This is a genomic window from Microbacterium sp. Soil_N32 (assembly GCF_057655505.1).
Genome location: NZ_JBDGME010000017.1, coordinates 54,812 through 112,246, shown reverse-complemented (window position 1 = coordinate 112,246; position 57,435 = coordinate 54,812). Strand labels below are relative to the sequence as shown.

Below are 57,435 nucleotides of genomic sequence, written 5' to 3'. Positions count from 1 at the left end.
GCTCGGCGGCGCGCTGTGCCTGCTGGGCGTGCTCGTCACCCGCCTGCGGTGGGGTTCGGGCCGACTGTCGACCCGCGAGCGCCCGGCCACCGCGACCAGACCCTGACGCAGCCCCTCGCCCTCCTCGCTGCCGGGCCGGGCCTCCGCACCCGCGCCCACACCCCTGGCCGCGCCCGCACCCCCCTGGCCGCACCCCTAACCGCACCCGCACCCCTGGCCGCGCCCGCACCCCTGGCCGCGCCCGCACCTCTGGCCGCGCCCGCACCCCTGGCCGCCCCCCTGCCCACACCCGCACCCGCACCGCGGCCGCATCGGCACCCGCGGCCGCACCCGCACCCGCGGCCGCACCCGCACCCGCACCCCTGCCCGCACCGGCACCGGCACCGGCACCGGCACCGGCACCCCCGATATACCGATCGCCGCGCGTGATTCGCGCCAATCACCAGCGCTTCTTCGCAATATCCCACCGAGCCGGAATGAAGGCGCGAGAACCGCCGAGGATCGCCCGCGCAGGCGCCGAGAGGCGCTACGTTGTCCGGCGGCTCGACCACTCCCGCGTCGACCGTAGAGCGACGGAGGAACGATGAAGCGAGTGTGGCCCTACCTGCGGATCGCCGCCGCACTCCTCGCGCTCGCCGCCCTCGCGCGGCAGCTCGCGCGTGAGATCGAGACGGCCGGAGAGGCCACGACCACCTGGGGTTCCGACGTCCCTACCGCGGTGTCGAACTACTTCAGCTACTTCACGGTGCTCTCGGGCCTTCTCTCCGCCATCGCCCTGCTCGCCGGAGCCGGGTGGATGCTGCGCACCCGGTCCGAGAACGACGTCGAACCGCGTTGGCTCGCCGTGCTGCTCGCCGACGCCAGCACCTACATGATCACGACGGGCATCGTCTACAACCTCCTCCTCCGCGGCATCCCCTCGCACACCGCCACCGAGGTCTGGACGGGCGAGACGCTGCACGTGGTCATGCCGCTGGTGATGCTCGTCGACGTGCTGTTCGCGCCCCGGCGTCGCGCCCTGGGCTGGGGGACCGCGCTCCTCGCCGTGGTGTTCCCCCTCCTCTGGGGCGGGTACACGCTCGTCCGTGCACCGTTCATCACCGATCCGGCCACGGGCGCGTCGTACTGGTACCCGTATCCGTTCCTCGATCCGCACGGCGAGGGTGGCTGGCCGTCCGTCCTCACCTACATCGCGGTGATCGCTGCGGCGATCCTGCTCATCGCGGTGCTGGTCGTCGCCGTCGGGCGCCGGCGCGGAGCGGCGCACGGACACGGCCCGCGCGCCGGATCGCCGCCGACGAAGTCCGGCGCCGCAGCCGACGCCGATCCGCACCCCGACCCGCACTCGCAGTCCGACCCGCACCGGCACGCGCACCCGCACCCGCACCGGCACGCGCACCCGCACCCGCACCCGCACGAACTCAGGACACCGCCGACCCAGGCGCCACAGGAGCCTCGCGATTCCGGGCCGGTGTCGCCGGCGAGACCGAGGAACACCCCGCCGTCCTGAGTTGTGGCGGTCTGCGCCGCTCTCCGAATCGCGAGATCGGGAGCCTGCCGCCGGTGCGCCCGCCGATACATTGGCATCATGACGACCTGGTGGCCCTATCTCCGCATCGTGGCAGCCCTGCTCGGCACGGCGGCGCTGGTGCGCCAGTTCGCGCAGACCGTCGGCAACGCCCTCTCGGCGACGACCGAATGGGGCTCGCACGTGCCCACTGTGGTCGCGAACTTCTTCAGCTATTTCACGATCCTGTCGAACCTCAGCGCGGTGGTCGCTCTCTCGGCTGGCGCGGTGTGGATGCTCCGCACCCGCCGCGAGAACACCCCCGAGCCCCGCTGGCTCGCGACGCTCCTCGCGTTCTCGAGCACGTACATGATCGTCACCGGCGTCGTGTACAACGTGCTGCTGCGCAACATCGCTCTCGTCGGGCTCTCGGAGCCGTGGACGAACGAGACGCTGCACGTGATCATGCCGCTGGTGATGCTCGTCGACGTGCTGGTGGCGCCGCGGCGCCGCGCCCTGCCGTGGAGCGCCGCCGTGGGCGCGGCGATCTTCCCGCTCGTGTGGGCTGTCTACACGATGGTGCGCGCGAACTTCATCACGGCTCCCGCCACCGGCAACGCCTGGTGGTACCCGTACCCGTTCCTCGACCCGAACGGCCCGGGTGGCTGGCCGTCGGTGGTCGAATACATCATCGGCATCGCCGTGGTCATCGTGGGTTTCGCGGCCGCCGTGGTGTGGGTCGGTCGGCGCCGCGGCATCCACGTTCCGGCATTCGAAAGACGGTGACCCCCTCCGCCGGGTAGGTGCCGTCTGCAGGCACTGCGGCGACGCGCAGGCGAGGAAAGCGGTTGATCCGCCTGCATTCCGCACCGCTGCCTGCAACCGACGGCGCCGCATGCAGCGCAGACCCACGAGACGGATGCCGTGGGCAGAAGTACCCCGCCCGCCCGGGGTGGAACGTCGGATGGGGCCGCTACCCTGGTGCGGGGGAAGGCCGGAGGTGTCTCCCCGAGCGATCGAGGAGACTTCCCATGAACGAGCCCTACGCGCCCGAGCCGTCCGCGAGCTCCACGCCGCCGCCGCCCGCTCCCTCCCTGCGCAGCGAGCAGCGCGCTGCGGCACCGTCGGCACCTCCCGCGACCGCCCCGCAGACCCCCGCCCCCGCGCCGGCTCCGTCGGCAGCTCCCCCGGTCGCCCCGCACGCCGCCCCGGCCTCGCAGCCCCCGCAGCCCGCGGCACGGCAGGCGACGGATGCGTCCCCCAAGAGCGCCCCGACCGACGCCGAGCTCGCCCGTGCCGGGGCGGTGCTGAAGGTCGTCTCCGACGCGTACTCGGCGAAGATGGTCGGTCAGGAACGGCTGCGCATGAGCCTGCTCATCGCTCTCATCGCCGGCGGCCACATCCTGCTCGAGAGCGTGCCGGGGCTGGCGAAGACGACCGCCGCGAGCACCCTCGCCGACACGGTGAAGGCGCAGTTCAAGCGCATCCAGTGCACCCCCGACCTGCTGCCGAGCGACATCACGGGCAACCAGATCTACGACGCCGCGACCGGCTCGTTCCGCACGGTGCTCGGCCCGGTCCACGCCAACTTCGTGCTGCTCGACGAGATCAACCGCTCGAGCGCGAAGACGCAGAGCGCCATGCTCGAGGCGATGCAGGAGCATCAGACCACCATCGGCGGCGAGGTGCACCACCTGCCCAAGCCGTTCCTCGTCATCGCCACGCAGAACCCCATCGAGCAGGAGGGCACGTACGAGCTGCCCGAGGCGCAGATGGACCGCTTCCTGCTCAAAGAGATCGTCGAGTACCCGAGTCCCGCCGAGGAGTTCGAGATCCTCGGGCGCATCGACTCCGGTGTGCTCGACCCCGACCGGCACGTGTCGAGCGCCATCACCCTCGACGACGTGCACATGCTGCAGGACGTGGCGAGCCGCATCTACGTCGACCCCGCGATCCGCAACTACATCGTGTCGATCGCCTACGTCACGCGGAACCCCGCGCCGTACATCGGCGACGACCGCGCGCGCTTCATCAAGTACGGTGCGAGCCCGCGCGCGAGCATCGCCTTCCTCCAGGCCACGCGTGCGCTCGCCCTGCTCAAGGGGCGCTCGCACGTGCTGCCCGAAGACGTGCGCGAGCTGCGCCACCTGGTGCTGCGCCACCGCGTGCTCCTGACGTTCGAGGCAGATGCCGAGGGCATCCGCAGCGAGGAGATCATCGACCAGATCTTCGCCGCGGTCCCCACCCCCTGATCGCCCGGGTCCCGGCCCGCCCGCTCGGCCGACGTGCAGCCGAACCCGACCCAGAGAACCGAACCCCGCCCGCCACCGCAGGAACCCGATGCCCAGTCTGATCACGCAGGTGAAGAGCAAGCTCTTCATCCACTCGACGCGCAAGTCGATGCACGCCCTCGACGGCGCGCACGCGTCGCTGCTGCGCGGGCGGAGCCTCGACTTCGAAGACCTGCGCAAGTACGAGTACGGCGATCAGGTGCGCGACATCGACTGGCGCGCGACCGCGCGGCTGGGCACTCCGCTCGTCAAGCGGTCCCGCGCGACGAAGATGCAGACAGTGCTGTTCGTCGTCGACACGGGGCGCTCGATGACCGCCCTGGCCGCCGACGAGCGGCCGAAGCGCGACCTCGCGATCATGGCGACGGGCGCGCTGGGCATCCTGACCCTCCGGCACGGCGACGACTTCACCGCGATCTACGGCGACGCCGACGGCACCCGCCGGCTCGCGCCCGGCCGCAGCGAGGGTGCGCTCGAGCACGCCCTCCGCACGATCAGCGCCGCCACCGACCGCAGTACCGCCCCGAACGACCGGGACGCGCTGCTCGCCGCCGTGACCCGCACCGTGTCGCGGCGCATGATCGTCGTGATCGTCACCGACGCGGCGCCCGTCACCGCGCAGACCGAGCGGATGCTCCGCCGCCTGCGCGTGCAGCACGACGTGCTGTGGCTCACCGTGCGCGACGCCGACCCGGTGCTCGATCACGCGACGGGGCTCATCCGCAGCGACGTCGACAGCCTGTGGGACGTGCCCGACTTCGTGCAGGGCGACCCCGCCATCGTCCGCGAGCTGGCCGCGCAATCGCAGGCCGAAGCCGCTCAGCTCGCCGACACCCTGCAGCGGCTGGAGATCGCCCACGGCGTGCTCGAGAGCCAGGAGCAGGCCGTGCCGCAGCTGCTGCGTCTGCTGCACGGCGTGCTCAGTCGCGGGAACGGGAGGTCTCATGCCCGTCTCTGACGAGCTCTACCCCCCGGCCCAGTACGGCTGGGGCTGGGTGCTGCTCGCCTTCGGCATCCTTGCGCTGATGGTGGCCGCGGTGTGGATCGTGATCGCCCTGACGCGTCCGCGCCGCGAGACGGCCGTGCGCGGCGAGCAGCAGCCCCTGCCGACGGGCGACGTGCTCAGCCAGCTGCGCGTCGAGTATCTGGAGCGCGTGCAGCAGATCGAGACCGACTACCGCGAACGCCGCCTCTCGCCACGCAACGCGAACCTCGAGCTCAGTCGCGTCGTGCGCACCTTCGTCAACGAGTACAGCGGCCTCGAGGCCCCCGTCCTGGCGCTCGACGACCTCATCGCGCGCGGCGTGCATCCCGCCCTCGTCGATGCGCTGCGCCGCCACTACTACCCGAGCATCTTCCGCCAGGGGCCGCCGATCGATCCGATCGCCGGGGCCGAGGCCGCGCGAACGGTGGTGCGGACATGGCACTAGCGAACTGGTGGGTGATCCTCGTCGCCGTGGGCGTGGTCGCCGTCGCCGCGGCCGTCGGCCTCTTCCTCGGCCTGCGCCGCCGAGCGCAGACGGCATCCGTCGACCGTGCCCGCGTGGCGCGCGCCGAGCGTCTGCGCGCCCTGCCGTCCTTCCGCGAGGCGCTGTCGCGGCGCATGCTCGCCCTGTCGGGGGTGCTGCTGCTCGGTGCGTTGACGGCGGTGACCGCCGGGGTCGTCGCCGCGCGGCCGATGTCGTCGGAGACCATCCAGCCGGTGAACACCAGCCGCGACATCATGCTGTGCCTCGATGTGTCCGGCTCGATGTCGGAGGTCGATGTCGAGGTGCTCACCGTGTTCGAGGAGCTGCTGGAGGGGTTCGAGGGCGAGCGCATCGGTCTGACGATCTTCAACAGCTCCCCCGTGCAGATCTTCCCCCTCACCGACGACTACGAGTTCATCCGCGGGCACCTGGAGAGCATGCGTGAGAGCTTCGACTACGTCGATCAGGTGCCCGAGCACTGGGTCGGCACGCTCAACGGCAACGGCGCGTCGCTCATCGGAGACGGTCTCGCGGCGTGCGCGATGGGCTTCGATCACCCCGACGACGAGCGCTCCCGCTCGATCATCTTCGCCACCGACAACGAGATCAACGGCGCTTCGATCGTGACGCTCGAAGAGGCCGCGAACTACGCCGCCTCGAACGGGGTGCGGGTGTTCGCCCTGAATCCGGTCGAGGGCAAGGACACGGACGTGAGCGCCGAGCTGACCGCTGCGGCGGAGGCCACCGGCGGCCAGGCGTACGGGCTGCGCGAGACCACGACCGTGGGCGACATCGTCGACCAGGTGCGCGAACAGGATGCGACGGAGCTGCGCGGCGAGGCGCAGGTCGTCTGGACCGACTCGCCCGACCTGTGGATCGTCGTGGCGGCGGTCGCCCTGTTGTCGTTCATCGTGCTGCTGTGGAGGGTGCGACTGTGATCCTCCAGCCCGTCGTCAACGGCTTCCTGCTGCTCCTGCTCTTCGCGCCGATCGTGGCGCTGGTCGTATGGATACTCGTGCGCGCGCCGAAGCCCTCCCCCGCTACCGCGGCGGTCGACCCCCGTCTCGCGGCGCGCCCCGCTCGCACGCACCGGCTGCTGTGGGGACTGCGGCTGGCGATGGTCCTCGCCTGCTTCGTGATGCTGCTGCGCCCCGGCATCCCCGGCGGCGCCACGCAGACGCTCGCCACCGACACCGATGTGGTGCTCGTGGTCGACACGACCGCCAGCATCGTCGCCGAGGACTGGGCGGAGGGCCAGCCGCGACTCGACGGAGTACGCGCAGACGTCCGCACGATCGTCGCCGAGTACCCCGGCGCCCGGTTCGCGCTCATCACCTCCGACGCGTCGGCGCAGCTGCGGATGCCGCTGACCACCGACACCACGGCGTTGATCGGCTCGGTCGACGTGCTGCGGCCCGAGGTGACGTCGCAGTCGCGCGGCAGCTCGATCGGCATCGCCGCGAACCTGCTGGCCGAGACGCTGGCATCGGCGGCGGATGCCTCGCCCGACCGCTCGCGCATGGTCTTCTACCTCGGCGACGGCGAGCAGACGGTGTCGTCAGCCCCCGAGTCGTTCGAAGCGAGCGCGGAGTACACCGACGGAGGGGCAGTGCTCGGATACGGCACCCCCGAGGGCGGCCCCATGCGGATCACCAGCGGCGGCGTCGACGGCGAGGACGCCGGGTACATCGAGTACCAGGGGTCTGAGGCGTTGTCGGTCATCGACGAGAAGAACCTCGAGGCGATCGCGGGCGAGCTGGGCGTGGAGTACGAGCACCGCACTCCCGACAGCGAGCCGGTGCTGCCGGAGGCCCCCACCACCACGACGAACTTCGCCGAGTCGGGCGAGGTGGGCAACGTCACCGAGCTGTACTGGGTCGCCGCTCTGCTCCTCGTCGCACTGCTCGGCGTGGAGCTCGCTCGGGCGACCATGCTGGTCGCCCGGCTGCGGGGTCTTCGAGCCGCGCCCGCGAAAGAGGGAGGTGCGTCATGAGCGATGCGCAGACGGCCGCCGCGGCGCTTCTCGCCTCGAACCGCCGCCGCCGGAGCATCCGGAAATGGATGGCGATCGCCGGCCTGCCGTTCGTGCTCGTCGGACTGCTGTTCGTCGGCAAACTGCTGAGTATGTACGCCTTCGCCCACCAGTCGATCAGCGCCTACGTGGTCGACGACTACGCCGGCAGCGAGTCGGCCGCGCACGGGCAGGAGTTCCTCAACTGGTTCGAGCCGTACAAGGCCCCCTTCAACGTCGGCACGGCGCTCGCGGGAGCGGAGGAGCTGCCCGAGGCGCGCGCGAAACTCGAGGAGGCCCTCGACCTGGCGACGGGCCTCGAGGTGTGCGACGTGCGCATCAACCTCTCGCTCGTGATCGAGCGCATGGGTGACGCCGCCCGGCAGGACGGCGACGGGGCCGGAGCCGCGGAGCTGTACGCCGAGGCGCTGACGATCACCGTCGAGACGCCCGAGGAGTGCCGCAGCGAGGATGCGCAGAATCAGTCGTCCGACCCGAACCGCGACCCGGGCGAGAGCCTCGACGAGTCGGAGGAGCGGCTGAAGGAGAAGCAGCAGCAGCAGGAGCAGCAGGAGCAGCCCCAGGACGGCGAGGAGCAGCCGCAGGAGGAGCAGGAGCAGCCGGCTCAGCCCGACGAGCAGAAGCTCGACGACCTGAAGGACAAGCTCGAACAGGGCACCCAGGAGCGCGATCAGCAGCAGGACGACGAGGGCGGAACCTCCGGGGGAACGGACAAGCCATGGTGAGTGATCACGAGCGCCAGCGCGCACGCTACGTCGCCGGGTCCGAGGGCGCCCCTCCGGTACCTCCACCCGGAGGGTACCGGGGCGCACGGCGTGGCAGCGAGCCGGCGCCGCCCCCGCAGTTCCCCACCTTCGTCTCGGTCGACAGCGACGACGAGGGGCGGTCGGCGAACGCCCTCGGCTGGATCGCCCTCTGCCTCAGCATCCTCTTCGCGCTCGTGCTGCTGGGCACCCTTCTCGCCGGCGGCACCGACGTGCTCTACGGCGTGACGCTGCTCGCGGTGCAGCTCGTGGTTGTCGCCGTCGTGATCGGAGCGATCTTCACGAAGCGCGGGCGCACGCTCGGAGCCATCGCGCTCGTCGTCACCGTGCTGTTCAACATCGCGACCGTCGGCGGCCTGAGCGCCCTGCAGACCTCGGCGAGCGGCAGCTACGACGGCACGAAGAGCGACGAGCAGCGGCACGCCGAGGCGTACCCGGGCATCAAGGGCACGAACCCGCAGGACGTGCTGAACCAGGACTCTCTCGAAGAGATCCGGGCCGAGTCCGAGAGCCTGTTCACCGACATCCGCCAGCGGCTCACCGAGCGGTTCGGCTACACGTGGGTGCAGGTGTCCGACGAGGATCTGCGTCCGGAACGCAACGGCTACGGCGGCGAGTCGATGCTCTACGAGTACACGTCGGCGGGGTGGGCGACGGTCGAACCCATCCAGGAGTACGACCGCAAGCAGGAGGTGTTGGAGGTCGCCAACGACGTGGTGCGCGAGCACGGCCTGTGGGACCTCTACGCCTTCAACGACCCCGTGCAGTCGGGCATCGACGCGAACGTGCTCACCAAGATGTACGGGTCGGACGACCCGCGCACGCAGCACACGTGGGAGTCGTACACCGAGAACTACCCCGAGCCGCTGCGGTTCTACGCCAACATCTTCGACCTCTCGAACGATCCGACCGGCGATTTCCGGGTCGAGCGCGAGGCCCAGAGCGCACGGACCGGCGAGCCGCTCGAGGGCATGCAGCTCTTCGTGCTCGCGAGCGCCGTGCTCAGCGACGACGATCGGGCCACCTTCGAGGAGAAGCTGAAGGAGTACCCCGGGTTCTGACGCTCGACGCCCGGGTGCGGGGACCTCGTTGCGCGCGGGGGCGCGTGGGCGCGAGGGCGCGCGTGCGCGTGGGCGCGCGTGCGCGAGGACGCGTGCGAGGATGACGGGATGCGGCAGGGAGCGGTCGGCGAGGTGCGACTCGTCGACCGCGAAGGGCGGCGGCTCGTCGAGAAGCGCCTGCGCGACCCCGCTCGACACGACACCGAACTGCGGGCGCTCCGCGCGCTGGAGGGATCGGGTCTACCCGTTCCGCAGGTGATCGACGCGCACCCCGGGATGATCGTCATGACCGAGCTCCCGGGCACGCGACTCGACGACGTCGACCCCGAGAGCCGGCTCGCGGGGCTGCGCGACTCGGCCTCTCTCCTTCGCCGACTGCATGCGCTCGAGACTCCGACCGACCTTCCTCCCGCACCCGACGATGCCGAGATCGTGGCACGCTACCGGGCCGCCGACGGACCGCACCTGCCCCTGAGCATCCCTCCCTCGACGGGCCGAGCGTTCTGCCACGGCGACTGGGGCGACGGCAACCTGCTCGGCATCGACGGATGCGTCACCGGCGTCGTCGACTGGGAGGCGGCGCACGTCGGCGATCCGATCCGCGAGGTGGCTCGGGCGGCATACGGCGCCGCGCGCAAGGATCCGCGTTCGGCGCAGGCGCTCATCGAGGGCTGCGGGGCGGATGCCTCGGCCGTCGCCGCCTGGTACCCGATCCATGCCGCGGAGCTGTGGCTGTGGTTCCGTCAGGCAGGTCCTCCCGAGTACCTCGCCCAGCTCACCGCCGAACTGCGCGCCTGGTAGGGGGCCGCCGCGAAGCGCGCCCGCTCGGACAGCGAGAACGGAGAGCATCCGTCCGCTGCTCGGTGTGTCGGCCCGCGACGCGCCGCATTCCGCTCGGGTGGTCTCTGTTTTCGCGCGCGGGTAGGCCGGGGGGCCAGGGGGTGAGAGCCAGGGGGTGGGGTCAGGATGACAGGGCGAGGCCCGCGGCGAGCGCGAAGCCGAGCACCGTGGCCAGGCCCGTGGCCTCCTTCGCCTTCGACTGGGCCTCGGGCACCATCGAGTCGACGAGCATGACGAGGAGCGCTCCAGCGGCGAATCCGCTGGCGCCCGCTCGGAACGCGTCACCCGTGAGGCTGGCGAGAGCGAACCCGCCGACGGTCGCCAGCGCGCACACCACCGCGACACCACCCCAGAGCAGCAGCACGCGCTTCTTGGCCATGCCGCCGTCGAGCAGGTCGGCCGCCGAGCCGATCGATTCGGGAAGGTTCGAGACGAGGATGGCGACGACGAGCGCGATGCTCACCGGTTCGCCGGAGGCGAGGCCGATGCCGAGCACGAGCTGCTCGGGGATGCCGTCGAGCAGTGCTCCGACTGCGAGCTGCCCTCCGCCCGCCGAGCCCTTCGTCTTCGCCGCGCGTGCGTCGAGGATGCGCGCGGCGATGAAGTAGGCGAGCGCGCCGAGCGCCACACCCGCGACGAGGGGTACCGGGCCCGCGACGTCGAGGCCCTCCTCCCACAGCTCGAACGCGATCGACGCCATGAGCGCGCCCGCGCCGAACCCCAGCACGATGCCGAGCCACCGCGGCGGCCACGCACGCAGCAGCGCGAGCACCGCGCCGACGAACAGCGGAGCCGCCGCGACCGCACCCCACAGCACTGCCTGACCCATATGCCCACTCTGGCACGTCGGCGCCTCGCCGCGAGGCATCCGCTCGTCACCGGCCACCCGTTCGGAAGGAGATCTCGCGATCGGAAGGAGTGGCAGTGACGAACCCTCCTGGCGCCGTCGGGTGGCGCCCCGGGGCCGCGTCACGCATTCCAGAGCGACACGCCGCCCGCCGTAGACTGGAGGGCATGTCCAAGGTCCTCCAGTCCCTGCCCGTCGGCGAGCGCGTCGGCATCGCCTTCTCCGGAGGACTCGACACCTCCGTCGCCGTCGCGTGGATGCGCGACAAGGGCGCGGTTCCCTACACCTACACCGGCGACCTGGGGCAGTACGACGAAGACGACATCGAGTCGATCCCCGGTCGTGCGCTCGAGTACGGCGCCGAGGCGTCGCGCCTGGTCGACGCCAAGACCGCCCTGGTCGAAGAGGGCTTCGTCGCCCTGTCGTGCGGCGCGTTCCACATCCGCTCGGGCGGCAAGACCTACTTCAACACCACCCCCCTCGGCCGCGCGGTGACCGGCACGATGCTGGTGCGGGCCATGAAGGAGGACGGCGTCGACATCTGGGGCGACGGGTCCACCTACAAGGGCAACGACATCGAGCGGTTCTACCGCTACGGACTGCTCGCCAACCCGCGTCTGCGTGTCTACAAGCCGTGGCTCGACGCTGACTTCGTGACCGAGCTCGGCGGCCGCAAGGAGATGAGCGACTGGCTGGTCGCCCACGACTTCCCGTACCGCGACTCGGCCGAGAAGGCCTATTCGACCGATGCCAACATCTGGGGCGCGACGCACGAGGCCAAGACCCTCGAGCACCTGAACGTCTCGCTCGAGACCGTCGACCCGATCATGGGCGTCAAGTTCTGGGACCCGTCGGTCGCGATCGACAGCGAAGACGTCACCGTCACGTTCGAGGCCGGCCGCCCGGCCGCCATCAACGGGGTCGAGTTCTCCGACCCGGTCGCTCTCGTACGCGAGGCGAACACCATCGGCGGACGCCACGGCCTGGGCATGAGCGACCAGATCGAGAACCGCATCATCGAGGCGAAGTCGCGCGGGATCTACGAGGCCCCCGGAATGGCGCTGCTGTTCATCGCGTACGAGCGCCTGGTCAACGGCATCCTCAACGAAGACACCCTCGCGACCTACCACGAGCAGGGTCGCCGCCTCGGTCGCCTCATGTACGAGGGACGCTGGCTCGAGCCGCAGTCGCTCATGCTGCGCGAGTCGATCCAGCGCTGGGTCGGCCTGACGATCTCCGGCTCGGTCACCATCCGCCTGCGTCGCGGCGACGACTGGACCATCCTCGACACCGTGTCGCCGAACCTGTCGTACGGCCCCGAGAAGCTCTCGATGGAGCGCGTGGGCGACGCGGCGTTCGGCCCGGTCGATCGCATCGGGCAGCTCACGATGCGCAACCTCGACATCGCCGACTCGCGCGCCCGTCTCGAGCAGTACGCCGGCCTCGGCCTGGTGGGCGGGGCCACCGGCGAGCTGGTCGGCCGCGTTACCGCGGGCGAGTCGAGCGAGATCACCGGTTCGGTCGAAGAGGTCGATGAGACGCTCGCCGACCGCGTCGATGTGGCGTCGGAGGGCGCGGCGTTCGACTCGGGCACCGACTGACACCGATTCGAAAGGGGGGCGGATGCTGCGGCATCCGCCCCCCTTTTTCGTCCCCTCCACCCGCCCCGCTGTGAAGGTGCTGAGTTATCTTGCACACACCTGTGCACATTAACTAGACTCGACGCATGCCCACACGCGCACCCCGCCGCGACGCGCTCGAGAACCGCGCCGGCATCCTCGCCGCCGCCCGCACCGCACTCTCCGCCGACCCCTACGCCTCGGTCGATGTGATCGCGCGCAGCGCCGGACTCTCGCGCCGCACTCTCTACGGCCACTTCGATGACCGCGAAGCACTCATCCGCGAACTCATCTCGTCGGGTGCCCAGCGGTTCAACGCGATCGCCGCCGAGGTCGCCGATCCCGACGCGCGCGTCGCCCTCGCCCGCCTCGCCGCCCGCCTCTGGCACGAGGCCGCCCACGTGCAGGTCGCCGCCGCGCTGGCCCTCGACGAGGCGCACGTGCAGCACACGGCGGATGCTCTCGCCCCGCTCCGACGAACCGTCGCCGCGCTCGCCCGCCGCGGACAGGACGAGGAGGTGTTCCGCACCGATCTCGCCGCCCCCACCCTCGCTCGCCTGATCGAGGAGGTCGCCCGCACCGTCATCTCGCGCACCGATGCGTCGAGCGCGGGCGCGGCCGACCTCGCCGTGCGCACGGTGCTGAGCATCGCCGGACTCTCGTGGCGCGAGGCCGACGAGCTGCTCGTCGCGCACCCCGACATCGTCGCGGCCGCCGCACAGGGCGCGACGACCGACCGGGAGGCCACCGAATGAGGATCGCACTGCACGAGGTGAGCAAGGGCCGCGGCGGTCAGGCGCTGCCGACCATCTCGCTCGAGTTCCACACCGGCGAGGTGCGCTTCGCTCTCGCCGAGACCGAGCAGCGCCCGACGGTGCTCGGCCTCATCGCCAGCGGACGCATGCGCCCCGACTCCGGCTACGTGACACTCGACGGCAACCGCAACGCCAAGGAGCTGCGCCGCCGCGTCGCACTGGTCGACGGCCCGGACGTCAGCGACCCGCACCCCGATATCTCGCTCGCCGGGGTGGTCGGCGAAGAGCTCATGTTCGCCGGACTCGGCGCGACGCCCCTGCACGCCCGGCGCTGGCTCTCGATGCTCGGGTACGCCGACCTCGCTTCGGTACCCATCGGCAGCATCGATCCGGCGGCGCGTGTGCGCATCCTCTGCGAGCTGGCCGTGCTGCGCGACGGAACGGATGCCGTCGTGCTCGTGTCACCCGACCGCCACGGCGGCTCGCCCGACGGCTGGTGGCGCATCGCCCGCGAATTCGCCGAGCGGGGCTACGCCATGCTCGTCATCGTCGGCGGTGCCGCCGCCGTGGCGCTGGAGCGCATGGAGGAGCTCGGCGCCGTGAACGCCTCGGGTCCGGTCGAGCCCCTCGTGCTCGACGACGACGGCGACACCGATGCCGATGCCGCTGCCGACACCGACACCGACACCGACGCGGATGCGGGGGCGGACACCGCTACCGACACCGATGCGGAGGCAGACACCGAGACCGACGCGGATGCGGATGCGGATGCAGCCGCCGACACGGCACCCGCCGCCCCGGCATCCGGGTCCGCGCCTGCCGACCCATCTGCCCCGGCCGCCGATCCCCACGCCCCCGCACCCCCGCCCGCCGACGGTCTTGCCGACATCACCCCCACCCCCGACGACCCCCGGAACGGAGCAGCATCGTGAAGGTCCCCGCGATGATCGCCGCCGAACTGCGACGGCTGACCGCGAGCCGGATGAGCGTGATCGCCCTGATCGCGCTGGTGTGCGTGCCGATCCTCTACGGCGGCCTCTACCTGTGGGCCAATCAGGACCCGTACGGCAAGTTCTCCGAGGTTCCCGTCGCCCTCGTGGTCGACGACGAGGGCGCGCCGTCGACTGCATCCGATGCCGGCCCCGGCGACACGGTCAACTACGGCGAGGACGTCGCCGACAACCTCATCGAGGGAAACGCCTTCGACTGGCAGCGCATGACGTCGGACGAGGCGGCGGATGCTCTGCGCACCGGTTCGGTCGACTTCACCGTGACCATCCCCGCCGATTTCTCGGCCGCCCTCACGTCGGCCTCCGGGGATGACCCGCACCAGGCGCGCATCGACCTCGAGACCAACGACGCAAACAACTACCTCGCGTCGTCGATGGGGTCGCAGGCGGTCGAGAAGATCCGCAGCTCGGTCGCCGAGATGGTGGGCAGCGAGGCCGCGGAGCGGCTGCTCACGGGTCTCAGCGACATCCGCGAGAGCCTGGTGTCTGCGACCGACGGCGCCACGCAGCTCACCGACGGCGCGAACACCGCGGCCTCCGGCAGCACCACGCTCGCCGACGGCACCACGCAGCTCGCCGACGGCACTTCTCAACTGGCGACCGGCGCGCAGACCCTCGCCACAGGGGCGCAGCAGGTGGCCGACGGCAACCGGCAGCTCGCCGATGTCGCCGATCGTGCGGGGTCCGTCGTGCAGCAGGCATCGGATGCCCTGCCCCAGGTGCGCACCGACATCACCACGCTGCTCACCGACCAGGGCCTCACGCAGGAGGAGATCGACCGGGTGCTCGCGACGCTCGACCCGGTCGCGACGCGCCTGCAGGAGGGCAACACGAAGGTGCAGGCCGACATCGCGAAGATCGACCAGCTCGCCGACGGCGCGGCACAGGTCGCCTCGGGCGCGTCCACTCTCGCCTCGGGAGCCAGCACGGCCGCCGAGGGGGCGTCGACCGTCAACGACGGCGCGGTGCAGCTGCGCGACGGACTCGGCACGCTGGCGAGCGGTGCGGCCGAGCTGCGCGACGGCCTCGCGTCCGGCGTGGAGCAGATCCCGGCATCCACCCCCGACCTGCGCGCGCAGCAGGCCGACACGATCGCCGACCCCGTCGACGTGTCGAGCGACAAGGTCGCCTCCGCCGAGGACTACGGCGCAGGACTCGCGCCGTTCTTCGCCGCGCTGTCGGCCTGGATCGGCATCTACGCGCTGTTCCTCATCGTCAAGCCGATCTCGCGACGGGCGATCACGGCACTGCATTCTCCGGTGCGGGTGACGCTCGCGGGCTGGCTCACGCCCGCGATGCTCGGCGCCGTGCAGATGGTGGGGCTGATGGGCATCCTCGCCCTGACGCTCGGCTTCACCTTCAACCATCCCGTCGGCACGCTCGGCGTACTGGTGGTCGCGTCGGCGACGTTCGCGGCGATCATCCTCGCGCTGAACGTCTGGCTCGGATCGGTGGGACAGTTCCTCGGTCTGGTGCTCATGGTGCTGCAGCTCGTGACGGCGGGCGGCACGTTCCCGTGGCAGACCCTTCCGACGCCGCTGGCCGCGCTGCACCACGTCCTGCCGATGGGGTACGTCGTCGACGCGATGCGCCAGCTGATGTACGGCGGCGATCTCAGTCGTGCCGGGAGCGACCTGCTCGTGCTCGGCGCCTGGCTCGCGGGGGCCCTGGCCCTGGCGATGATCGGGGTCACTCGAATGACGCACCGACGCACGCTGCGCGACCTGCAGCCGAGCCTGATCGGCTGACGCCGTCGCAGGAGAGGGCCTCGTTCGCGGGGTCCTCTCATGCGACGGCCGGTAACGTGGAGCGGTGCCCACCAGCTATCTCGCCCCGAAGGGCACTCCGGTCACCCTTCTGGAATTCGAGCACGCGGGTGCGACGCTCATCGCCGAGACGTTCGGTGACGGGGGCCCGACGTTCCTGCTGCTGCACGGCATCGGCATGGGGCGCAGCGTGTACCTCGACCTCGCGCAGCGGCTCGACGGCCGGCTCATCGCCCTCGACCTCCCCGGCTTCGGCGAGGCGCCCGAGCCCGAGCGCACCCTCACGATGGAGCGGCACGCCGACCTCGTCGCCGCCTACCTCCGGCACACCGGCGAGGGGCCCGTCGTGGTGATCGGCCATTCGATGGGCAGCCAGATCGGCGCGGAGTTGGCGGCGCGCCATCCGCTCCTCGTCTCGGGCGTCGTCCTCGCCGGGCCGACCGTCGACAAGCGGGCGCGCAACATCCGCGCCCAGGCCACCTACCTGCTGCGCGACCTCCTGGGCGAGCGGCCGCTCGTGATCTGGCGCGGCGCCCGCGAGTACCTGCGCGGCGGCCCGCACCTGCTGCGCAAGATCGAGGCGACGGTGCGGCATCAGCCCGAGCGGGCCTACGCGCGCATCGACCAGCCCGTGCTGGTGTTGCGCGGGGAGGACGACCCGCTCGCGCCGATGAGCTGGTGCCGTCAGATCATCGACCAGATCCCGGGGGCGCGTCTCGAGATCATTCCCGACCACGGGCACGGCACGCTCATCAGCGACTCCGAGCCGGCTGCCCGTCTCATCGAGGACTTCGCGGCACACCTCTGACCGCGTCGCCCGCGGGCAGAGGCATCGGTTTCAGAGGGTGCCCTGGTTGTTCATACCGGGCTGTCTCGTGTCGAGGGCGACACCGAGCGACGGATCGGGGCGAGGTCCGTCGTCGCCCGTAGGACGCGATCGGCGTCCGGCGACGGCCAGCATGACGACCGCCCCCAGGGCGGCCAGTCCGTAGAGGGCGAAGGCGGCATCCATATCGGAATGCTAGACGCCTCCTCGCCCGACGACCAGCCCTATCCGGCGGCCGGCGGGGTCTGCTTCGACTCGGCGAGTTCGTCGACGACGAGGTGACGCTGATCGGCCGATCCGTTGCGGTAGGCCTGCCGCCCGACGATGTGCGCCGAGAGCGGCGCGGTCGCGAACTGCATGAGCACGATCGGCGCGACCAGGGCGAGACCGAGCAGGAACCCGCCCACACTGCGCTGCGCCAGCGCGATCGCGACGCAGATGAAGACCAGCCCGAGCACCTGCGGCTTGGTGGCGGCGTGCAAGCGCGACGGGACGTCACGGAAGTGCAGCAGGCCCACCGCGGCCGACAGGCAGAGCAGCGCGCCGAGGAGGATGAGCACGAGCACCGCCGTGTCGATCACGGCGTCGGGGATGACGAGACCGAAAACGTTCATGGTGTCGTGTTGTCCCTTCTGGCGACGAATCGGGCGACCGAGATCGACCCGAACACGCCGACCGCGGCGATGATGAGCAGCACGGGGATGCTGCGCGTGTGACCGTTGATCGCCATCTCGGCACCGAGCACGCACATCACCTCGGTCAGCAGCACATCCGACGCGACGGCGCGGTCGAGGATGGTCGGCCCGCGGAAGATGCGCACGACCGTGAGGATCGCCGCGATGCCGAACACGATCATGATGACCAGCAGGAGGATGCTCACCGCACCCCTCCCTTCGTCGAGGCCGGGCCGCCCGCGCGCTCCGCCCGCTCGTCGGCCTTGAGGGCACGGTACTGCGCAGGGTCGCCGAGCGCACGCACGACCCGCTTCTCCCAGCGCAGCACGATCTGGCGCTGCTTCTCGACGCCGGCGCGGTCGTCGACACCGATGACGTGCATGTAGAGCACCCGGCGGTCGCGGTCGGCCTCGACGACGAGCGATCCGGGCACGAGCGACGACACCACCGCGACGTGCGTCATCACGAGATCGTCGGCGTAGCGCAGCGGCACCGCGATGATGGCCGTGCCCGGTTGGTGGCGGAAGTCGAAGACCTGGATGGTGACCGACAGCGCACCCTTGAGCAGCGCCCAGAGGAACTGCACCACGAACAGCGCGGCGTAGAAGACGTTGAGGCGCCCGGACAACTCGACCGTCGGCAGACGGAACACGCGCGTCACGAAGACGGCGACGACGAGCCCCGAGACGAACGCGAGCAGCGTGAACTGGCTCCACAGGAGCATCCACAGCACCACGAGCCACGCCAGGAACGGCAGCTGCACCCGCAGGTCGCGCCAGAAGTGGCGCGCGTTGTCGCGGCTCATCCGACCACCTCGTCTTCGAGCTGCACGAGGTTGACCGGCTCGAGCAGCGTGGCGCCGATGCGGTCGCACAGCTCGTAGAGCGGACCGGCGAACACCGTCAGCGCGACGGTCACGGCGACCATGCCCGCGGTGGCGAGGGTCATGATCCGGGGGATGCGGCGGCGCTCCTGCTGCTCGTCGGCGGCCGGCGCGTTGCCGAGGTACGAGATGCGGCCCTCGGTCTCGCTGGAGTCCTCCTCCTCGCGCCAGAACGCGAGGTTCCACGCGCGCATGAGCGCGTAGAGCGTGAGGAGCGAGGTGACGATGCCGCCGCCGATCAGCACGAGCATGAGCGGGGTGCCGACCGAGGCCGCGGCCTCGAACAGCGCGAACTTGCCGATGAACCCCGAGAACGGGGGCAGGCCGCCGAGGTTGATGGCGGGAATGAAATACAGCACCGCGATCACGGGCGCGATCTTCAGCAGCCCCTTCACCCGCAGGATCGACGTGCTGCCCGCGCGGCGTTCGATCAGCCCCACCGCGAGGAACAGGGTGGTCTGCACGACGATGTGGTGGACGATGTAGTACACCGTCGCTCCGATGGCGGCAGGTGTCGCGATCGCGAGGCCGAAGATCATGTAGCCGACGTGACTGACGAGCGTGAACGACAGGATGCGTTTGAGCTCGGCCTGCGCGACGGCACCGAGCACGCCGACGACCATCGTCGCGAGGGCGATGATCAGCAGCAGGGTGTCGATGCTGTTGGAGGCGAAGAGCTGCGTCTCGGTGCGAATGAGCGCGTAGACGCCGACCTTCGTCAGCAACCCCGCGAAGACGGCGGTGACGGGCGCGGGCGCGGTCGGGTACGAGTCCGGCAGCCAGAACGACACGGGGAAGATCGCGGCCTTGATGCCGAAGGCGACGACGAGCATGAGGTGCAGCACGAGCTGCGTCTCCTGCGGCAGCTCGGCCATGCGCTCGGCGATCTGCGCCATGTTGACCGTACCGACCGCGCCGTAGATCATCGCGATCGAGGCGAGGAACAGGATCGACGACACGAGCGACACGACGATGTACACCGCGCCGGTGCGGATGCGCGACTCGGTGCTGCCCAGCGTGATGAGCACATACGACGCGACGAGCAGGATCTCGAACCCGACGTAGAGGTTGAACAGGTCGCCCGCGATGAACGCGTTGAAGATGCCGGCGGCGAGGATGAGGTACGACGGGTTGAAGATCGAGATCGGGGTCTCGTCGGTCCCGTCGGCGGCGCCCTGACCGATCGAGAAGAGCAGCACCGCGAGCAGCACGATGCTCGACACCAGCACCAACAGGGCTGCGAGCCGGTCGACGTAGAGCACGATGCCGAAGGGCACGGGCCATCCGCCGACCGACACCGCCATCGGGGTGTCGGCGGCGTCGACCGCGATGAGCAGCACCGCGGCGATCACCGACACGGCGGCGAGCGTGACGACGGTGACCAGCACCTGCAGGCGCGCGTTGCGCCCGAAGACGAGCGTGATGGCCGCACCCAGCAAAGGAAGGCCGACCAGGAGGGGGACGAGCGTCGTCATCGGTTCTCCTCCTCATCGGTCTCGTCTGGTCGGTCGGTGGGGCGTTGCGCCGTGTCGGAGGGGCCGTCCGCGCCGGCGGGCTTCGCGGTCGCTCCGGCGACGTCTGCGTGGGCCTCGGCCGCGTCGGTGTCGTCGACGTCGTCGGCGTGCGTGTCGGCGGCGGTGCGCAGCACGCCCGGGTCGTCGGCATCACGCCGCGCGGAAGCCTCCTCGGTGTCGTCCACCTCGTGGACGTCGTCCTCGTCGTCGGGCGGGGCCGACTCGGCGGTCAGCACGGGCGATCCGCCGTCGACGGTCTCCTCGCGTGCCTCCTCGTCGGCGGCGGGATCCCCCTCGTCCGGCGCATTCGCCGCGCCCCGGGCGCCGTCGTCGCCAGAAGCATCGGCACGCCGCTCGGCGGCCCGACCTCCGAAGGTGCCGTCGGCGCGGGCTTGGGCGTCGGTGTCGCCGTACGCAGGCGCGGCTACCACGTCGGGATCCGCTCCGCTCTCGCGCCCGCGGGCACTTTCACGCCGACGCGCGTCGTCGTCGGGATCCGCCTCACCGTCCGCGAAGGCATCCGCATCTCCGTCGCTCTCGTCGCCCGCATCGGCGTCCGAGTCCGCGTCATCCGCCTCCGCGCCGCTCACGGGGTACGCCCGGTCGACGGGGGCGTCATCGACGATCGCGGGATGATCGCGCATGTGCAGCACCGTGATGGGAGCCGTCTGCACGCCCACGAAGTCGGTCGTCGCCTCGTCGTCGCCGCTCTCGGCCTCGTCGTCCATGAGGTCTTCGTCGGCGTCGGAGCGCTCGCGCAGCGCGATGTCGGCCTCGTCGTCGGCGACGGTGTCGGCCTGGCCCAGCTGCCACGAACGGTAGATGAGGGCGAGCAGGAAGGCCGACACGGCGAACGTGATGACGATGGCCGTGAGCGTGAGGGCCTGCGGCAGCGGGTCGCTGATGTCGCCGTCGACCCCGTAGAACGGCGCCTTGCTCGGCACGCCCATCACGATCAGCAGCAGCAGGTTCACGGCGTTGCCCAGGAGCAGGAAGCCGATGAGAACACGGGTCAGGCTGCGCTCGAGCATGGCGTAGACGCCGCAGGCGAAGAGCACCGCCATGATGACGATCAGGGTGAGCGAGGTATCCATCAGCGGCTCACCCGCCCCTCGGTGGCTCGCGTCGAAGCCGACGGCGCCTCACGCAGCGCCTGGGTCTGCCGGTCGACCTCGGCGCCGAGGCTGCGCAGCACGTCGAGCACGAGGCCGATCACCACGAGGTAGACGCCCACGTCGAAGATCGTCGAGGTCACGAACTCCATGTGGCCGAAACCGGGGATCTCCCACTCCCAGAACGTGCTCGTGAGCGGCGCCTGGCCGAAGAAGAGGGGGATGAGAGCGGCCCCCACCGCGAGGACGAGACCGGCGCCGAGCAGTCGACCGGCATCGGTCGGCGCCGCGGCGCCCAGCTCCCACCGGCCACCCGCGACGTAGCGCATGACGAGGGCCATGCCCGCGACGAGGCCGCCGGCGAACCCGCCGCCCGGGAGGTTGTGCCCCGAGAAGAGCAGGAAGATCGAGACGACGATGATCGTGTGGAACAGCACCCGCACGATCACCTCGAGCAGGATCGAGCGGTTCTCGGGCTTCATCTTCGTGCCGCCGACGAGCCAGGCGCGCGGGCTGCTCTCGTTCTCGGAGGTCTGGAAGCGGATGCCGTCGGTCGTCTCGACGAGCGGCATGCGTCGAGCGGCCCGGCGCTTGGAGCGCGGGAGGGTCTTGGTCGCCGACAGCAGATCGGCGCGGTGCGTGACGAACACGAGCGAGGCGACACCGGTCGCGGCGAGCACGAGCACCGACAGCTCGCCCATCGTGTCCCACCCGCGGAGGTCGACGAGGGCGACGTTGACGACGTTCTTGCCGTGACCGATCTCGTAGGCGAGACGGGCGAACGAGGTCGAGATCGGTTCGTGGATGCGCGACTGGGTCGCCACGATCGCGACGAGCGCCATCGTCAGACCGGCGCCGACGGCGAGCAGCGCGCGCGGCAGACGGCTCACCGAGGCGTTGTGCTCGCCCATCTTCGACGGCAGGCGTCGCAGCACGAGCGCGAAGGTCACGAGGGTGACCGTCTCGACGAGGATCTGCGTGAGGGCGAGGTCGGGCGCCCCGCTGGTCGCGAAGAGCACGACCATGCCGAGGCCCGTGACCGACACCAGGACCACGCCGGTGTAGCGCTTCTGCGCCCGCACCGCGAAGACGCCGGCCGCCGCCATGATCGGGGCCACGACGATCTGCACCGGGGTGTGCCATGCCGAGAGCTGGAAGCGCTCGATGTCGGTGGCGACGAGCGCCGTGACCTCGGCGGCGACGAACACCACGAAGATCGTGCCGACGTACACCGGCAGCGAACCGCGCTGGGTGAGGGTGGTGCTGAGAACCGACAGCCGGTCGATGCCGCGCATCACGAGGTAGTAGGCGTCGGCGGCGGTGAACGGCAGCAGGCGCGCCTTGCGATCCCACCCCGTGCGGCGCGTGAGCAGGAACAGTCCCACGCCGAGCAGGATCGTGGCGATCGAGATGCCGAGCGCCGGCTCGAGCCCGTGCCACAGCGCGAGATGCCCCGGCCCCTCGGCGGCCGCTCCCTCGTGGTCGAGCCCCGGCGTCGCGGTCTTCGCGTAGCCCTGCAGCGCGATGTCGAGCGCGGGGGCGCCGATGCCCGCGGCGATCGTCACGCCGGCGAGGATGATCGGTGCCGAGAGGAACCCGACGGGAGGGTCGGGCCACTCGGTGTCGGGCATCCGCTCGCCGTTCTCATCGCGCTTGGTCCAGAACGCGCCCCAGATGAAGCGCGCACCGTATGCCGCGGTGAGCATGGAGCCGAGCGCGACGCCGATCAGCGCGACGAGACCCCACGGCGAACCGCCGATCGCGTCGTCGAGGAGCGCGGTGAGCGTCGGCTCCTTCGCGACGAAGCCGATGGTCGGCGCGATCCCCGCCATCGACGCGATCGAGATCACGGCCGCCGTCGTCATGACCGGCGCCTGGCGGGCGACGCCCGACAGCTCGCGGATGTCTCGCGTGGAGAGCTGCCGGTCGATGACGCCCACGATGAGGAACAGCGCCGACTTGAAGAGCGCGTGCCCGATCACGAGTGCCAGACCGGCGAGGGCCGCCGCCTGGGTGCCGTAGCCGACGACCACCGCGAAGAACCCGAGCTGGCTGACGGTGCCGAACGCGAGGACGCGCTTGAGGTCGGTCTCGCGCAGCGCCTGGAAACCCCCGATCAGCATGGTAAGGATGCCGAGACTGATCACGATCGGACGCCACGTCGCGCTCAGCGCAAAGATCGGGGCGAACCGCGCGATGAGGTAGATGCCGGCCTTCACCATGGCCGCGGCGTGCAGGTACGCGCTCACGGGCGTCGGTGCGGCCATTGCTCCGGGGAGCCAGAAGTGGAACGGGAACAGCGCCGACTTGCTGATGGCGCCGACCAAGAGCATGACGATCGCCGCCTCGACGATCGGCCCCGTCGGCGGGGCGGCGAGGATCTCGCGGATGCTCGATGTGCCGGCATCCACCACCAGCAGCACGACGCCGACGAACATGACCAGACCGCCGAGGGTCGTGACGAGGAGCGCCTGCAGTGCCGCTCGACGGCTGGCGGCGCGGCGTCGGTAGTGCCCGATGAGGAGGTACGAGAGGATGCTCGTCACCTCCCAGAACATGACGAGCATGACGAGGTCGTCGGTGAGCACGAGGCCGTACATCGCTCCGGCGAATCCCAGCAGCACCGCGGCGAACTGCCCGATCCCGGCGGAGTCGTCGTGGAAGTACCACCGGCAGTAGAGCAGCACGAGTGCGCCGACGCCGGTGACGATGAGAGTGAGCACCCAGCCGAGCACGTCCATGCTCATCGACAGGTTCAGCCCGAGCTGCGGGATCCACGGGATCGAGGCGAAGGGCGAATCGCCTTCGATGACGCGCGGCGTCATGACGAGCGCGTGGACGAATGCCGCGGCGGGAATGAGAGCGGCGATCGCGAACGCCTGAGCTCCCAGCCAGCGCACCAGAACGGGCATCAGGAGAGACCCGAGGAGGAACACTGCGAGGAGCATCAGCATATACGCGGCTCCTCGGGGCTCGTCGGCCGGTCACGGCTCAGGCGGGCGGGTGTGACTCCAGTCTACCGGGCGTTAGGGAACCGTTAGGCCGAGGTGACGACATCCGCCCGCTCAGGCTCGCGCGACACGCGGCGAGCACGGTCGCTCGTGGCAGAGTAACCCCGTGACGCGGACGTGGGTGCGAGAGCTCGGCGGGTGGATGTTCGCCTTCGCCGTGGCCGTCATCACGGTCGGCACTGTCGCCGCGACCGCGCGGGCGGAGCTGCTCTTCCGCGATGGGGACTCACTGATCGTGGCGCTGCTCTCCCGCTCGCTCCTCGCCGGCGGGCCCCAGGATTGGGCGATGTCGAGCGTGCTGTTCCTGCCCGAGACCGCCGTGTTCACCGCCCTCGACGCGGTGCTGCCGCTCGACGTCGAGGGGCTGCTCGCGGTCAGCGCGGTGCTCAACATGCTCGCGCTGTACGGCGCGCTGCGGCTGGTCGCCGGTCGACGCCGGGTCGGCGCGGCGCCCGTCGCGTGGGCGGTCGCCGCGCTCGCTGTCTTCGGTGTGCTCGCGATGACCGAGACCTCGGCGTCGCGCGACGCCCTCGAACTCGCCTCCCTGCCGCTGACGACCACGTACTACTCGGCGACGGTGATCGGCGCGGTGCTGGCCGTGGGGATCGTGCGGCGGATGCTCGATCGCGATCGTCCGGCGGCACTGCTCCTCGCCGCTCTGCTCGTGGTCACAGGGATCTCGACGCTGTCGAACCCGCTCTTCGTCGCCTGGGCGGTGGTGCCGGTCGGTCTTCTTCTCGCTGTAAGAGCGGTACGAGGAGGACGCACGACTCCGGGCGCTCGGTCGACGGCCTGGACAGCCCTCGCCGCCCTGGCCATGGGCGCGGGGGTCGGCTTCGCAGTGCGCATTCCGTTCTCTGCATGGATCGCCAACACGGGTGCGGGCTACGCGCAACCCGAGCGCTGGCGCGAGTCGCTCGTGTACTACGGCGAACTGCTCGGCGACCGACTCGGCTCACCGCTCGGCGTCCTCGCCGCGATGATCGGCGCCGGGCTCCTGGGGTGGGCGGTCGCGCGCAGCATCCGTGCGCACGATTCCGGGTCGCGCTTCGTCGCGCGCGCCGCCTGGCTCGCGCCTCTCCTCGTGGTCGTCGGTGCGATCGCACTGGGCACGCACGCCGCGCGATACCTGCAACCGCTCGTGTTCGCCCCGGTGCTCGCCCTCGTCGCCGACCCGCACGTGCTTCGCCTCGCACCGCGTCTGCGGCGGCAAGCCACCGCCGTGATCGCCGTGGTGCTGGTGATCGGTGCGGGCCTGAGCATCCCGCGCGTGGCCGCTGCCGTCTCCCGGCCCGACACCGACCTCGCCTGCGTGACCGCGTGGGTCGACACATCCGATCGCACCGGGGCCGGGCAGTTCTGGACGGTGCGCCTGCCGAAGCTGCACCTCGACGACCCCTCCCGCCTCGTCCAGGTCGACCACCGCCTGAACGGCTACGCCTGGCTGGTCAACCGCGCCGATCTGTCGCAGACGCGGGTCTCGTTCCTCGTCGAAGACGCGCAGACCGTGCCGTGGGAACTCCCCGTGTCGGCGATCCCCGACGACGTGGTCGACTGCGGGCGCTACCGCATCCTCGACTTCGGCGACGCCCTGCTTCCTGTCGGCCCCGCCCACAGCTAGCCGGGCCGCGCTTCTTCCTCTACGCAGGAGATCTCTCGATACGAAGGAGCACACAGGGCGGATGCTCCTTCCCAGAAGGAGAACTCCGTCGCTGCCGTGCGCGCACGCGCGGTCAGCGCGCGGGCGGACCCGTCGTCGTGCCGATACGGACGACGCACACGAGGTCTTGCGTCTCGCCGGGCTCTCCGCCGAGCATGCGGGCGATCTGCTCGCCCGCGACCCGCCCCTTCTCGACCGCGGGCTGCACGACCGTCGTCAGCGCACGATCCCCGAGACCGTCGACCGCGATGCCGTCGAAGCCCGCCACCGACACGTCCTCGGGCACGCGCAGCCCCCGCTCCTCGGCGGCGCGGATCACACCGACGGCGAGCAGATCGCTCTGGGCCAGGATCGCGGTGGGGCGAGTGTCGGGGTCGGCGAGCAGCTCCCGCCCGACAGCCAGACCCTCGTCGATCAGGCTGCCTGCCGCCGAGATCGCCGGGGCGTCGGGGAACACGCGCCGCGTGCCCTCGAGCCGGTCGACGGTCACGCCGATCGTCGCCTCGGCGATGCGCTCAGGAGTGACCGGGCCGCGCTGCCGCTGCGCACCGAGCGACAGCGTGACGATCGCGACGTCGCGATGGCCGAGGTCGTGCAGATGCTGCGCAAGGGCTGCCGAGGCATCCGCATTGTCGAGTGTGACGCGAGGAATGCCGGGATCGCCGGGGTCGCCCTCGATGACGACGACCGGCAGCCCGCGACCGCGGACGACCTTCACCGACTCCTGGGTGCGGCCCGACCAGCCGATCAGCACGTACGCATCGACCGGGGCGCTCGCGAGAGCGAGACCGTCTCCGCCGTCGTCGCGCATGAGCAGGATGCCGGAGCTGAGCTCGGCCAGCCCGTCGGCGAGGCCGTCCATCATCGCCGTCGTCACCGGATCGAGGAAGGCATGGCGCAGATGCCCCTCGAACACGACCGCGACGATGCCGCTGCGGCCCCGCCGGAGCGACGCCGCTCGGGGATCGGGGCCGGCGTACCCGAGCTCGGCGGCGGCCGCGAGAACCCGGTCGCGCGTGCCGTCGGACACGTTCGCCTTGCCGCTGAAGACGATCGACGCTGTCGATGCGGAGACCCCCGCCTCACGGGCGACATCAGAGATCGTCGCCCGCCGAGACGGCTCTGGACTGCTCATGGTCCGAGGATAACGCGCGACCCTCGGAGGCTCGAATCGATTCGAATAGGATGAGGCCCATGGATACCGCTCTTTCGCGCTCGCAGTTCGTGCGCTGGCGCGCCGCGATCTTCGCGATCTTCGCGGCGAGCGGTCTCTCGGTCGCGACCTGGGCCTCGCGCGTCCCGGGGATCAAGAGCGACCTCGGGCTCGACAACGCGCAGGTCGGGCTGATCCTTCTCGGCATGGGTGTCTCGTCGATCATCGGCATCTCGACGAGCCCGGCCGTCATGGCGCGCACCGGCGCCCGGCGCGGCATGCTGCTGACGATGCTCATGTTCTCGGTCGGCATCGCCCTCATCGGCGTGGGCTCGACCGTGCTCGCTTCGGTGCCGGTGGTGCTCGTCGGCATGGTGCTGTTCGGATTCGGCAACGGATGCCTCGACGTCATGATGAACGTCGAGGCGACCGCGATCGAGCAGCAGATGGGCCGCACGGTGCTGCCCGTGTTCCATGCCTTCTTCAGCTTCGGCACCGTGATCGGCGCGGGTGTCGGCGCACTGGCGGGCTGGCTGCACCTGACGGTCGCCGTGCACGCCGGCATCATGGGGCTGCTGCTCGCGGCGATCGCGGTGTTCTGCTTCACGCAGGTGCCGGTGCGCGCCGAGGCCCTCGACCCCGCTCCGGTCGAGAAGCCGGGGTGGCGGGAGCGGATGCACGTCGCCCTGGAGGCCTGGCGGGAACCCCGCACGTACCTCATCGGAGTGGTCATGCTGGGCATGGCCTTCGCCGAGGGCGGAGCGAACGACTGGATCGCCCTCGGAACCGAGCAGGGCCATGGCTTCGGGGCCGGCAGCGGCGCCGTCGCTCTCGCGGTGTTCTCGGTCGGGATGACGGTGGTGCGCCTGTTCGGCGGCCCGCTCGTCGACCGCTTCGGACGCGTGGTCGTGCTGCGGGTGCTCGCGTTCTCGGCCGCCGCCGGGGTGCTGCTGTTCATCCTCGCCCCGAACCTGCCGCTCATGCTGGTCGGCGCTGCGCTGTGGGGTGTGGGGGCTTCGCTCGGGTTCCCCATCGGCATGTCCGCCGCGGCCGACGACCCCGCCAAAGCCGCCGCCCGGGTCAGCGCCGCGGCCACCATCGGCTACGTCGCGTTCCTCGGCGGACCCCCGGTGCTCGGCTTCATCAGCGAGCACATCGGTCTGCTGAACACGCTGTACATCCTCATGGCGCTCATCGTGGCCTCCGGCCTCTTCTCCGGCGCCGTGCGCCCCCTCCCCGCCGACGAGAAGACCCCCGCCGCGCGCTGATCGCGACGCGCGGGTGTCCGCGCCCGCATCCACCCTCGGATCGTGCATCCTGTCAGCATGAGCTACAACCTGGCGTTCTGGGCGGGCGGCGACGACCTCGATGCAGACGAGACCTATCTCGCGCTCGAAGAGAATCACATCGACGGCGTGCGGGTGATCGACGCGGCAGAGGTGCTGGGGGCTCTCGACGCCCTCGAGGGATGGTCTCGCGAACCGAACTTCCTGTATCCGCCGGGCAGCGGGCCCGAGGGCGGCCCCGCATTCGACTTCCGCATCGGCACCCAGCTCGCGGAGTTCATCGGCTACGGCATCCAGGACGGCGACCACTTCAACGCCATCATCGACGCCATGCGCCCCCTGGGGTTCCGGCTCTACGACCCGCAGGTCCGCGAGCGCTTCCTCTGATGCCCACGCCCGCCGGCGCCCGGTGGACAGGAGATCTCACGCAACGAAGGAGTGGATGCCGCATCCGCTCCTTCCCATCCTGAGATCTCCTTCGCAACGCGATCCACCCGCCGGCCCTCGCCCGCCGCGCCGCCCGCCGCCGCGTCGTGCGACACCGACGCGACGAAGTAGGCTCGTCGGGTGCGTCTCGTCATCGCCCGCTGCTCCGTCGACTACACCGGTCGGCTCAACGCCCATCTGCCGCTCGCCACGCGCCTGCTCGTGCACAAGGGTGACGGGAGTCTGCTCGTGCACTCCGACGGGGGCAGCTACAAGCCGCTCAACTGGATGAGCCCGCCGTGCACCCTCACCACCGAGGAGCCCGGCGAGGAGGAGGCGACCGCGGGCGTCATCGACGTGTGGCGCGTCACCCACAAGAAGACCGGCGATGCTCTGCGCGTGCAGATCTACGAGATCATCCACGACACGTCGCACGAGCTCGGCGTCGACCCCGGCCTGCAGAAGGACGGCGTGGAGGCCGATCTGCAGCGGCTGCTCGCCGAGCAGGTCGAGCGCATCTCGGAGGGCGCGACGCTCGTGCGCCGCGAGTACCCGACGGCGATCGGGCCGGTCGACCTGCTGGTGCGGGATGCCGGGGGCGCGGCCATCGCGGTCGAGATCAAGCGCCGCGGCGACATCGACGGCGTCGAGCAGCTCACTCGCTACCTCGAACTGCTCGGACGCGACCCGCACCTCGCACCGGTGCAGGGCGTGTTCGCGGCGCAGGAGATCAAGCCCCAGGCCCGCGTGCTCGCCGAGGACCGCGGCATCCGCTGCCTCGTGCTCGACTACGAAGACATGAAGGGCATCGAGTCGGGCATCCCCCGCCTCTTCTGACGCCCCCACTCGTCGGCAAAGACGGAGCGGACCTGCGAAAACCCAGATCACTCGTGGCGGGAAGCGCGTGTCGGATGCCGACGCGCCGACGACTGCGCGGATCGTCTCCGTTTCGCGGGTGGGGCGCGCGGGTTGCGCCGCACGGCCCTGCACGTCCGTGCACCGGAACCCGGTGGCGCGGTGCCGGGCCATAGGCTGGAGGGTATGGCCTCCTCCCCCTACTCCTGCGTGCTGTGGGACGTCGACGGCACCATCGTCGACGCGTCCGTCGGCATCCTCCGTCGTCTGAACGTCGCCCTGACGCACTTCGGACGCCCGGCGCCCACGCGCGAGGAGCTGGTGCACTGGATCGGACCGCCCATGTTCCAGTCGTTCCAGGACCAGGCGGGCATGACGCCCGAGCAGTCCGCCGAGGCCGTGTCGTTCTACCGCACGCTCGGCAAGGCCGACGGCTACACCACCGACGTGACCACCTACCCGGGGGTCGCCGACCTGATCCACGACGTGCACGCCGCCGGCATCCCGCAGGCCACCGCGAGCTCGAAGCCCGAGAACCAGGTCGATGCACTGATCGACCACTTCGAGCTGCGCGCCGACTTCCTCACCACCGTCGGCGCCACGCCCGACGAGTCCACCCTCGCGTCGAAGACCGACATCGTCGCCGAGGCGCTGCGCCGGTTGACGGCGCTCGGCGCAGACGTGTCTCGCCCCGTGCTCATCGGCGACCGCCACCACGACGTCGAGGGCGGCAATGCCAACGGCGTGCCGGTGATCTTCGTCGAGTGGGGCTTCAGCGACGCGCACGAGGGCGACGAGGCGGCCTTCCGCGCCGCATCGGTCGACGAACTGCGCGCGCTGCTGCTGCACTGACCCGCGAGTTCGGTCGCCCCGGCGCTCAGCGGGTCCGGAGCCGGAATGCACAGAACTCCCCGCCGGACACCGCAGAAGCGGCTCCGGTCGGGGAGTTCAGAGAAATACCGTGCGACTCAGAGAGCGCGGATGTTCTCGGCCTGCAGGCCCTTGGGGCCCTGCGCGACGTCGAACTCGACCCGCTGGTTCTCTTCGAGGCTGCGGTAGCCGGAGGAGTCGATCGCGGAGTAGTGCGCGAAGACGTCGGCGCCTCCGTCGTCGGGGGAGATGAAGCCGAAGCCCTTCTCCGCGTTGAACCACTTAACAGTGCCCTGGGTGCTCATGTACTGCCTGTTCTGCTGGAAAAGAAGCCGACGCAGGATGCACCGACACCGCTAACGCTAGCGGGTGAGGCGCCGAGGGCAACAGACGCAATCAGAAGGTAATCCAAATGTTGCACGGGCGCGGCGCGGGTCCTGGCCGCCGATGGATGCCGCACCGGATGCGGACGGCTCCGTGCGGAGCATCCGGCATCCGATGCGTTCCCTGACGGACCGGAGCCGTCGAGACGGACCCTCCCTGAAAAATGGTGTGGCCCTCACCGCGGGGGGAGCGATGAGGGCCGAAGACGACCGGAGGGTGCGTCAGAGTCCACTGTACAACTTTTTTCACGTCCGTGTCCCCCATTTGGGGGACAAATCTCGAAAAAGGTGCAAACATAGATAGCGGCCCCCTCGAGTAGCCCATTGGGGACTGAACTACTCGAGAGGGCCCAATCGCATGCACGGATCGTCCGGCCTCTGGGGAAGGCGGCCCGTCTTCTGGGGAAAGACGGGGACGATCGATCCCCTTGTGCATGCATCTTCACCATAGGGGAGGTAGCACGATCCCGCCACGGCCCTTCCCGTGGCGGTGAGGTGAAGCAGCAGGGGAATGATCCGGGGAGGATCGCAGGTTCCGGAGGGCGGGGCGCACAGCACGGACCACGTCCGTCGCCCCGCCTCCCGGATCCGCGGCCCCACGGGCGCCCGTGCGATCGGTAGCCTTGTCGCGTGACCCTGCTGAACAAGGACATGACGCTGTGCATCTCGCTGTCGGGACGCCCCAGCAACAACGGCACGCGCTTCCACAACTTCCTCTACGAGGAGCTGGGGCTCAATTGGATCTACAAGGCCTTCGCACCGACCGATCTGGAGCAGGCGATCGCGGGCGTGCGCGGCCTCGGCATCCGCGGCTGCGCGATCTCGATGCCCTATAAAGAGGACGTCATCGCCTTCGTCGACCGCATGGAGCCTTCGGCCGCCGCGATCGACTCGGTCAACACGATCGTCAACGACGACGGCGTGCTCACGGCGTACAACACCGACTACTCGGCGATCGCGCAGCTGATCGCCGAGAACGCCCTCGATGCCGGATCGTCGGTGCTGCTGCGCGGCTCGGGCGGTATGGCCAAGGCCACCGCCGCCGCGTTCCGCGACGCCGGCTTCACCCGGGGCACCATCGCCTCCCGCAACGAGGACGCAGGGCGGCTGATCGCCGATCTCTACGACTTCACCTGGCAGTCGGATGCCGAGGGCACGGCGACCGCCGACGTCATCGTGAACATCACCCCCGTCGGCATGGCGGGCGGCCCCGACGAGCACGAGGTCGCGTTCACGGACGCGCAGATCGCCGCGGCATCCGTGGTGTTCGACGTGGTCGCGATGCCCGCCGAGACGCCGCTGATCCGCGCCGGGCGCGCGGCAGGCAAGACCGTGATCAGCGGCGCGGAGGTCGCCACGCGCCAGGCGCTGGAGCAGTTCGTTCTCTACACGGGCATCCGCCCCTCCCACGAGCAGGTGCGCGCCGCCGAGGAGTTCGTGCGCGCGCAGTGACCGGAGCGTCGGTCGCTACCCTGGGGCCATGAAGACCATCGGCGTTCTCGGCGGGATGAGCTGGGAGTCCTCCCTCGAGTGGTACCGACTGGCGAACGAGCGCGTCGCGGCGCGACTCGGCGGCTACCACTCCGCCCGCGTGCTGCTCGATTCTCTCGACTTCGCCGAGATCGAGGCGATGCAGGCCCGAGACGACTGGGACGCCGCGGGTGCGCTGCTCGCCGACCGCGCCCGGGCGCTCGAGACCGCCGGCGCCGACCTGCTGGTGCTCGCGACGAACACCATGCACCTCGTCGCCGACCGGATCACGGATGCCGTGGGCATCCCCTTCCTGCACATCGCCGACGCGGCGGGGGCCGCCGTCTCGGCCGCGGGCGTCGAGACCGTCGGCCTGCTCGGCACGGCCTTCACCATGGAGAAGCCGTTCTACGCCGAGAGGCTCGCAGCGCAGGGCATCCGCACGATCGTGCCGGAGGCCGACGACCGACGCACCGTTCACGACGTCATCTACGGCGAACTGGTGCACGGAGTCGTGCGTGACGAGTCGCGACGGAGCTACGTCGAGGTCGTCGACCGCCTGATCGCGCGCGGCGCCCAGGGCGTGATCCTCGGATGCACCGAGATCGAGCTGCTCCTGTCGGCCGACGACGTCTCCGTCCCCGTCTTCCCCACCACCTCGCTGCACGTCGACGCCGCGGTCGAGGCCGCACTCGCCGACTGAGGCGGGGCGCGGAGGGCGGTCAGCGGGCGGTCACGACGACCTTGCCCATGGTCTGCGAGGTCTCCACGACAGCGTGGGCCTCGCGCAACGTTGCCGCATCGAGCGGCGCGAGCCGGCGCGTGAGCGTCGACCGCAGCACACCGTCGTCGAGCAACTCGGCGACCCGCTCGAGGAGGTCGTGCTGGAAGCGATCCTCGGGCTCGTGCACCGGCCGCGTGAACATCAGCTCCCAGTGCCAGGTGACGCTCTTCGCCTTGAGGGCGTCGATGCTGCCCCCCGTCTCGTCGATCGACACGACTTCGCCGCGCGGCCGGATCACGTCGGCGATGGCGTCGATGTTGCCCGGCGTGAACGAGGTGAAGACGTAGTCGACCCCGGCGGGCGCGATCTCGCGCACGGCGCCGGCGAAGTCTCTGCCGACGACATGATCCGCGCCCATCTCGCGCACCCACGCCGCCGATTCCTCGCGCGACGCGACGGCGATCACCGTCAGACCGGTCAGTGCCTTGGCGAGCTGGATCACGAGCGAGCCCACGCCCCCGGCCGCCCCGATCACGAGGATCACGCCCTCACTCCCGCGGTGCAGACGGAGACGGTCGAAAAGCGCCTCCCACGCCGTGATGACGGTGAGGGGCACCGCGGCAGCCTCGGCATCCGTCAGGGTGACGGGAGCGTGCCCGACGATGTTCTCGTTCACCAGGTGGAATTGCGCGTTCGTGCCGGGGCGGTCGATCTGACCTGCGTAGAACACGCGGTCGCCGACGGCGAAGAGGCGCGCGTCGTCGCCCGTGGCGACGACCCTGCCGACCGCGTCGAAGCCCAGCACCTTCGGCGCGGAGCGCGGTGCCCGAGCCCGCTGCTTCACGTCGACCGGGTTCACCGATACGGCATCGACGGCCACGAGGAGGTCGTGCCCAGTGGGGGACGGCATCGGAACGGTCACATCGATCATCGATGAGGGATCGGATGCCTTGCCGCCCGCTGCGGCCACCGCGCTCATCGTCTCGGACACGTACTCTGACAGGTTCTCGCTCATGGGGACGAACCTACCCATCGCACCCCAGTTACCCGCAAGGGACATTGGTTCCTTTTGGGTACCATTGCGGAATGACCGCATCCGTTCGCTGCGCCGCCGGCACTCCCCACGACGTCTACGACGCGCAATGTCCCTGCCGCGGCGTGCTCGACCTGCTCGCCGACAAGTGGAGCGCGCTCGCGCTCGGCGCCCTCGAAGACGGCCCGCTGCGATTCGGCGCACTCAAGAAGAAGCTCGTGGGCGTCAGCCCGAAGGTGCTCACCGCGACCCTGCGGCGCCTCGAGGAGCGCGGCCTGCTCGACCGGGAGGTCTTCGCGCAGGTGCCCGTGCGCGTCGAGTACTCCCTCACCCCGCTCGGTGCCGACGCCGGGCGCCCTCTGCGCGAGCTGCGCCTGTGGGTCGAAGCGAACATCGAGCGGTTCCCCGGCACCTGACCCCTTCCGTCTCGTCTTCGGTCTGTCAACCGGGTAGGCGTCCAGCGGGATGTCGACGAGCGTGGCCGGGGTCCACCCCCACGCGAACGGAGCACACGATGAAGGCACTCACCTGGCAGGGCACCCGCGACGTGACGGTCGAGGAGGTGCCGGACCCGGTCATCCAGGAGCCGACGGATGCCATCGTCCGCATCACCTCCTCGGCGATCTGCGGGTCGGATTTGCACCTGTACGAGCTGCTCGGCCCGTTCATCGACCGCGGCGATATCCTCGGCCACGAGCCGATGGGCGTCGTCGTCGAGGTCGGCTCCGGAGTGAACACGCTCAAGCCCGGCGACCGGGTCGTGATCCCCTTCAACATCTCGTGCGGCGAGTGCTTCATGTGCACGCACGGCTTCCAGTCGCAGTGCGAGACGACGCAGGTGCGCGAGTACGGCAGCGGCGCCGCCCTGTTCGGCTACACCAAGCTGTACGGGCAGGTGCCCGGCGGCCAGGCCGAATTCCTGCGGGTTCCGCTCGCCGACTACAACCACATCGCGGTCGGGCACGAGCTGCCGGACGAGCGCTACCTCTTCCTCAGCGACATCCTGCCGACGGCCTGGCAGGGCGTCGAGTACGCGCAGGTCCCCGAGGGCGGCACGCTCGCCGTGATGGGTCTCGGACCGGTGGGGCAGTTCGTCGCCCGTATCGGACGACACCGCGGGTACCGGGTGCTGGCCGTCGAGCCGGTCGCCGAACGCCGCGCCATGGCCGAACGGCACGGCATCGAGACGTTCGACCTCACCGACACGGTCGTCGACGAGCTGCGCGACCTCACCGAGGGCCGCGGAGCCGACGGAGTGGTGGATGCCGTGGGCCTGGAGGCGCACGGCAACTCCGGCGTCGAGTTCATGCAGAAGGCGGTGGGGCTGCTGCCCGATGCTGCGGCGCGGCAGATGCTCGACAAGGCCGGGGTCGACCGGCTCGCGGCGGTCTACGCGTCGATCGACACGGTGCGCCGCGGCGGCACGGTCTCGCTCAGCGGGGTCTACGCGGGCGACGCCGACATCATGCCGATGAAGACCCTGTTCGACAAGCAGATCAGCCTGCGGATGGGCCAGTGCAACGTGAAGCGGTGGATCGACGACCTGCTCCCGCTCGTCGAGGACTCCGCCGACCCGCTCGGCGTGATGGACCTCACCACCCACCACGCGCCGCTCGAGGACGCCCCGGGTCTCTACAGCACGTTCCAGAAGAAGGAGGACGGCTGCATCAAGGTGGTTCTCCACCCCGGCTCCTGACACACGAAGTGCGGGATCGATATGTCAGCTCCGGAGGGCATCCGGCGTGACATATCGATCCCGCACGGGACCGTGTCAGGGGCGGCGGTTGCCGACCCCGGGCTCGTCGTTGTGCTCGGAGTTGTACGAGTCGGCCTCGGCCGCGGCGGTGCCGTCGGTGAACTCGTCGACACCCACGGCGGCGGCCGCACCGGAGTCGGCCCCTCCCCCGCCCGCGGGCACCTCGCCCGCTCCGGCACCGTCACGCGTGCGCTCTTCGAGCAGCTCCGTGATGCGCTCCTGCGCCTCGGCGCCGCCCGGCATCTGCGGGTTCGCGGCGTCGACGCCGACGCCCTGGTTCTCGATGCCGCTCATGCGTCGCGCTCCTCGACCTCGTCGGGCGAGTCGGCGATGCCCAGGTCGGGGTCGGTGTTGACACCGCCGCCGATGGCGTCCTGACCCGCGATGCGCGCCTCGGCCGACACGTCGTCGTCGGGGAGCGTCGAGTCGTCGCTCTCGACCAGGTCCTCCTCTTCGGGCAGGACCGTGGGTTCCTGCGAGCTGATGGAGTTGATGAGTCCCTCGGGGTTCGACATGCTGCTCCTCTCGTCGGGGGTGGAGCTTCCAGACTGCCGCTCCGGCCGCTCTGCGACAGGCCCGTTGACACGCTCCCCTCCACGGCGTAGCAGGGCCGTTCGGAGCATCCGATCGCGATATGCCAGTCTGGTCGCGAGGGGGAGACATGACCAAGGTGTGGCAGTTCTACGTGCAGTCGGCCCGGAGGAATCCGACCGACCTCTGGATCTCGATCGTGGCCGTGCTCCTCACGCTCGTGCTCGGCGTGGGCGTGCTGGTCTCGTCGACCGACTTCGCGTTCGCGGTGCTCGCGGCGCTGGTGCTGCTCGGCGCCCTCGACGTGCGCTTCGGCTTCCAGCGGGCGACCCGACCGGCCCGCGATGCCCGCGGTGCGAGAGCGCGCCGGTCGCAGCCCGACCCGGATGCCGCGTTCCCGGCCTTCCTGTTCCTGGTTCCCCTCGTCACCACTGCGCTCGGCTTCTGGTGGATCGTGCCCGGACTGCAGTCCGACGACACGCCCCCGGCGATGGCCCTGCTGCTGTGGCTGATCATCTCGTACGCCGCGATGCTGCTGTCGATCCTCGTGGCCGCGTTCCTGCTGTTCCCCCTCGAGCTCGTGGGCCGCGGGCTCATCCAGGCGATCCGCGGGCGCTTCGCTCGGGCGGTGCCCCTGGTGGTGGGCGGCATCTACATCCTGCTCGTGCCCGCGTTCGGTATCGCCGGAGCCCTCGCCCTCGACGACCTGCCCCCCTTCCCCTTCGCCGGCTACGGGATCATCGCGGGCCTCCTCGGCGTCGACGGGCGGTACTCGATCGAGAGCGAGGGGTGGCTATGGGTCACCCGCCTCCTGTTCGTGCTGATCCTCATCCCGCTGCTCGGCCTGCTGCGCGTGCGCCGCGACCGGCGGAACGACCCGCACCCCGACGCTCCCTGACCTCGAACCAGGTCTTCGGCCCCACGTCAAGGGGGGTTTTCCGCGGGTTCCGCGGCAGTACCGTCATCAGACGTAGGAGCGCAGCGGCGAGGAGACCACATGCCCGAGGGGACGACGCCGACGGCTGCCCTGCTCGACGGGCGATACCAGATCGGTGAGAGCCTCGGTCGAGGGGGCATGTCGACGGTCTACCGCGCCGAAGACACGTATCTCGGGCGCACGGTGGCGATCAAGATCCTCCGCGACGACGACGAGCTCGTCGGCTTCTCCGACCGCATGCACACCGAGAAGGCGCTGCAGGCCTCGCTCAGCCATCCGTCGCTCGTCACACTGTTCGACGCGCGCCTCGAGCGCACCGGCCCCCGCTACCTCGTGATGGAGTTCATCGACGGGCCGACGCTCGCCGACCGGATGTTCGCCGGAGCCCTGCCCGCAGACCAGGTCGCGGCTCTCGCTCAGGACCTCGCCGAGGCGCTGAGCGCGGTGCACGCCGCCGGCATCGTGCACCGCGACGTCAAGCCCTCGAACGTGCTGCTCGCCCCGCGCAAGGCCGGACGCACGACCGCGAAGCTCGCCGACTTCGGCATCGCCTGCGAGATCGATGCGCCCGCGATGACCTCACCCGGCGTGGTGATGGGAACGCTGGCGTACATGGCGCCGGAGCAGGTGCGCGGCCAGCGCGTGACCCCGGCCGGCGACGTGTTCTCGCTCGGACTCGTGCTGCTCGAAGCCCTCACCGGGGAGCGCGGCTACCCCGCGGCCGTCGGCATCGCCGCCGCCGTCGCCCGGGTCAGCGGACCCCCCGAGATCCCGCAGGACATCGACCCCGGCTGGCGCGATCTGCTCGACCGGATGACGCGCACCGAACCCTCGGAACGACCGACCGCCGACGAGGTCGCCGCGGCCGCCCACCTGCTCGCACCGAGAATGACCACCGGCTCACCGGCGGCGGCGGCCGTTCCGGCAGCCTCGCGTGCGTCCGCGCGGAGAGGGGCTGCGGTCGGAGCGGGAGTAGGGGCGGTCGGAGCAGGAGTGGCGTCGGTCGGCGCAGCCGCATCGGTCGGCGCGGAAGTGGGAGCCGACACGGGGGCGGCGGAGTCCGCACACCCCGCGGCGGGCGCAACTGCTGCCGCAGACGCACCGGCCACCATGGCTCTCGGAGCGTCCGGCTCCCTTTCCGACACCGGCATCGCCGCGCACACTCCGGCCGAACGCGCGGCGGCCGCCGAGCATCCGACCGCCGTGATGGACGTGGTGCCCCTGCGTCGCAACCGTCAGCACCGGCCGCAGCCCCGTCGACGCCCGGTCGCGCGCACGGCGGCGTCCGTGCTCGCCGGGGTGCTGCTGCTCGGGGCCGGGGGCGCCGGCACAGCCGCCCTGCTCGGCGCGGGCTCGCCGACCTCGCCCCGCATCGCCGCGGTGACCGCCGTGCGCACGCCCGCCGAGGCACCGTCCGACGGCGTCGAACAGGCGACCGTCGAGCAGGCGACGCAAGACCAGTCGACGCAGCAGCAGGCCGACGCCCCTCAGCCCGTTCAGGAGGCCGTCGTCGAGCCCGCAGCCCCTCAGGACGCGGCTCCCGACAACTCGAGCAAGGGCTCCGAGAAGGCGAAAGAGGCGAGCCAGCAGCAGGGGCCGCCATCGTGGAGCGGCGACAAGGGCTCCGGCAAGAAGGACGACAAGAGGGACGAGAAGTAGCCTCGCTCCCGCCCGCCCCGCTCGGCTCAGAGCAGACCGAGGTCGTAGGCGGCGGCCTCGTCGCAGAGTGCGGATCCGCGCTGCCGAGACGACCGCTGCCCGCAGAGTACTCTCGCTCACCTGGAGACGACGAAGTGACCGACCATTAGGCGTCTTGCGCGGTACCGGCGCTGGCTATCGCAGCGCGCGCGAAAGCTGCGACCCTCGATAGCGCGACTGCATTCAGGAGAATGCTCCCCGCTTCGACCGCTGGAGGTGCTGTATCTTAACTCGCATGGTGAACGAAAAGAGTCGTCTATTGATCGTTACTGCTTCCATCATTGGTGCGGCTACGATTGCAGGAATCGCCACATACTTTTTCGTCAGGTGGCTCCTGACCGAGGCAAATCGTCAAGAGTTCTCCCGTCGACCCGAAGTAGAGAACTGGGCACTCCCAGCGGTAGGGACCGATGGGCCCGCCCTCCTTTACGCCTGCGCCGTGGTCGCTGTCCTTATTGGTGCGAGTGCGGTGTGGTTTGGCGTTCGAGGAACTCGAGAGTCAACTAAGTAATCGCCCCGATAGGAGCCGAGTTTCGAGCTGGTCCCTTTTCCATGGCTCAGTGTCGAACTGCTCGCGCCGGCATCACCTTCGCCGATAACGGTTCATCAGATTCTCGGGCATAAGCCCCCTCCTCGTTGCAGTTCCGCTACGGCCCGCAACCTTTCGGCTTGCAAGCTGTAGCGACGGCACGGAAGTCAACTCAAGAGCGGTTAGACCCTCCGCCAGATACCCACCGGGCACGGGCGGTTCAGCGGGTCGGCCTCGCGGAGCGTCGTATCCCCGTAAAGTCGGTACTTCACGGTTCTTACCCACTTATAGGTGTTATTCCACCCGGGTTTCACAAGACACGCGTTGGGGTTGAAAATTGAGTGAACCAGCTGCGACGCTGGCGGCGGAACGACGGCGGCGGCCGAGGAAACCGAGGCCAACGTGAGCATGGCTACGAGTGCAGCGGTGACCATGCCGAATTTAATTGATTTCCTTCTATGCACCCCGAGAGGCTAGCCCCCTCGATGCAGCCAATGAAAGAAACTGGATTTTCCATTTCATCCAATGTCAGAAAGTGTAGTTTCTTGACCGCCTGCGCGGAGGAATGGATAATTCCTCATCGCGCTTTCTCGACGGCGTACACAGGAGATCATGAATGCTAGACCGAATCTTGGATATCATCGCGCAGGCATTGCGCGAATACCGACGACGGACTGGCCTCAGTCAAGAGCAGGTTGCGTTGAAGATCGGTTGTTCCGTGCCGACCTACAGAGCCTTGGAAGTGCCATGCATCGATCGTGACCGTATGCCTAATCCAAAGCTCGGGACTGTGATGCGAGTGCTCGCCACGGTAGGCCTCGATGCCGCACTTGTGGAATCTCTGGCTATCCAGTTTATTGACAATCGCCAGGCCCCAAATACACTCCGAGATCATGAATAAGAGGCGTATAAGCATCTTGGGATCGATGATCGCGCTGGTCGTCGGGATATCGTTGCTGGGCGCGGCCCCGGCAGATGCAAACCCAAGGCTGCTTCTCATGGATGGAGGACCTTCCGCGAGCACCTGTGCATACTGGCGCGGCTATTACATCGTTCGCGGGATACATGTGTCCGGATGTTCCAAGAATTACATCTCTAAGAGGTGGAGCTTTTACCTCATTTACTAGGCATTTCTCCGCGCCAGCGCTCGGCTCAGAGCAGTCCGAGGTCGTAGGCGGCGGCGACGGCCTCGTCGCGCGTCGTGACCCCGAGCCGCTGGTAGAGCGCTCGCGCGTGCGATTTCACGGTGTTGATCGACAGGTGCGAGCCCGAGGCGATGGCCTGCAGACTCATCCCCCGATCGAGGCCTTCCAGCACCCGACGCTGCTGCGGGGTGATGCGCACGCGATCGACGTCGAGCGCCGCGACCTCGCGCGCACCCTGCGTGTCGGCGAGGTCGGCGCCGAGAGCCGAGCGCGCGGCGGCCGGCACCGCGAGCCAGGTGCTGAGCAACCCCCGCTCGCGCACCGACGCAGCCAGGTCGCTGTACTCCCCGGCCACCGGGCGGGCGGCGCGGGCGGCCGCATGCGTGGCCAGCGCCCCGAGCCGCTCGCGGGTCGTGCGACTCGCACCGAGCGCCTCCACGGCGCGTCGGGCGGCGAGCGGTGCATCGCCCGCGGCGAGCGCCAGCCGGGCGCGGGTGAGACGGGCGATGTGGTGATCGGCGTGGTCGGCGGCGGCCCGTTGCGCCTGGGCATCCTGCCGTAACGACAGCAGCAGCTCGACCTCGGCGTGGGTGAGAAGCGGGCCGAGCGTGCTGCCCTCTCCGAGCCAGGCTTCGAAGCGCGCCTTGTCGTCGCGCACGGACTGCAGGGTGCCCAGACGGTCCCCCCACACGAGCGCATGGCGGGCCCGGGCGTATGTCACGGCGGGCCCCCACCCCTGTTCGGCGTTGACCGGTTGGTCGAGCATCCGCAGGGCGGCCTCGGCGTCGTCGCGGCGCAACGACTCGATGCCGATGATCGCCCGTGCCGTGTCGGCGGTGAGCGCGATGCGCGAGGCGAACCACCCGTCGACGGCGGGTGCCTCATCGTGCCGCGTGAGCCAGGCCGACGCCTGCTCGATGTCACCGTCGAGCGCGAGGAACAGGGCGGCCTTGCCGGCCGCGTCGCGCTGCACGTAGTCGACGCGCGAGTCGCCGCTGCGCTCGTACGCATCGCGCAGGCTGAGCACGGCGCCGGCGAGGTCGTCGGCGAGCCCGCGGGTGATCCCGGCCTGCAGGAGCGCGGCGGGTACGCGGGACGCGACGAGTCCCGGTCGGTGGACGACCGCGATGCGGCTGAAGCGCTCGACCAGCGACGCCAGCCGGATGGCGCGGGGGAAACGCCCCCGCACCCGCAGCGCGATCATGCGGGAGGCGGCCACGCTGAGAAGGCTGAGGGCCCGGTCGGAGCGGGCCAGCGCTTCGAGTTCGTCGAGGTCGTCGGCATCGGGCAGGCTGGCGCTGCCCAGCATGCGATCGACCGCGTCGGCCGAGGAATGCAGGCGGATGTCCCGCACCGCAGCCGCGCGGGTGTCGAGCTCGAACGCGTCGAGGGGGATGAGGCGCAGAGCCTCGTCGAGCAGCTGACCGGGCTCGTCGAGCAGCGCCGACCAGTGCGCGCCGATGAGCCGCACCGCACGTGGCCAGTCGCGGGAATCGAGCGCGCGGCGTACATCGCGGTCGACATCGGCCACGTCGGCATCGCCGCCGAGGGTAGCGATGGCGATGCCGTCGCGCCCCGGCGTCGGCGCGATTCCGTCAGGGTCGCTCGTCATGATCGTGGTTCCTCGGTCTCCCTTCGAGAATATCGGTGAGCCGGAGGGATGCGGGATATCCGAACGGGGGGTTCGTGGCAACCCTCTCCACCCGACCGATCCGCCTCCCTATCGTCGAGGAAACGGGTCGCGGGCGTGCTGCCCGCCCCTCGCGAAGGAGCAGGAAATGGTCGTCATCGGGTACCACGCATCGCACGAGCAGCATCCGCCGCGCGAGCTCCTCGCCGCAGTGCGCCTGGCCGAGGCCGTCGGTTTCGACGCCGCGATGTGCTCCGACCACCTCGCCCCCTGGACGCGGGCGCAGGGCGAATCGGGGCACGCGTGGAGCTGGCTCGGCGCCGCGCTCGGTGCGACATCGTTCCCCATCGGCCTCGTCACCGCCCCGGGCCAGCGCTACCACCCCGTCGTCATCGCGCAGGCGATCGCGACGCTGGCCGACCTCTTCCCCGACCGCTTCTGGGCCGCACTCGGCAGCGGCGAAGCGCTGAACGAGCACGTCACCGGCGAGGGCTGGCCCGACAAGCCGACGCGCCAGCGGCGGCTGCGCGAATCCGTCGACGTCATGCGCACCCTGCTGCGCGGAGAGCGAGCGGCTGCCTCGGGCGCCGTGCGTGTGCACGACGCCCGACTGTGGAGTCTGCCCGACGTACCCGCCCCGCTGTTGGGAGCGGCCGCGAGTCCGGCGACGGCGGAGTGGATCGCCGACTGGGCCGACGGGCTCATCACCGTCGGAGCGACCGCCGACGAGACGCAGCAGGTGCTCGCGCGATATCGCGCGCACGGCGGTCGCGGCAGCGCCCGGCTGCAGATCCACGTCAGCCTGGCCGACACCGAGCGCACCGCCGTCGACATCGCGCGCGACCAGTGGTCGCACTGCGCCGTCGCGGGCGAGCGCATGTGGGACCTCGCGAACCCCGAGGACTTCGAGGCGGAATCCCACCCCACCGACGACGACCTGCACCGGTCCGTGATCATCGCGGATTCGGCGGATGCCCTGGCCACCCGCATCGCCGAGATCTCGCGCGGCTTCGACCACGTCTACCTCCACCACGTCGGCAAGGACCAGGCGACGTTCCTGCGCCGATGCGAGACCGAGCTGCTGCCGGCACTGCGGGGGATGCTGTGACCGCCGGCCGCTTCCTCGGCACCGACCCCTGGGCCATCGAGGCCGAGGGGGTCGACGAGAGCGTGCTCGCCCACGAGGAGTCGGTCTTCGGACTCTCGAACGGGCACGTGGGGTGGCGCGGCAACCTCGACGAGGGCGACCCCCGTGGGCTCTCGGGCAGTTACCTCAACGGCGTGTTCGAGGAGCATCCGATGCCCTACGCCGAAGACGGTTACGGCTACCCCGACACGGGCCAGAGCGTGATCAACGTGCCCAACGGCCAGCTGATCCGGCTGCTCGTCGACGACGAGCCCTTCGACATCCGCCGGGGAACCGTGCACACCCACACGCGGCGCCTCGACCTGCGCGACGGCACCCTCGGGCGCCGCGTCGAGTGGACCAGCCCCACCGGCCGCGGCGTGCGCCTCGCGTCGACCCGCCTCGTCTCGCTCGCCCACCGGTCGGTCGCGGCCGTGCGCTACGTCGTCGAAGCCGTCGATCACCCCGTCGAGCTCACGATCCTCTCGGAGGTGCTCGCCAACGAGCCGGTTCCCGTCGTGCACGAGGACCCCCGGGTCGAAGACCTGCTCACCGAACCCTGGCGACCGGTCGAGGCCGACGTGCTGGGCACGGCGGCGACGTTGCTGCACCGCACCCGCGAGAGCGACCAGGTCGTTGCCGTCTCGATGGACCACGTGGCGACCACCACCGGCTCGGCGGCGCCATCCGTCACGACGGAGGCGCGCGAGCAGCTCGCCCGCACCACCATCCGCGTGCGCCTGTCGCCCGGCGAGAGCATCGAGATCGTCAAGGTCGTGGGCCACGAGTGGTCGACGTCGTCGCCTCCGTCGAGCCTTCGCGACCGCGCGGAGGTAGCGGTCGCCGATGCGCTGCGCGGCGGCTGGGACGATCTGGTCGCCCGACAGCGCGCACGGCTCGACGACTACTGGGGCTGCGCCGACGTCGAGATCGACGGCCTCCCTCGGCTGCAGCAGGCGCTGCGGTTCGCGCTGTTCCAGGTGTTCCAGGCATCCGACCGCGCCGAACTGCGCTCCGTTCCTGGAAAGGGTCTCACCGGATCGGGCTACCAGGGCCACACCTTCTGGGACTTCGAGGCGTTCGTGCTGCCGGTGCTCACCTCGACCGCCCCGCACGCCGCCGAGCAGGCGCTGCGATGGCGTCATTCGACGCTCGATCGGGCGCGGGAGCGCGCGAGGCTGCTGCACCTCGACGGCGCCGCCTTCGCGTGGCGCACCATCGACGGCCGGGAGAGCTCGGGCTACTGGCCGGCCAGCACCGCCGCCTTCCACATCAACGCCGCCGTCGCCGGCGCCGTGCTGCACTACGTGCGCGCGACCGGCGATACGACGTTCGAACGCGAAGCCGGGCTCGAGATGCTCGTCGAGACCGCACGCCTGTGGTGCGCGCTGGGTCGATGGGATGCGGCGGGCGCGTTCCACATCGACGGCGTCACCGGTCCCGACGAGTACTCCGCGATCGTGAACGACAACGTCTACACGAATCTCATGGCGCGGGTGAACCTGCGGGGGGCCGCCGCCACGGCGCGGAAGCATGCCGATGTCGCCCGCGCGCTGGGGGTCGACGACGACGAGATCGGGCGATGGGAGTCGACCGCCGCCGCGATGCACATCCCCTACGACGACGCTCGCGGCGTGCACCCGCAATCGGCCGGCTTCACCGATCTCGAGCGGTGGGATTTCGACGCCACCGGCGCCGATCAGTACCTGTTGCACGATCACTTCCCCTACTTTCAGCTGTACCGCAAACAGGTGATCAAGCAGGCCGACCTCGTGCTCGCCCTCTACTTCGCCCACGAGGAGTTCACGCCCGAGCAGAAGGAGCGCGCCTTCGCGTACTACGAAGCGCTGACCGTGCGCGACTCCTCGCTCTCGGCCTCGGTGCAGTCGATCATCGCGGCCGAGGTCGGGCACCTCGATCTCGCGTTGGACTACCTGGCCGAGGTGGCCACCATCGACCTCGACGACCTGCACGGCAACACCGAGGAGGGCCTGCACATCGCGGCGCTCGCGGGCGCCTGGTCGGCGGCGACGGCCGGCTTCGGCGGCATGCGCGACACGGACTCCGGGATGTCGTTCCGCCCGCGACTTCCTCCGGGCGCGACGCGGCTGGCGTTCGGCATCCGCATCCACGGGTGCACGCTGCACGTCGAGACCACGTCGGCGTCGACGACGTACCGCCTCGTCTCGGGCGCCGCAGTGCGCATCCATCACTTCGACGAGGAGGTCGTGCTCGAGCCGGGCCGGCCGGTCACGCGCGACACGCCTCCCGCCGAACCGTCGGGCCCGCGCCCGACCCAGCCCTGCTGGCGCGAGCCCCGGCCCGCGGCCGAGGCGCTGGCCGTAGAGAGAGGAGAGAACCATGTCGGATGAGACGCCCCCGGTCGGCGCGATGCGGATGGCCTTCTGGTCGTGGATGGGCATCGTCGTCGTCGGCCTCGCTGTGATGATCGTGCTCCCTCTGGCGGGGAGGTGACTCGTGCGACGGTTCGTGCGCGACTGCGGCCTCAGCCTCGCGTTCCTCGCCATCTTCGTACTGACGCTCGTCGGCCAGTCGTTCGCCGGTCTGGCCTACACGAACGAGGAGCTCGCCCAGCACGGCCAACCCCCGGTCGGCTACCTCGAGTTCGTCACCTCGTCGGACTTCCTTGTCGACGTCGCCGAGAACTGGCAGTCGGAGTTCCTGCAGTTCTTCCTCTTCATCCTCGCGACGATCTGGTTCATCCAGCGCGGGTCGCCCGAGTCGAAGAAGCCCGGCGACGAGGGCGTCGGCACCGATGCCGATCAGTACGTCGGCCGCTACGCCCGGCCCGATTCACCGGGATGGGCGAAGGTCACGGGCATCCGGCGGTGGATCTACTCGAACTCCCTGCTGGTCGTGATGGGCGCGATCTTCCTGCTGTCGTGGTTCGCCCAGTCGCTGGCCGGCACCACGGTGGCGAACGAACAGAACGCGCAGCACGGCCTGCCGCAGGACACGTGGCTGGACTACGTGCTCTCGCCCGAGTTCTGGAACCGCACACTGCAGAACTGGCAGTCGGAGTTCCTCGCCGTCGGCGCGATGGTCGCGTTCTCGATCTACCTGCGCCAGCGCGGGTCGAGCGAGTCGAAGCCGGTGGGCACGCCGCATCACGTCAGCAGCGTCGAGGCGCAGTGAGTCCGGCGCGGTGACGCACCGCATCCGCCCGGTGAGACCTCACATCCGCCGTGAGACGACACGCGTGGGGCGCGGTCTCACGGCGGATGCGGTGTCTCGGCGGAGCATCCGGAGCGCTCCGCCGAGACCTCAGGCGGCGCGTCGCCGCCGTCCCACCAGGAGTCCCCCGACCCCGGCGAGCAGAAGGACGATCGCGAGGGCGAGCACCGCCCGCGACTCCGCACCCGTGGTGGCGAGCGGGTCGCTCCCTCCCGGTGCGGCGACCGTCACGATCTCGACCACGGCCGTCGCCTCGGCATCCGCCGTCGCGTCACCTACACCCGAGGCCGACGCGGTCGCCACGTTCACGACCTCGCCGGCCGCGGCCTGCGCGGCCGTGATGCGGTAGTCGTCGACCGCTGCGCACTCCACGGACTCCCCGGGCGCGATCTCCTCGGCCGCGCACTCCACCGCTCCGGCCATCGGGTCGGACACCGCGAGGTCGCGCAGAGTCGCGGCGCCGTCGTTCGTGACCGTGAACGTCCAGCGGATGCTGTCGCGCACCGTCGTGCGGCCATCGCCGTCGGCGTCGATCGGCGTGCCGGTCTTGCTCAGCGCGAGCGACACGGTTCCCACGAAGGGCAGCGTGCTGGTCGACGGGGCCGCGAGCACGGGCGTCTCGGAGCGCGGGGCGAGAGCCGATGCCGAGGCGGTGTTGGTGAGACCGCCCGCGTCGATGTCGGCCTGCGTCACCTCGTACGACGCCGTGCAGTCGACCCACTGCCCAGGCAGCAGACCGTCGACGTCGCAGGCGATGTCGGACAGCTCCCCGGTTCCCGAGAACACCTCCTCCGCGACGGCGATGTCGGTCATCGTCACGTTGCCGTCGTTCGTCACGCGGAAGCGGTACTCGACGTCCTGTCCCGCCGTCTCGATACCCGCGACGTCGGCGCTCTTGACGATCGAGACCGCGGGCGCGGGGGTGAACGGCAGGTCGGCACGGGAGGCCGACGACCGCACCGGCCCGTCGGCCGCGGCCGCTGTGGCGACGGCCGTGTTCGACACGCCGCCGGCATCCACATCGGCTTGGGTCACCGTGTACGTCGCCTCGCAGACCACCTGGTCGTCGATCGCGAGCTCGTCCGCCCCGTCGGCGCACACCACCGGGGACAGGTCGCCGGTACCGGTGAACGACGTCTCGTCGATCGCGACGTCGCGCAGCGGCACGTTGCCCGCGTTCGTCACCACGAACGAGTAGACGACCTCGTCGCCCGCCACCAGCGCGTCGGTCGAGACCGACTTGGTGAGCGTGATCGCCGGAGCGGGCGTCACCGCGACGACCGCCGTCGACGCGTTCGACACCGGTGCGTCGACGCCCGCGGGGGCGGATGCCCGCGCCACGGCGGTGTTGCTCACGCCGCCCGCGGCGATGTCGTCATGTGTGAGGGTGTAGGTCGCCGCGCAGGTGATCGCGCCCTGGGGAGCGAGCGGACCCGTCGGGCAGGTGACGACCGGCGCGCTCACGCCCGAACCCGTGAACTCGCGCTCGTCGATGCGCACATCGGTGAGCGTGACGTCGCCCTCGTTCACCACGCGGAACGCGTAGGCGACCGGGGTGCCCGCAGCCACCACCGCATCGGGGGTGACCGACTTGGTGAGCGACAGCGCCGCCGTGCGCACCACCTGATCGGTGTCGTCGTCGGATGCCGTGAGCGACGCCTGCGCGTCGGCCGGGTCGGATGCCGCGACCGAGGCCGTGTTGGTGAGCGCGTCGATCGCCTCGGCGCTCTGCCGCACCCGCACCGTCACCGACACCTGGGTCGACGATGCGTCCGGCGCCTCGCCGATCGCACCCTCGTCGTTCGCCGCGGCAGCGGGGGCGAGCGCGGGCAGCGGCCAGGTCACCGTGCCGCCCGCGCCGTCGTCGGACGCACCGGAGAGGGTGCCGCCGGCCGAGGCCGACACGAACTGCAGGTGGGCAGGGAGCACGTCGGTCACGACGGCGCCATCGACGCTCTCGCCGACGAGCCGGTTCGAGACGGTGATCGCGTAGGTGTACTCGTCGCCGATGGCGATGCGGTCGCGGCCGTCGTCCTTCGTCAGCGTGAGCTCGGGCTCGCCGGCGATGACCTGCATGCAGGCCCGCGCGCTGTCGTTCGCGGGCACGCCGTCGTAGTACTCGCCGTCGACGGTGGCGTCGACGCACACCGAGTCGGCGCCCTCGACCGCGACCACCGGCAGGTTCAGCGCGATCGGCTCGCCCTGCGTCACCACGTCATCGGTCGGTGCGCACGTGAGCGTGGTGCCGCCGGCGATGGGAGCGGGTCCGTCGGGCGAGCTGCACGCCCAGCCGTCGAACTCCAGCGCCGTGACGGTGAGCGCCGCGGGCACCTCGACGACGACCTCGGCCGGGGCATCCGTCGCCCCGCTGTTGTTCGTCACGAGGAACGGCACGGTGCCGGGGCGGTCGACCTGCAGGGGCAGTCGCGCGGGTGCCGCGGCCGAGAGGTCGGACTCGACGATCCGCGCGCACACGGCGCGGGGTTCGGTGGGCGACGTGGTGGCGCTGTCGATCGCCACCGAGTTGCAGGCGATGTCGCCGTTCACGGGGTCGCCGACGACCGCGGCGACGTAGGTGAACGAGCGCGACTGACCGGCGGCGAGCGTGCCGCCCACGACCGCGCGGATCGCCATGGCGCCGTCGGCGTCGGCATCCCACGCGTTCGCGCAGCCCGTCGGGCCTCCCGCAAAGACCTCGGGACGGCAGGGGTTCACGGCGTCGGAATAGGCGAGCGTCACGCCGGTGCCCGCCGTGGCCGAGGTGAGGCTCTCGGCGAAGGTCGAACCACGGGAGACGCCCGCGGTGGTCGCCGTGAGCCCCGTGTCGCCGGGGTGGGGCAGCACGTCGTAGGCGATGACCCCGGTCTGCGCCGTCGAGCCGTTGTTCGTGATGGTCACGCGGTAGGTGATGTCGTTCGTGGTGGGCGAGACCGGCACGGGAACGTCAGGGTTCGAGCGCCATTCGCAGCCGCCGGGCGCCGAGGCCACCGGGTAGCAGATCTCCTTCAGCACGTTGAGGGCGGTGGTCGCTCCGACCGTCACGTTCGCGCCGACGTAGGCCCAGCTCTCGGTCACGTCACCGTCGCCGTCGAGGTCGGGGGCGTCGACGAAGCGGAAGTTGCCGTTGTTGCCCCAGATCGCGGTGTTGGGGCCGTAGTTGTGCCCCGCGTCGCCCATGTAGAAGATCGCGTTGCCGGTGCTGCCGCCCGCGACCGCCGTGGTGGGCGTCGCCTGCACGGTCATCGTCGGCCACGTCTCGTTGGCGCCCCACACGGTGCCGGCCGCACGCGACGCGTATACGGCCTGACGCTGCTGCCCGCTGATGGTCACGGTCCTGTACTCGAACGAGAAACCGGTGGCCGCGGCGATGGCGGCGGAGTTCGGGATGATGTCCCAGCCCACCGGAGCGACGTAGACGTACTGCCCCTCGAACGGCGTTCCCGGTTCGACGTCGGCCGTCGACGCGTTCAGCGAGTAGGTGACCGGGGTGCCGACGACCGGCTGACCGCCACCCGCGACCGAGACGCCCAGGGTCGGGCGGAAGTAGACCGGACGGGGAACCGCGGTGACGGTGTACGACGCGTCGCCCAGGTCGAGGTCGGCGAGGTCGGTGCCCGGGTAGCTCATGGTGGCCGACGCCGTGTTGGTGCGCACCCACCCTTCGTTCGGCACGTCGTCGCCGACGCTGTAGTAGTAGCGCACCTGCGCCTCGGTACGAGCCGTCTGGCTCGACTCCTCGAGGTTCGGGCCGTTCAGCGGCGCCGTCACGACCGTCGCGGCGGTGATGAACCGGCCGGCGGGGGCGTTGTAGTTCGCGACGTCGGAGACGGTACCCGTGGTGCCGTCGTCGAGCGTGAACTGCACCGATCCGCGCGTGCCGACCAGAGCGACCCCGTACACCGGCAGGCCGGGCTGGCCGAGTTCGTCGTCGACCACGGTCGCGACACCGGGCACGTTGGCGCGGTTGGCGAGGCGCACGTACCAGTAGTGACCCGACTGGCGCTCCCACACCAGGGGGTCGGTCGCGGTGCCCGCGTCGCGGGTCGAGCTCTTGCCGTCGAGAACGGCGCTGGCGAACGGCTCGCAGGCGTTGACCCGGTGCGAGCGGCTGGCGGTCGCGGTCTTGACCGTGCCGCTGAGGTAGGTCATCGACACGTCGAGGCGGTTGGTCATGTCGACCACGCAGCTGTCGCCGTCGACGATCGAGTCGGGGTAGCGCACCGTGACGGTGCGCGGCTGACCGAGGTTGTTCAGCGGACCCCAGCCGGGCGCCGCGCCCTGACCCGAGGCGGTCCAGGTGACGGTGTTCGTGGCGGGATCGTGCACGCCGCCGTTGCTGGCCGAGACGAAGATCGCGTCCTCATCGAGGTGGTCGGTGACGGTGTAGTCGCGCGCGCACTCGTATGCGGGCTCGCCGTGCCCGGCGGTGCTGCGTTCCCACTGGCAGCTCGCCGACATGTAGAGCGTGTACGTGTAGTCGCTCTCGGTGCGCGCGAGGTCGGGCGACGCGACCGAGACGCGGGGGTCGGGCGTCGCGATGTGCCAGGTGATCTGATCGGTCGCCGTGACGGGCTCGAGCCCGGTCGCCGAGAGCGTGACGGATGCCGGCACGACCTGGCCCTCGGGGAAGAACGAGGCCGGGTCCACACCGACGCCGCGGCTCTGGAAGCGGTAGGTCATCTGGAACGAGCCGCTCGTGCCGGGGGCGAGGGTGCCGAGCTGCACGGTCTGGCCGGCGGCGGCGCTACTCGTGACGACGTTGCCCGGCAGCGAGGTGCTCGCGTACGCCGAGAAGCGCTGGGTGCCGTAGAACGGGTCGAGGATCTGCGGGGCCACCCGCACGACGGCCGAGGCGCACTGCACCGGCCCGCAGCTGTACGAGACGTTGAGCTTGTAGAACCACTCGTCGCCGTTGGAACGGTCGGCGATCTGCGCCTGCAGATCGGTGATCGGCTGATTCGTGATGCCGTCGAGGTACTCGACCTGCACGACGAGGTCGCCGGGGGCGGCGGTCGCGGCGACCGGTGCGACCAGGATGCCCCCGATAGCGGTCACGACGCCGAGCACGGCGGCGATCAGGGGCCGTAGGCGGTGGGTGCCGAGGCGCGCGCGACGACGGGTTCTCTGTGACATGGGGACTCCCTCTCCGAGCACGAACCTAGGGTCCACGGATTCAGGAAATGCACAGAAACGAGAAAACTCACCCCCATTTCACCCGTGCCGGCGCGAGGCACCACCGAAAGGGTGGCACCCCGCGCCGGAGCGGGTTCATCAGCGCAGGCGGGTGCTACGAGCGGATGCTCGAGCCCGTCACGCGGGACAGCCCGTCACGCGCGACGCCGGCGGGCGATCAGCGCCACCGCACCACCGGCGAGCGCGAGCAGGGCGGCCAGGGCTGCGAGGCCCATCGGCCCTTCGGCCCCGGTGGTCGCGAGCTCGTTCACCCCGGGGGTGCCGGGGCGGGCCGGGTCGACGGGCGTCTCCCCCGAACCCGGGGTGCCCGGCAGCTCGGCGGCCGGAAGCCGCACGATCACGCCGGCGTCCCAGGTCGGGTCGATGCCCTCGGTCGCGCGCACGTCGGCCCACGGGTAGTCGCGGGTGAGGTGCACGTTGTCCGGCCCGAGCACGATCGTCTGCGTCAGGCCCGTCTTCGGGTCGGCATCCGAGTCCGCGACGTCGTCGGTACCGGCATCCGCCTGCGTGAACACGTACGTCTTCTTCTGCGCGTCGGTCAGCGTGAAGCGCACGCGGTACTCGCCCGCGGGCAGCTCGTCGAACAGGTACCGACCGCGTGCGTCGGTGCTCGTCGTCGCGATGACCTCGTCGCCGCGCAGCAGCTCGACCGTGACGCCGGGAAGCACCTGCTCGTCGTCGTCCTGTCGACCGTCGCTGTTCGCGTCGATCCAGGTGACGTCGCCGATCGCGTACGTCTTCTCGGGCTCGACCGTCACGCCCGGGGTGTTGAAGAGCACGACATCGTCGGATGCCCCGCTCTCGGCCACGGTGATACGCGTGAGCTGCGTCGCCTTCTGGTAGCCCGTCGGGGCGACGTCCTCGCGCAGCCAGTACGTGCCGGCCGCCGCGACCGTCGGGGTGGCCCCGTCGGCGGTGAGGATCGTGCCGTCGACGACGCGCAGGTCGCCGAGCACGACGGTCGCCTGATCGTCGGCGAGCACCGAGAAGCGCGCACCGGCGTCGGTGATGAGCTTGGCGGCATCGGTGCTGTCGCGCTTGAGCAGGTTCAGCGGCAGATCGTTGGTCGGGGTGATGGTCGCCCCGCTCGCTCCGATCATGTTGGTGATGCCGACGTTCGGCTCGAAGTCGACGACGCGCACCGCGAAGAACAGCGTCACGGTCTGTCCGCTCGCGAGGCGTCCGCGCTCCAACGTCACGGTGTCGTCGGCCGCGTCGTACGACGCGGTGAGGCTCGAGCCGGGCACGGTGTAGCGGGTGCCGTCGATCGTGCGCCCCGTGGCCAGGTCGGCGGGGTCGACCCAGCCGACGAACTCGACGCCGGCCGGCAGCACGTCGACGACGTCTTCGACCATGTTCGTGAACGTGCCGTGCGGCATCAGCTCGACGCGGTAGACGAACTCATCGCGCACGAGCGCGCCGTCGGCATCCGTCTCGACCCGCAGGCTGCCGGTGAAGGCGTCGTTCGCGGCGTCGTAGACGCGCTTGCGCACCTCCATCTCGTTGCCGAAGCTCGTCGCGGTCGAGCGAGACGTCGACGTGTACACGATCTCCTCGTCTGCGCCCTCATAGCGGGCGGAGTTCTGCACGTCGAGCGTCTGCTTTCCCTGCAGCACCTGCAGCGGAAGGTCGACGGTGATCGACCAGCGCTTCGTGAAGGGCGCCGCCGCGGATGCTCCCCACGCCGCGTCCTTCGGGAACTCGGCGTTCGGCGCGATCACGAGTCGGCCGTCATCGTCGAGCGAGACGTCGAAAGTGTCGGCGTCGAGCGGGAAGTTGCTGTCGTACGCACCGGTGATCGACTCCGCGATGGCGGGCAGCGTCGCCGGGGTGACGTCGAACACCTCGTGGTCGATCTCGTCGACGATGCGCGCGGTCGAGGCATCGCCGACGTTCTCGCCGATCGTGAAGGTGTACGGGATGGTCGTCGCCGTGCCGGGGGTCACCGAGACGGTTCCGCCCGGTGCGGTCTTCGAGAATCGGCTCGGGTCGTCAACCCCGCCGCTCGTGTCCTTCGGCACGGTGATGGTCGTCGCCGCCGACTTGGTCTCCCACTTGCCGTCGGCGTACACGAAGTACGCGTCGTTCTGCACGCGGTAGGTCGCGGAGTACTGGTCACCGCCGCTGGCGTTCTTCGGCAGAGCGGTGATCGACGCGGCCGCGCGCAGCTGGTAGCTCTTCGACACGTCGGCGCCGAGGTTCACGTACAGGTTCGGACCGTCGACCGCATAGGTGAAGCGATACTCGTCGGCGGCGATGGCCTGTTCGAACCCGCCCTCGATGCCGCGTGCGGGCGCGAGCGCGATCGTCGCGCCGGTCTGGTCGGTCAAAGTCAGGAAGCCCTCCGCATCAGCGCGCCACGTCGCCTCGGCGGGCAGCGTGTCTCGCACCACGACGTTGCGCGTCAGGCCGAAGGGGCCGTCGGCGAACGGGGCGAAGACGGTGAGGTCGGCCCGCAGGGAGTAGGTGACAGCGAGGGGCTGATCGAGCACGGCGCCCGCGGGCAGCTGCTCGTCGAGGCGCACGGCGGCGGGGTCGACCGCCTTGCCGAAAGCGGCGCCCGTTCCGGGGCGATCCTGGCCCTTGACGCTTCCGCGGATGGCGGTGCTCGTGCGGTGCTTCTGCCCCGAGACGTCGACCTCGTTGGTGAGCGAGACGGCGTACGATCCGCCGTTCACGCGGTCGACCGCGTCGTAGGCCTTCTGCAGGTCGTCGCGGATCGCGTCGAGTGCTGCGGCGTCGGCGATGCGCGCCCGGTAGGTGAAGGTGTAGACCGAGTTCGCCTCGGCACGGAAGGCGTGGGTGAAGGTCGCACCGCCGATCGACGGCAGACCCGAGACCGGGGAGGTCACCGGGTTGAGGTCGTCGGCGTCACGCACGGTCTTGCTGCCCGCGAGCGAGCCCTCGACGAACGCGAGGTGCGCGCCGAGGGTGTCGGTGAGGGTGATGTCGCGGGCCTCGGCGCTCGACACGGTCACGGTGTAGGGAAGGGTGGCGTCGAGCGCGCTCTCGGGGATCACGACGCGACCGTCGACCACCGAGTGCGGGATCGCGACGGTGCCGACGGTCTTGTTCGATCCGGTGGGGGTGGCCTGCGGCGACTCGCCCGGCTTCACGACGATGACCTTCTGCGTGGTGGGGGTGCCGCCGACGTTCCAGACGAGTTCCCGCACCTCGCTCTTCTCGATCGTCTCGACGGTGAACGAGAGGTCGAGCACGCCCTGGTTGACGTCGCCGGGGAAAGGGTCGGCGAAGGTGACGATGAGTCGGCCGCCGGCATCCATCGCGAGCGAACGCACAGCGGTGTTGCCTGACGGCACGACGAGCGCCTTCTCGGGGATGGCGATGCCCTCGGGCAGGTCGATGGCGACCACGTCGCCGTCGTCCATGCTGCCGTAGCCGAGCTGGAACGCGTAGGTCCCGCCCTCGGTGAGCACGGGGGTGCCGTCGTGGACGCTGCCGGAGTCGACGGGGAAGACGGTCACACCCCCGCCCGCGGCCAACGCCGGGGCGCTGAGGCCGCCGACGGCGAGAAGGGCGGCGAGGATGCCCGCCAACCAGTGGATGAGAGTGCGCGCGCGGGATCGCCGCACCGTGTACTGAGACATCGGATACTCCAGAACGGTTCAGGAGGCGCGCCGAATGGGGTGCACGCCTCTGCGTCGGTACCGGGTTGCGGTACGCGTGACCGCGCAGGTGTCGACCCGCGCGATCAGGGGGCCCGGGATGGCCCACCAATGAAGAGAACACGGATGCGCCGTTTCATGACGCGAAGTTGCGGGTGAACCGAGGGTGAAGTTCGTCGAGCCGCGGACTCACCCCCCGCGCGGTTGTGACGCGTCAGGCGTGGTGCGGCGAGATGCTCCCGCGGTGGGAGACGAGCGCGGTCGAGACGAGCCCGACGGCGAGCAGCGCCGCGCCGGCGCCGACCCACGCGATGTCGTAGGGCAGCAGCTCGACGCCGTACCGCACCTGATGCACCCGCAGCAGTTTGTGGTGCACGACCCCGTCGAAGACCTGGAACAGCCCCGCGCCGACGAGCAGCCCCGCCATGACGACGGCACCACGGAAGCCCTCCCGCCGCCGCGCGTCGAGCAGCAGGAACACTCCGGCCACCGCGATCGCGAGCTCGCCCGCGTGCAGCAGCCCGTCCGACACCAGCCCGATCGCCGGGGTGCTGCGGTCGTAGAAGTGGTGCCACGCCAGGATCTGGTGGAAGACGATCTCGTCGATAGCCGCCATGACGGCGACCCCCAGCAGCAGACCGGCGATCCAGGCGCGCGTGCGCAGCATCCGCTTCATGACCGTGCTCCCGCAGACGCCGGGGCGTTCCCCGCGGCCACCCCCGACGCGATCGACGGCACCGGCGTCGACGTCGCGCGCCGCAGGCCACGTCCGATGCCGTCGCGGCGGCCGGTCGCGCGGAACCACTCGAGTCCGAGCAGCACGAGCAGCGTCGCGTCGACGAGATCGCCGCCGGAGAACATCAGCTGCGCGCCCGCCTCGACATCGGACACCGGCAGCCCGGCGGGCGGGTTCGCGTACAGGGCCTTCGCGATGACGGCGTGCACGGCGAGCGCGGCGACGAGCACCCCCACGCGCAGACGGAACGGGCTGCGATGCGGATTCGGATCGACGGCGACGACGGATGCCGTGAACAGAACCCCCGCGAGAAGCACGTGCGCCATCACCACGATGTGCAGGAGCGGGTTGCGATGCACGACCTCGAACACCGGGGTGAGGTACAACACGGCGAGCCCGCCGAGGGAGAGCACCGCGGCGACGATCGGATGCGTCAGCACGCGCGCGAGCGGACTGCGCAGCACCGCGCTCACCCGGCGTGCCGGTTCGATGCTGAACGAGCGGAGGGCGAGGGTGCTCGGTGCCGCGAGCACCAGGAGCAGCGGCGCGACCATGCCGACGAGCAGGTGCGCGGCCATGTGCGCGACGAACGACTCGTGCGCCGCCGCCGCGAGGGGTCCGACCGTGCCGAGCCAGATCGCAGAGACACCGGCCGTCCAGGCGGCGATGCGCGCACCCGGCCACGAGCCGCGTCCGCGCTGCACCCCGAGGGCCGCGCAGGTGTACACGATCACCGCGGCGATGAAGGGCATCGCGAGCGCGGCATCGCCGATGCCCACCGTGGCGAGGCCCGCGCCGTGATGATGCACGTGCGCCGAGACGCTGTCCATCGCTCCCCCTCCGCTCGCCGTTCGTCGACGCTACGGCGACGCGAGCGCGGCGACGGAGGGGCTTGACTCGCGGGCGACGACGCGCGAAGGGCCGCGCGTGCGATCGCCGACGCGAAGGCGCCGGGTCAGCCGGCCGTCTGGGGCGAACGGCGTCGGCGCACTTCGACCGCGAGCCCGCCGAGCGCCACGAGCAGCAGGGCGCCGCTCGCCGCGGCGATGGGCAGAGCACCCCGGGCATCGACGGCACGTTCGTCGTCGGCATCCCTGGCGGGCACCGGCGCGTGCGACGAGCCCGCCGGCGGCGACATCGCACCGGAGACCGGCACGACGGCGGACGCCGTGACCGGGACCGGAACGGGTGACGCGGCGGCGGGTTCCGCCGCGAGGGCGGCGCCTCCGACCAGCAGGGCACTGGCCGTCGAGGCGAGAAGGGCGCGCCGGAGGCGCGCGCGAACGCGGATGCTCCCCATACGGGACGATCTCCTTGGTGGCTTCGGGTAGAAGCCGTTCGGATGCCGGGCATCCCCCCGTCTACCTCGCCCGGAGAACTGTAGACGCAGGAGAGCATACTCCCTGCGGGTGATCGAACGGGGGAGGGTCGTAGGGTGGCACGCATGTCGGACAACGCGCACGTGCCCACCTCCCTGCCGATGGATGCCTGG

50 protein-coding genes and 1 pseudogene (2 of these 51 only partly in view) are annotated in these 57,435 nt (G+C 70.5%); 32 read left to right on the top strand and 19 right to left on the bottom strand.

Annotated elements, in window-relative coordinates; translation table 11 throughout:
- The 11 genes from AC3A3J_RS05880 to AC3A3J_RS05830 form a co-directional block, all read left to right on the top strand.
- On the top strand, positions 1–106 hold the end of the coding sequence (locus AC3A3J_RS05880) for a DMT family transporter (RefSeq protein WP_487671392.1). Its footprint begins 863 nt before the window's first position; the window shows 106 of its 969 coding nt (coding positions 864–969); its start codon lies off the left edge, out of view; it ends in the stop codon at positions 104–106.
- 477 nt (positions 107–583) lie between these two features.
- A complete protein-coding gene (locus AC3A3J_RS05875; protein ID WP_487671391.1) occupies positions 584–1,510 on the top strand; it encodes a Pr6Pr family membrane protein in 927 nt (308 codons plus the stop codon).
- Positions 1,511–1,588: 78 nt separating this feature from the next.
- Positions 1,589–2,293, top strand: a complete 705-nt coding sequence (locus tag AC3A3J_RS05870) for a Pr6Pr family membrane protein (RefSeq protein WP_487671390.1) — start codon at positions 1,589–1,591, stop codon at positions 2,291–2,293.
- 245 nt (positions 2,294–2,538) lie between these two features.
- The gene (locus AC3A3J_RS05865) at positions 2,539–3,759 is read left to right on the top strand and encodes an AAA family ATPase (RefSeq protein ID WP_487671389.1); all 1,221 of its coding nucleotides are present in this window, start codon (positions 2,539–2,541) and stop codon (positions 3,757–3,759) included.
- An 88-nt stretch (positions 3,760–3,847) separates the two neighbouring features.
- On the top strand, positions 3,848–4,756 hold the full coding sequence (locus AC3A3J_RS05860; RefSeq protein WP_487671388.1) for a DUF58 domain-containing protein: 909 nt from the start codon (positions 3,848–3,850) through the stop codon (positions 4,754–4,756).
- Entirely contained in the window at positions 4,743–5,228 is a 486-nt protein-coding gene (locus AC3A3J_RS05855; protein WP_487671387.1) for a hypothetical protein, read from the top strand. The genes AC3A3J_RS05860 and AC3A3J_RS05855 overlap by 14 nt, the downstream gene beginning before the upstream one ends.
- The gene (locus AC3A3J_RS05850; protein WP_487671386.1) at positions 5,219–6,205 is read left to right on the top strand and encodes a VWA domain-containing protein; all 987 of its coding nucleotides are present in this window, start codon (positions 5,219–5,221) and stop codon (positions 6,203–6,205) included. Before AC3A3J_RS05855 ends, AC3A3J_RS05850 begins: the two co-directional genes overlap by 10 nt.
- A complete protein-coding gene (locus AC3A3J_RS05845; RefSeq protein ID WP_487671385.1) occupies positions 6,202–7,260 on the top strand; it encodes a VWA domain-containing protein in 1,059 nt (352 codons plus the stop codon). The genes AC3A3J_RS05850 and AC3A3J_RS05845 overlap by 4 nt, the downstream gene beginning before the upstream one ends.
- The gene (locus AC3A3J_RS05840; RefSeq protein WP_487671384.1) at positions 7,257–8,024 is read left to right on the top strand and encodes a tetratricopeptide repeat protein; all 768 of its coding nucleotides are present in this window, start codon (positions 7,257–7,259) and stop codon (positions 8,022–8,024) included. Before AC3A3J_RS05845 ends, AC3A3J_RS05840 begins: the two co-directional genes overlap by 4 nt.
- Positions 8,018–9,124 carry a DUF4064 domain-containing protein gene (locus AC3A3J_RS05835; protein WP_487671383.1) on the top strand — a complete coding sequence of 369 codons (1,107 nt, stop codon included), beginning with the start codon at positions 8,018–8,020 and terminating at the stop codon, positions 9,122–9,124. Before AC3A3J_RS05840 ends, AC3A3J_RS05835 begins: the two co-directional genes overlap by 7 nt.
- A gap of 108 nt (positions 9,125–9,232) precedes the next feature.
- Positions 9,233–9,925 (top strand): phosphotransferase family protein, encoded by a 693-nt coding sequence (locus tag AC3A3J_RS05830; RefSeq protein WP_487671382.1) that lies wholly within the window; start codon positions 9,233–9,235, stop codon positions 9,923–9,925.
- A gap of 160 nt (positions 9,926–10,085) precedes the next feature.
- On the opposite strand, the gene AC3A3J_RS05825 is transcribed toward AC3A3J_RS05830, so the two are convergent.
- Positions 10,086–10,793, bottom strand: a complete 708-nt coding sequence (locus AC3A3J_RS05825; RefSeq protein ID WP_487671381.1) for a ZIP family metal transporter — start codon at positions 10,791–10,793, stop codon at positions 10,086–10,088.
- A 185-nt stretch (positions 10,794–10,978) separates the two neighbouring features.
- Between AC3A3J_RS05825 and argG the strand changes: the two genes are divergently transcribed.
- The 5 genes from argG (at position 10,979) to AC3A3J_RS05800 (ending at position 16,769) form a co-directional block, all read left to right on the top strand.
- Positions 10,979–12,412, top strand: a complete 1,434-nt coding sequence (gene argG / locus AC3A3J_RS05820; RefSeq protein WP_487671380.1) for an argininosuccinate synthase — start codon at positions 10,979–10,981, stop codon at positions 12,410–12,412.
- A 125-nt stretch (positions 12,413–12,537) separates the two neighbouring features.
- Entirely contained in the window at positions 12,538–13,185 is a 648-nt protein-coding gene (locus AC3A3J_RS05815; protein ID WP_487671379.1) for a TetR/AcrR family transcriptional regulator, read from the top strand.
- Positions 13,182–14,117: a hypothetical protein gene (locus tag AC3A3J_RS05810; protein WP_487671378.1), complete on the top strand. Its 936-nt coding sequence runs from the start codon at positions 13,182–13,184 to the stop codon at positions 14,115–14,117. The genes AC3A3J_RS05815 and AC3A3J_RS05810 overlap by 4 nt, the downstream gene beginning before the upstream one ends.
- Positions 14,114–15,943, top strand: a complete 1,830-nt coding sequence (locus AC3A3J_RS05805) for a YhgE/Pip family protein (protein WP_487671377.1) — start codon at positions 14,114–14,116, stop codon at positions 15,941–15,943. The genes AC3A3J_RS05810 and AC3A3J_RS05805 overlap by 4 nt, the downstream gene beginning before the upstream one ends.
- A 64-nt stretch (positions 15,944–16,007) precedes the next feature.
- Positions 16,008–16,769, top strand: coding sequence for an alpha/beta fold hydrolase (locus tag AC3A3J_RS05800; protein WP_487671376.1), 762 nt, complete (start codon positions 16,008–16,010; stop codon positions 16,767–16,769).
- A gap of 30 nt (positions 16,770–16,799) precedes the next feature.
- Here the strand turns inward: AC3A3J_RS05800 and AC3A3J_RS05795 are convergent, their stop codons facing one another.
- The 7 genes and pseudogenes from AC3A3J_RS05795 to AC3A3J_RS05765 form a co-directional block, all read right to left on the bottom strand.
- Positions 16,800–16,973, bottom strand: a complete 174-nt coding sequence (locus AC3A3J_RS05795) for a hypothetical protein (protein ID WP_487671375.1) — start codon at positions 16,971–16,973, stop codon at positions 16,800–16,802.
- 38 nt (positions 16,974–17,011) lie between these two features.
- Entirely contained in the window at positions 17,012–17,401 is a 390-nt protein-coding gene (gene mnhG / locus AC3A3J_RS05790; RefSeq protein WP_487671374.1) for a monovalent cation/H(+) antiporter subunit G, read from the bottom strand.
- Positions 17,398–17,667, bottom strand: coding sequence for an MrpF/PhaF family protein (locus AC3A3J_RS05785; RefSeq protein ID WP_487671373.1), 270 nt, complete (start codon positions 17,665–17,667; stop codon positions 17,398–17,400). Before AC3A3J_RS05785 ends, mnhG begins: the two co-directional genes overlap by 4 nt.
- Positions 17,664–18,266, bottom strand: coding sequence for a Na+/H+ antiporter subunit E (locus AC3A3J_RS05780; RefSeq protein ID WP_487671372.1), 603 nt, complete (start codon positions 18,264–18,266; stop codon positions 17,664–17,666). The genes AC3A3J_RS05785 and AC3A3J_RS05780 overlap by 4 nt, the downstream gene beginning before the upstream one ends.
- Complete coding sequence (locus tag AC3A3J_RS05775) at positions 18,263–19,819, bottom strand: Na+/H+ antiporter subunit D (protein WP_487671371.1); 1,557 nt, start codon at positions 19,817–19,819, stop codon at positions 18,263–18,265. Before AC3A3J_RS05775 ends, AC3A3J_RS05780 begins: the two co-directional genes overlap by 4 nt.
- 638 nt (positions 19,820–20,457) lie before the next feature.
- A pseudogene (locus AC3A3J_RS05770) lies at positions 20,458–20,952 on the bottom strand (Na(+)/H(+) antiporter subunit C); the annotation flags it as partial.
- Positions 20,952–23,924 carry a Na+/H+ antiporter subunit A gene (locus AC3A3J_RS05765; protein ID WP_487671370.1) on the bottom strand — a complete coding sequence of 991 codons (2,973 nt, stop codon included), beginning with the start codon at positions 23,922–23,924 and terminating at the stop codon, positions 20,952–20,954. The gene AC3A3J_RS05765 and the pseudogene AC3A3J_RS05770, both read right to left, overlap by 1 nt.
- 163 nt (positions 23,925–24,087) lie before the next feature.
- Between AC3A3J_RS05765 and AC3A3J_RS05760 the strand changes: the two genes are divergently transcribed.
- Positions 24,088–25,602, top strand: a complete 1,515-nt coding sequence (locus AC3A3J_RS05760) for a hypothetical protein (protein ID WP_487671369.1) — start codon at positions 24,088–24,090, stop codon at positions 25,600–25,602.
- Positions 25,603–25,714: 112 nt separating this feature from the next.
- Here AC3A3J_RS05760 and AC3A3J_RS05755 read toward each other — a convergent pair whose 3' ends face one another.
- Positions 25,715–26,776 (bottom strand): LacI family DNA-binding transcriptional regulator, encoded by a 1,062-nt coding sequence (locus AC3A3J_RS05755; protein ID WP_487671368.1) that lies wholly within the window; start codon positions 26,774–26,776, stop codon positions 25,715–25,717.
- A 59-nt stretch (positions 26,777–26,835) separates the two neighbouring features.
- On the opposite strand from AC3A3J_RS05755, the gene AC3A3J_RS05750 reads away from it, so the two are divergent.
- From AC3A3J_RS05750 to AC3A3J_RS05735, 4 genes are all read left to right on the top strand, one after another.
- The gene (locus AC3A3J_RS05750; RefSeq protein WP_487671367.1) at positions 26,836–28,062 is read left to right on the top strand and encodes an MFS transporter; all 1,227 of its coding nucleotides are present in this window, start codon (positions 26,836–26,838) and stop codon (positions 28,060–28,062) included.
- A 57-nt stretch (positions 28,063–28,119) separates the two neighbouring features.
- Positions 28,120–28,467: a hypothetical protein gene (locus AC3A3J_RS05745; protein ID WP_487671366.1), complete on the top strand. Its 348-nt coding sequence runs from the start codon at positions 28,120–28,122 to the stop codon at positions 28,465–28,467.
- A gap of 180 nt (positions 28,468–28,647) precedes the next feature.
- Positions 28,648–29,343, top strand: coding sequence for an endonuclease NucS (gene nucS, locus AC3A3J_RS05740; RefSeq protein WP_314648498.1), 696 nt, complete (start codon positions 28,648–28,650; stop codon positions 29,341–29,343).
- A 204-nt stretch (positions 29,344–29,547) separates the two neighbouring features.
- Positions 29,548–30,213: an HAD hydrolase-like protein gene (locus AC3A3J_RS05735; RefSeq protein ID WP_487671365.1), complete on the top strand. Its 666-nt coding sequence runs from the start codon at positions 29,548–29,550 to the stop codon at positions 30,211–30,213.
- A 116-nt stretch (positions 30,214–30,329) separates the two neighbouring features.
- On the opposite strand, the gene AC3A3J_RS05730 is transcribed toward AC3A3J_RS05735, so the two are convergent.
- On the bottom strand, positions 30,330–30,536 hold the full coding sequence (locus AC3A3J_RS05730) for a cold-shock protein (protein ID WP_487671364.1): 207 nt from the start codon (positions 30,534–30,536) through the stop codon (positions 30,330–30,332).
- A gap of 708 nt (positions 30,537–31,244) precedes the next feature.
- Here AC3A3J_RS05730 and AC3A3J_RS05725 point away from each other — a divergent pair.
- Positions 31,245–32,066 carry a shikimate 5-dehydrogenase gene (locus AC3A3J_RS05725; protein WP_487671363.1) on the top strand — a complete coding sequence of 274 codons (822 nt, stop codon included), beginning with the start codon at positions 31,245–31,247 and terminating at the stop codon, positions 32,064–32,066.
- A gap of 28 nt (positions 32,067–32,094) precedes the next feature.
- Complete coding sequence (locus AC3A3J_RS05720; protein ID WP_487671362.1) at positions 32,095–32,787, top strand: aspartate/glutamate racemase family protein; 693 nt, start codon at positions 32,095–32,097, stop codon at positions 32,785–32,787.
- A 19-nt stretch (positions 32,788–32,806) separates the two neighbouring features.
- Here the strand turns inward: AC3A3J_RS05720 and AC3A3J_RS05715 are convergent, their stop codons facing one another.
- Positions 32,807–33,823: a zinc-binding alcohol dehydrogenase family protein gene (locus AC3A3J_RS05715; RefSeq protein ID WP_487671361.1), complete on the bottom strand. Its 1,017-nt coding sequence runs from the start codon at positions 33,821–33,823 to the stop codon at positions 32,807–32,809.
- 71 nt (positions 33,824–33,894) lie between these two features.
- Here AC3A3J_RS05715 and AC3A3J_RS05710 point away from each other — a divergent pair, with 71 nt between their 5' ends.
- Positions 33,895–34,257, top strand: coding sequence for a winged helix-turn-helix transcriptional regulator (locus AC3A3J_RS05710; RefSeq protein WP_487671360.1), 363 nt, complete (start codon positions 33,895–33,897; stop codon positions 34,255–34,257).
- Between the two features lie 98 nt (positions 34,258–34,355).
- A complete protein-coding gene (locus AC3A3J_RS05705) occupies positions 34,356–35,537 on the top strand; it encodes an alcohol dehydrogenase catalytic domain-containing protein (protein ID WP_487671359.1) in 1,182 nt (393 codons plus the stop codon).
- 75 nt (positions 35,538–35,612) lie between these two features.
- Here the strand turns inward: AC3A3J_RS05705 and AC3A3J_RS05700 are convergent, their stop codons facing one another.
- Entirely contained in the window at positions 35,613–35,891 is a 279-nt protein-coding gene (locus tag AC3A3J_RS05700; protein WP_487671358.1) for a hypothetical protein, read from the bottom strand.
- On the bottom strand, positions 35,888–36,112 hold the full coding sequence (locus AC3A3J_RS05695) for a hypothetical protein (RefSeq protein WP_487671357.1): 225 nt from the start codon (positions 36,110–36,112) through the stop codon (positions 35,888–35,890). The genes AC3A3J_RS05700 and AC3A3J_RS05695 overlap by 4 nt, the downstream gene beginning before the upstream one ends.
- Positions 36,113–36,258: 146 nt before the next feature.
- On the opposite strand from AC3A3J_RS05695, the gene AC3A3J_RS05690 reads away from it, so the two are divergent.
- From AC3A3J_RS05690 to AC3A3J_RS05680, 3 genes are all read left to right on the top strand, one after another.
- Positions 36,259–37,026: a hypothetical protein gene (locus AC3A3J_RS05690; RefSeq protein ID WP_487671356.1), complete on the top strand. Its 768-nt coding sequence runs from the start codon at positions 36,259–36,261 to the stop codon at positions 37,024–37,026.
- 99 nt (positions 37,027–37,125) lie between these two features.
- A complete protein-coding gene (locus tag AC3A3J_RS05685) occupies positions 37,126–38,724 on the top strand; it encodes a protein kinase domain-containing protein (RefSeq protein ID WP_487671355.1) in 1,599 nt (532 codons plus the stop codon).
- A 1,184-nt stretch (positions 38,725–39,908) separates the two neighbouring features.
- Positions 39,909–40,193 carry a helix-turn-helix domain-containing protein gene (locus tag AC3A3J_RS05680; RefSeq protein WP_487671354.1) on the top strand — a complete coding sequence of 95 codons (285 nt, stop codon included), beginning with the start codon at positions 39,909–39,911 and terminating at the stop codon, positions 40,191–40,193.
- Positions 40,194–40,444: 251 nt separating this feature from the next.
- Here the strand turns inward: AC3A3J_RS05680 and AC3A3J_RS05675 are convergent, their stop codons facing one another.
- The gene (locus tag AC3A3J_RS05675) at positions 40,445–42,049 is read right to left on the bottom strand and encodes a LuxR C-terminal-related transcriptional regulator (RefSeq protein ID WP_487671353.1); all 1,605 of its coding nucleotides are present in this window, start codon (positions 42,047–42,049) and stop codon (positions 40,445–40,447) included.
- A 166-nt stretch (positions 42,050–42,215) separates the two neighbouring features.
- Between AC3A3J_RS05675 and AC3A3J_RS05670 the strand changes: the two genes are divergently transcribed.
- From AC3A3J_RS05670 to AC3A3J_RS05660, 3 genes are all read left to right on the top strand, one after another.
- Entirely contained in the window at positions 42,216–43,175 is a 960-nt protein-coding gene (locus AC3A3J_RS05670; protein ID WP_487671352.1) for a TIGR03885 family FMN-dependent LLM class oxidoreductase, read from the top strand.
- A complete protein-coding gene (locus tag AC3A3J_RS05665) occupies positions 43,172–45,565 on the top strand; it encodes a glycoside hydrolase family 65 protein (protein ID WP_487671351.1) in 2,394 nt (797 codons plus the stop codon). The genes AC3A3J_RS05670 and AC3A3J_RS05665 overlap by 4 nt, the downstream gene beginning before the upstream one ends.
- Before the next feature lie 106 nt (positions 45,566–45,671).
- Positions 45,672–46,349 carry a DUF6766 family protein gene (locus AC3A3J_RS05660; RefSeq protein WP_487671350.1) on the top strand — a complete coding sequence of 226 codons (678 nt, stop codon included), beginning with the start codon at positions 45,672–45,674 and terminating at the stop codon, positions 46,347–46,349.
- Positions 46,350–46,478: 129 nt separating this feature from the next.
- On the opposite strand, the gene AC3A3J_RS05655 is transcribed toward AC3A3J_RS05660, so the two are convergent.
- From AC3A3J_RS05655 to AC3A3J_RS05635, 5 genes are all read right to left on the bottom strand, one after another.
- A complete protein-coding gene (locus AC3A3J_RS05655; RefSeq protein WP_487671349.1) occupies positions 46,479–51,521 on the bottom strand; it encodes a DUF7507 domain-containing protein in 5,043 nt (1,680 codons plus the stop codon).
- Between the two features lie 194 nt (positions 51,522–51,715).
- On the bottom strand, positions 51,716–55,189 hold the full coding sequence (locus tag AC3A3J_RS05650) for an SdrD B-like domain-containing protein (protein ID WP_487671348.1): 3,474 nt from the start codon (positions 55,187–55,189) through the stop codon (positions 51,716–51,718).
- Between the two features lie 232 nt (positions 55,190–55,421).
- Complete coding sequence (locus AC3A3J_RS05645) at positions 55,422–55,883, bottom strand: DUF2243 domain-containing protein (protein ID WP_487671347.1); 462 nt, start codon at positions 55,881–55,883, stop codon at positions 55,422–55,424.
- Positions 55,880–56,773: a cytochrome c oxidase assembly protein gene (locus AC3A3J_RS05640; RefSeq protein WP_487671346.1), complete on the bottom strand. Its 894-nt coding sequence runs from the start codon at positions 56,771–56,773 to the stop codon at positions 55,880–55,882. Before AC3A3J_RS05640 ends, AC3A3J_RS05645 begins: the two co-directional genes overlap by 4 nt.
- A gap of 125 nt (positions 56,774–56,898) precedes the next feature.
- Positions 56,899–57,243 (bottom strand): hypothetical protein, encoded by a 345-nt coding sequence (locus tag AC3A3J_RS05635; protein WP_487671345.1) that lies wholly within the window; start codon positions 57,241–57,243, stop codon positions 56,899–56,901.
- Positions 57,244–57,387: 144 nt separating this feature from the next.
- Between AC3A3J_RS05635 and AC3A3J_RS05630 the strand changes: the two genes are divergently transcribed.
- Positions 57,388–57,435: the beginning of a cyclodeaminase/cyclohydrolase family protein gene (locus tag AC3A3J_RS05630; protein WP_487671466.1), read on the top strand. 567 nt of this gene lie beyond the right edge of the window; only the first 48 of its 615 coding nucleotides appear in the window; it begins with the start codon at positions 57,388–57,390; the stop codon falls past the right edge of the window.

Bases quoted from the DNA above. Each gene is read 5' to 3' on its own strand.
- AC3A3J_RS05700 (WP_487671358.1), bottom strand. From the start codon at position 35,891: ATGAGCGGCATCGAGAACCAGGGCGTCGGCGTCGACGCCGCGAACCCG.
- AC3A3J_RS05840 (WP_487671384.1), top strand. From the start codon at position 7,257: ATGAGCGATGCGCAGACGGCCGCCGCGGCGCTTCTCGCCTCGAACCGC.
- AC3A3J_RS05680 (WP_487671354.1), top strand. From the start codon at position 39,909: ATGCTAGACCGAATCTTGGATATCATCGCGCAGGCATTGCGCGAATAC.
- AC3A3J_RS05810 (WP_487671378.1), top strand. From the start codon at position 13,182: ATGAGGATCGCACTGCACGAGGTGAGCAAGGGCCGCGGCGGTCAGGCG.
- AC3A3J_RS05870 (WP_487671390.1), top strand. From the start codon at position 1,589: ATGACGACCTGGTGGCCCTATCTCCGCATCGTGGCAGCCCTGCTCGGC.
- AC3A3J_RS05765 (WP_487671370.1), bottom strand. From the start codon at position 23,924: ATGCTGATGCTCCTCGCAGTGTTCCTCCTCGGGTCTCTCCTGATGCCC.
- AC3A3J_RS05780 (WP_487671372.1), bottom strand. From the start codon at position 18,266: ATGAGCCGCGACAACGCGCGCCACTTCTGGCGCGACCTGCGGGTGCAG.
- AC3A3J_RS05720 (WP_487671362.1), top strand. From the start codon at position 32,095: ATGAAGACCATCGGCGTTCTCGGCGGGATGAGCTGGGAGTCCTCCCTC.
- AC3A3J_RS05795 (WP_487671375.1), bottom strand. From the start codon at position 16,973: ATGGATGCCGCCTTCGCCCTCTACGGACTGGCCGCCCTGGGGGCGGTC.
- AC3A3J_RS05850 (WP_487671386.1), top strand. From the start codon at position 5,219: ATGGCACTAGCGAACTGGTGGGTGATCCTCGTCGCCGTGGGCGTGGTC.
- AC3A3J_RS05865 (WP_487671389.1), top strand. From the start codon at position 2,539: ATGAACGAGCCCTACGCGCCCGAGCCGTCCGCGAGCTCCACGCCGCCG.
- AC3A3J_RS05690 (WP_487671356.1), top strand. From the start codon at position 36,259: ATGACCAAGGTGTGGCAGTTCTACGTGCAGTCGGCCCGGAGGAATCCG.
- AC3A3J_RS05705 (WP_487671359.1), top strand. From the start codon at position 34,356: ATGAAGGCACTCACCTGGCAGGGCACCCGCGACGTGACGGTCGAGGAG.
- AC3A3J_RS05645 (WP_487671347.1), bottom strand. From the start codon at position 55,883: ATGAAGCGGATGCTGCGCACGCGCGCCTGGATCGCCGGTCTGCTGCTG.
- AC3A3J_RS05715 (WP_487671361.1), bottom strand. From the start codon at position 33,823: ATGAGCGAGAACCTGTCAGAGTACGTGTCCGAGACGATGAGCGCGGTG.
- argG (WP_487671380.1), top strand. From the start codon at position 10,979: ATGTCCAAGGTCCTCCAGTCCCTGCCCGTCGGCGAGCGCGTCGGCATC.
- AC3A3J_RS05815 (WP_487671379.1), top strand. From the start codon at position 12,538: ATGCCCACACGCGCACCCCGCCGCGACGCGCTCGAGAACCGCGCCGGC.
- AC3A3J_RS05825 (WP_487671381.1), bottom strand. From the start codon at position 10,793: ATGGGTCAGGCAGTGCTGTGGGGTGCGGTCGCGGCGGCTCCGCTGTTC.
- AC3A3J_RS05750 (WP_487671367.1), top strand. From the start codon at position 26,836: ATGGATACCGCTCTTTCGCGCTCGCAGTTCGTGCGCTGGCGCGCCGCG.
- AC3A3J_RS05860 (WP_487671388.1), top strand. From the start codon at position 3,848: ATGCCCAGTCTGATCACGCAGGTGAAGAGCAAGCTCTTCATCCACTCG.
- AC3A3J_RS05735 (WP_487671365.1), top strand. From the start codon at position 29,548: ATGGCCTCCTCCCCCTACTCCTGCGTGCTGTGGGACGTCGACGGCACC.
- AC3A3J_RS05695 (WP_487671357.1), bottom strand. From the start codon at position 36,112: ATGTCGAACCCCGAGGGACTCATCAACTCCATCAGCTCGCAGGAACCC.
- AC3A3J_RS05670 (WP_487671352.1), top strand. From the start codon at position 42,216: ATGGTCGTCATCGGGTACCACGCATCGCACGAGCAGCATCCGCCGCGC.
- AC3A3J_RS05775 (WP_487671371.1), bottom strand. From the start codon at position 19,819: ATGACGACGCTCGTCCCCCTCCTGGTCGGCCTTCCTTTGCTGGGTGCG.
- AC3A3J_RS05650 (WP_487671348.1), bottom strand. From the start codon at position 55,189: ATGTCTCAGTACACGGTGCGGCGATCCCGCGCGCGCACTCTCATCCAC.
- AC3A3J_RS05685 (WP_487671355.1), top strand. From the start codon at position 37,126: ATGCCCGAGGGGACGACGCCGACGGCTGCCCTGCTCGACGGGCGATAC.
- AC3A3J_RS05675 (WP_487671353.1), bottom strand. From the start codon at position 42,049: ATGACGAGCGACCCTGACGGAATCGCGCCGACGCCGGGGCGCGACGGC.
- mnhG (WP_487671374.1), bottom strand. From the start codon at position 17,401: ATGAACGTTTTCGGTCTCGTCATCCCCGACGCCGTGATCGACACGGCG.
- AC3A3J_RS05655 (WP_487671349.1), bottom strand. From the start codon at position 51,521: ATGTCACAGAGAACCCGTCGTCGCGCGCGCCTCGGCACCCACCGCCTA.
- AC3A3J_RS05730 (WP_487671364.1), bottom strand. From the start codon at position 30,536: ATGAGCACCCAGGGCACTGTTAAGTGGTTCAACGCGGAGAAGGGCTTC.
- AC3A3J_RS05830 (WP_487671382.1), top strand. From the start codon at position 9,233: ATGCGGCAGGGAGCGGTCGGCGAGGTGCGACTCGTCGACCGCGAAGGG.
- AC3A3J_RS05835 (WP_487671383.1), top strand. From the start codon at position 8,018: ATGGTGAGTGATCACGAGCGCCAGCGCGCACGCTACGTCGCCGGGTCC.
- AC3A3J_RS05875 (WP_487671391.1), top strand. From the start codon at position 584: ATGAAGCGAGTGTGGCCCTACCTGCGGATCGCCGCCGCACTCCTCGCG.
- AC3A3J_RS05640 (WP_487671346.1), bottom strand. From the start codon at position 56,773: ATGGACAGCGTCTCGGCGCACGTGCATCATCACGGCGCGGGCCTCGCC.
- AC3A3J_RS05635 (WP_487671345.1), bottom strand. From the start codon at position 57,243: ATGGGGAGCATCCGCGTTCGCGCGCGCCTCCGGCGCGCCCTTCTCGCC.
- AC3A3J_RS05710 (WP_487671360.1), top strand. From the start codon at position 33,895: ATGACCGCATCCGTTCGCTGCGCCGCCGGCACTCCCCACGACGTCTAC.
- AC3A3J_RS05745 (WP_487671366.1), top strand. From the start codon at position 28,120: ATGAGCTACAACCTGGCGTTCTGGGCGGGCGGCGACGACCTCGATGCA.
- AC3A3J_RS05855 (WP_487671387.1), top strand. From the start codon at position 4,743: ATGCCCGTCTCTGACGAGCTCTACCCCCCGGCCCAGTACGGCTGGGGC.
- AC3A3J_RS05755 (WP_487671368.1), bottom strand. From the start codon at position 26,776: ATGAGCAGTCCAGAGCCGTCTCGGCGGGCGACGATCTCTGATGTCGCC.